Source organism: Tateyamaria sp. GN1-10, from assembly GCF_055693845.1.
Window position 1 is genome coordinate 1 of sequence record NZ_JBVFUR010000006.1, and the last position, 52,871, is coordinate 52,871.

At 58.7% G+C, this 52,871-nt stretch carries 49 protein-coding genes and 1 pseudogene; 22 read left to right on the forward strand and 28 right to left on the reverse strand.

What is annotated here, in order from left to right; genetic code table 11:
- Positions 1–798: Hint domain-containing protein (locus ACZ1HN_RS24010; RefSeq protein WP_472729456.1), on the reverse strand; the 798-nt coding region annotated here is incomplete at its 3' end.
- Between the two features lie 177 nt (positions 799–975).
- Here ACZ1HN_RS24010 and ACZ1HN_RS24015 point away from each other — a divergent pair.
- A complete protein-coding gene (locus ACZ1HN_RS24015) occupies positions 976–1,281 on the forward strand; it encodes a DUF6916 family protein (protein ID WP_472729457.1) in 306 nt (101 codons plus the stop codon).
- Here the strand turns inward: ACZ1HN_RS24015 and ACZ1HN_RS24020 are convergent.
- The 3 genes from ACZ1HN_RS24020 to ACZ1HN_RS24030 form a co-directional block, all read right to left on the reverse strand.
- Complete coding sequence (locus ACZ1HN_RS24020) at positions 1,278–1,763, reverse strand: GNAT family N-acetyltransferase (RefSeq protein WP_472729458.1); 486 nt, start codon at positions 1,761–1,763, stop codon at positions 1,278–1,280. The genes ACZ1HN_RS24015 and ACZ1HN_RS24020 overlap by 4 nt on opposite strands.
- 62 nt (positions 1,764–1,825) lie before the next feature.
- Positions 1,826–2,293: a DUF6916 family protein gene (locus tag ACZ1HN_RS24025; RefSeq protein ID WP_472729459.1), complete on the reverse strand. Its 468-nt coding sequence runs from the start codon at positions 2,291–2,293 to the stop codon at positions 1,826–1,828.
- A 26-nt stretch (positions 2,294–2,319) separates the two neighbouring features.
- Positions 2,320–2,874 (reverse strand): phage tail protein, encoded by a 555-nt coding sequence (locus ACZ1HN_RS24030; RefSeq protein WP_472729460.1) that lies wholly within the window; start codon positions 2,872–2,874, stop codon positions 2,320–2,322.
- 206 nt (positions 2,875–3,080) lie between these two features.
- On the opposite strand from ACZ1HN_RS24030, the gene ACZ1HN_RS24035 reads away from it, so the two are divergent.
- A complete protein-coding gene (locus ACZ1HN_RS24035) occupies positions 3,081–5,933 on the forward strand; it encodes a tetratricopeptide repeat protein (RefSeq protein WP_472729461.1) in 2,853 nt (950 codons plus the stop codon).
- 18 nt (positions 5,934–5,951) lie between these two features.
- On the opposite strand, the gene ACZ1HN_RS24040 is transcribed toward ACZ1HN_RS24035, so the two are convergent.
- The 4 genes from ACZ1HN_RS24040 to ACZ1HN_RS24055 form a co-directional block, all read right to left on the reverse strand.
- Positions 5,952–6,965: a GDP-mannose 4,6-dehydratase gene (locus ACZ1HN_RS24040; protein WP_472729462.1), complete on the reverse strand. Its 1,014-nt coding sequence runs from the start codon at positions 6,963–6,965 to the stop codon at positions 5,952–5,954.
- Positions 6,965–8,287, reverse strand: coding sequence for a UDP-glucose dehydrogenase family protein (locus ACZ1HN_RS24045; protein ID WP_472729463.1), 1,323 nt, complete (start codon positions 8,285–8,287; stop codon positions 6,965–6,967). The genes ACZ1HN_RS24040 and ACZ1HN_RS24045 overlap by 1 nt, the downstream gene beginning before the upstream one ends.
- Positions 8,288–8,386: 99 nt before the next feature.
- A complete protein-coding gene (locus ACZ1HN_RS24050; protein ID WP_472729464.1) occupies positions 8,387–10,783 on the reverse strand; it encodes a calcium-binding protein in 2,397 nt (798 codons plus the stop codon).
- Between the two features lie 25 nt (positions 10,784–10,808).
- A complete protein-coding gene (locus tag ACZ1HN_RS24055; protein WP_472729465.1) occupies positions 10,809–11,060 on the reverse strand; it encodes a hypothetical protein in 252 nt (83 codons plus the stop codon).
- 869 nt (positions 11,061–11,929) lie between these two features.
- Here ACZ1HN_RS24055 and ACZ1HN_RS24060 point away from each other — a divergent pair.
- Entirely contained in the window at positions 11,930–14,533 is a 2,604-nt protein-coding gene (locus ACZ1HN_RS24060; RefSeq protein ID WP_472729466.1) for a M10 family metallopeptidase C-terminal domain-containing protein, read from the forward strand.
- A gap of 46 nt (positions 14,534–14,579) precedes the next feature.
- Here the strand turns inward: ACZ1HN_RS24060 and ACZ1HN_RS24065 are convergent, their stop codons facing one another.
- The gene (locus tag ACZ1HN_RS24065) at positions 14,580–15,599 is read right to left on the reverse strand and encodes a DUF2793 domain-containing protein (RefSeq protein ID WP_472729467.1); all 1,020 of its coding nucleotides are present in this window, start codon (positions 15,597–15,599) and stop codon (positions 14,580–14,582) included.
- Between the two features lie 252 nt (positions 15,600–15,851).
- Here ACZ1HN_RS24065 and rfbC point away from each other — a divergent pair, with 252 nt between their 5' ends.
- From rfbC to ACZ1HN_RS24095, 6 genes are all read left to right on the forward strand, one after another.
- Positions 15,852–16,412: a dTDP-4-dehydrorhamnose 3,5-epimerase gene (rfbC, locus tag ACZ1HN_RS24070; protein WP_472729468.1), complete on the forward strand. Its 561-nt coding sequence runs from the start codon at positions 15,852–15,854 to the stop codon at positions 16,410–16,412.
- A 4-nt stretch (positions 16,413–16,416) separates the two neighbouring features.
- Positions 16,417–17,460: a dTDP-glucose 4,6-dehydratase gene (gene rfbB / locus ACZ1HN_RS24075; RefSeq protein WP_472729469.1), complete on the forward strand. Its 1,044-nt coding sequence runs from the start codon at positions 16,417–16,419 to the stop codon at positions 17,458–17,460.
- A 62-nt stretch (positions 17,461–17,522) separates the two neighbouring features.
- Positions 17,523–18,386 carry a dTDP-4-dehydrorhamnose reductase gene (rfbD, locus tag ACZ1HN_RS24080; protein ID WP_472729470.1) on the forward strand — a complete coding sequence of 288 codons (864 nt, stop codon included), beginning with the start codon at positions 17,523–17,525 and terminating at the stop codon, positions 18,384–18,386.
- 55 nt (positions 18,387–18,441) lie between these two features.
- Entirely contained in the window at positions 18,442–19,323 is an 882-nt protein-coding gene (gene rfbA, locus ACZ1HN_RS24085) for a glucose-1-phosphate thymidylyltransferase RfbA (RefSeq protein WP_472729471.1), read from the forward strand.
- Between the two features lie 233 nt (positions 19,324–19,556).
- Positions 19,557–20,171 carry a sulfotransferase gene (locus ACZ1HN_RS24090; RefSeq protein ID WP_472729472.1) on the forward strand — a complete coding sequence of 205 codons (615 nt, stop codon included), beginning with the start codon at positions 19,557–19,559 and terminating at the stop codon, positions 20,169–20,171.
- Positions 20,172–20,300: 129 nt separating this feature from the next.
- Positions 20,301–20,909, forward strand: coding sequence for a hypothetical protein (locus ACZ1HN_RS24095; protein WP_472729473.1), 609 nt, complete (start codon positions 20,301–20,303; stop codon positions 20,907–20,909).
- Positions 20,910–20,964: 55 nt separating this feature from the next.
- On the opposite strand, the gene ACZ1HN_RS24100 is transcribed toward ACZ1HN_RS24095, so the two are convergent.
- Genes ACZ1HN_RS24100 through ACZ1HN_RS24125 form a run of 6 tightly spaced genes read right to left on the reverse strand, consistent with a single transcriptional unit; the run spans position 20,965 to position 26,893 of the window.
- Positions 20,965–21,909: a hypothetical protein gene (locus ACZ1HN_RS24100; RefSeq protein ID WP_472729474.1), complete on the reverse strand. Its 945-nt coding sequence runs from the start codon at positions 21,907–21,909 to the stop codon at positions 20,965–20,967.
- Between the two features lie 55 nt (positions 21,910–21,964).
- Positions 21,965–22,975, reverse strand: coding sequence for a glycosyltransferase family 2 protein (locus ACZ1HN_RS24105; protein WP_472729475.1), 1,011 nt, complete (start codon positions 22,973–22,975; stop codon positions 21,965–21,967).
- A complete protein-coding gene (locus ACZ1HN_RS24110) occupies positions 22,972–23,586 on the reverse strand; it encodes a glycosyltransferase (RefSeq protein ID WP_472729476.1) in 615 nt (204 codons plus the stop codon). The genes ACZ1HN_RS24105 and ACZ1HN_RS24110 overlap by 4 nt, the downstream gene beginning before the upstream one ends.
- Positions 23,558–24,301, reverse strand: a complete 744-nt coding sequence (locus ACZ1HN_RS24115) for a glycosyltransferase family protein (RefSeq protein ID WP_472729477.1) — start codon at positions 24,299–24,301, stop codon at positions 23,558–23,560. Before ACZ1HN_RS24115 ends, ACZ1HN_RS24110 begins: the two co-directional genes overlap by 29 nt.
- A 38-nt stretch (positions 24,302–24,339) precedes the next feature.
- On the reverse strand, positions 24,340–25,206 hold the full coding sequence (locus tag ACZ1HN_RS24120; protein WP_472729478.1) for a glycosyltransferase family protein: 867 nt from the start codon (positions 25,204–25,206) through the stop codon (positions 24,340–24,342).
- Entirely contained in the window at positions 25,139–26,893 is a 1,755-nt protein-coding gene (locus ACZ1HN_RS24125; RefSeq protein ID WP_472729479.1) for a glycosyltransferase family 2 protein, read from the reverse strand. The genes ACZ1HN_RS24120 and ACZ1HN_RS24125 overlap by 68 nt, the downstream gene beginning before the upstream one ends.
- 365 nt (positions 26,894–27,258) lie before the next feature.
- Between ACZ1HN_RS24125 and ACZ1HN_RS24130 the strand changes: the two genes are divergently transcribed.
- Positions 27,259–28,212, forward strand: a complete 954-nt coding sequence (locus ACZ1HN_RS24130) for an NAD-dependent epimerase/dehydratase family protein (protein WP_472729480.1) — start codon at positions 27,259–27,261, stop codon at positions 28,210–28,212.
- Between the two features lie 50 nt (positions 28,213–28,262).
- On the opposite strand, the gene ACZ1HN_RS24135 is transcribed toward ACZ1HN_RS24130, so the two are convergent.
- From ACZ1HN_RS24135 to ACZ1HN_RS24155, 5 genes are read right to left on the reverse strand one after another with little or no spacing between them, the layout of a single operon-like run.
- Positions 28,263–29,417, reverse strand: coding sequence for a glycosyltransferase family 61 protein (locus ACZ1HN_RS24135; protein ID WP_472729481.1), 1,155 nt, complete (start codon positions 29,415–29,417; stop codon positions 28,263–28,265).
- Positions 29,414–29,680, reverse strand: a complete 267-nt coding sequence (locus ACZ1HN_RS24140; RefSeq protein ID WP_472729482.1) for a hypothetical protein — start codon at positions 29,678–29,680, stop codon at positions 29,414–29,416. Before ACZ1HN_RS24140 ends, ACZ1HN_RS24135 begins: the two co-directional genes overlap by 4 nt.
- Before the next feature lie 28 nt (positions 29,681–29,708).
- Positions 29,709–30,218, reverse strand: a complete 510-nt coding sequence (locus tag ACZ1HN_RS24145; RefSeq protein ID WP_472729483.1) for a sulfotransferase family 2 domain-containing protein — start codon at positions 30,216–30,218, stop codon at positions 29,709–29,711.
- A 1-nt stretch (position 30,219) separates the two neighbouring features.
- Positions 30,220–30,696: a hypothetical protein gene (locus ACZ1HN_RS24150; RefSeq protein ID WP_472729484.1), complete on the reverse strand. Its 477-nt coding sequence runs from the start codon at positions 30,694–30,696 to the stop codon at positions 30,220–30,222.
- On the reverse strand, positions 30,650–31,909 hold the full coding sequence (locus tag ACZ1HN_RS24155) for an alpha/beta hydrolase (RefSeq protein WP_472729485.1): 1,260 nt from the start codon (positions 31,907–31,909) through the stop codon (positions 30,650–30,652). Before ACZ1HN_RS24155 ends, ACZ1HN_RS24150 begins: the two co-directional genes overlap by 47 nt.
- 206 nt (positions 31,910–32,115) lie before the next feature.
- On the opposite strand from ACZ1HN_RS24155, the gene ACZ1HN_RS24160 reads away from it, so the two are divergent.
- The 5 genes from ACZ1HN_RS24160 (at position 32,116) to ACZ1HN_RS24180 (ending at position 36,844) form a co-directional block, all read left to right on the forward strand.
- Positions 32,116–32,505, forward strand: coding sequence for a hypothetical protein (locus tag ACZ1HN_RS24160; RefSeq protein WP_299707589.1), 390 nt, complete (start codon positions 32,116–32,118; stop codon positions 32,503–32,505).
- Positions 32,506–32,664: 159 nt separating this feature from the next.
- Positions 32,665–35,277 carry a glycosyltransferase gene (locus ACZ1HN_RS24165; RefSeq protein WP_472729486.1) on the forward strand — a complete coding sequence of 871 codons (2,613 nt, stop codon included), beginning with the start codon at positions 32,665–32,667 and terminating at the stop codon, positions 35,275–35,277.
- A gap of 25 nt (positions 35,278–35,302) precedes the next feature.
- Positions 35,303–36,046 (forward strand): CatB-related O-acetyltransferase, encoded by a 744-nt coding sequence (locus tag ACZ1HN_RS24170; RefSeq protein ID WP_472729487.1) that lies wholly within the window; start codon positions 35,303–35,305, stop codon positions 36,044–36,046.
- The gene (locus ACZ1HN_RS24175) at positions 36,043–36,588 is read left to right on the forward strand and encodes a sulfotransferase family 2 domain-containing protein (RefSeq protein ID WP_472729488.1); all 546 of its coding nucleotides are present in this window, start codon (positions 36,043–36,045) and stop codon (positions 36,586–36,588) included. The genes ACZ1HN_RS24170 and ACZ1HN_RS24175 overlap by 4 nt, the downstream gene beginning before the upstream one ends.
- Complete coding sequence (locus ACZ1HN_RS24180; protein WP_472729489.1) at positions 36,554–36,844, forward strand: hypothetical protein; 291 nt, start codon at positions 36,554–36,556, stop codon at positions 36,842–36,844. Before ACZ1HN_RS24175 ends, ACZ1HN_RS24180 begins: the two co-directional genes overlap by 35 nt.
- On the opposite strand, the gene ACZ1HN_RS24185 is transcribed toward ACZ1HN_RS24180, so the two are convergent.
- Both ACZ1HN_RS24185 and ACZ1HN_RS24190 read right to left on the reverse strand, forming a co-directional pair.
- The gene (locus ACZ1HN_RS24185) at positions 36,841–37,815 is read right to left on the reverse strand and encodes a glycosyltransferase (RefSeq protein ID WP_472729490.1); all 975 of its coding nucleotides are present in this window, start codon (positions 37,813–37,815) and stop codon (positions 36,841–36,843) included. The two genes, ACZ1HN_RS24180 and ACZ1HN_RS24185, sit on opposite strands and share 4 nt — an antisense overlap.
- A 327-nt stretch (positions 37,816–38,142) precedes the next feature.
- Positions 38,143–38,319: a hypothetical protein gene (locus ACZ1HN_RS24190; protein ID WP_472729491.1), complete on the reverse strand. Its 177-nt coding sequence runs from the start codon at positions 38,317–38,319 to the stop codon at positions 38,143–38,145.
- 187 nt (positions 38,320–38,506) lie between these two features.
- On the opposite strand from ACZ1HN_RS24190, the gene ACZ1HN_RS24195 reads away from it, so the two are divergent.
- The 6 genes from ACZ1HN_RS24195 to ACZ1HN_RS24220 all read left to right on the forward strand — a co-directional run bounded on the left by ACZ1HN_RS24195 (position 38,507) and on the right by ACZ1HN_RS24220 (position 44,656).
- Entirely contained in the window at positions 38,507–39,496 is a 990-nt protein-coding gene (locus ACZ1HN_RS24195; RefSeq protein ID WP_472729492.1) for a KpsE/RkpR family capsule polysaccharide export protein, read from the forward strand.
- 14 nt (positions 39,497–39,510) lie between these two features.
- Positions 39,511–40,185 (forward strand): ABC transporter ATP-binding protein, encoded by a 675-nt coding sequence (locus ACZ1HN_RS24200; protein WP_299211083.1) that lies wholly within the window; start codon positions 39,511–39,513, stop codon positions 40,183–40,185.
- Positions 40,186–40,212: 27 nt separating this feature from the next.
- A complete protein-coding gene (locus tag ACZ1HN_RS24205; protein ID WP_472729493.1) occupies positions 40,213–40,992 on the forward strand; it encodes an ABC transporter permease in 780 nt (259 codons plus the stop codon).
- A 249-nt stretch (positions 40,993–41,241) separates the two neighbouring features.
- Complete coding sequence (locus tag ACZ1HN_RS24210) at positions 41,242–43,539, forward strand: calcium-binding protein (protein ID WP_472729494.1); 2,298 nt, start codon at positions 41,242–41,244, stop codon at positions 43,537–43,539.
- Positions 43,540–43,589: 50 nt separating this feature from the next.
- Complete coding sequence (locus ACZ1HN_RS24215; RefSeq protein WP_472729495.1) at positions 43,590–43,724, forward strand: hypothetical protein; 135 nt, start codon at positions 43,590–43,592, stop codon at positions 43,722–43,724.
- A gap of 209 nt (positions 43,725–43,933) precedes the next feature.
- Positions 43,934–44,656 carry a class I SAM-dependent methyltransferase gene (locus ACZ1HN_RS24220; protein WP_472729496.1) on the forward strand — a complete coding sequence of 241 codons (723 nt, stop codon included), beginning with the start codon at positions 43,934–43,936 and terminating at the stop codon, positions 44,654–44,656.
- A gap of 395 nt (positions 44,657–45,051) precedes the next feature.
- Here the strand turns inward: ACZ1HN_RS24220 and ACZ1HN_RS24225 are convergent, their stop codons facing one another.
- Positions 45,052–46,134: a ParB/RepB/Spo0J family partition protein gene (locus ACZ1HN_RS24225; RefSeq protein ID WP_472729497.1), complete on the reverse strand. Its 1,083-nt coding sequence runs from the start codon at positions 46,132–46,134 to the stop codon at positions 45,052–45,054.
- On the reverse strand, positions 46,127–47,305 hold the full coding sequence (locus ACZ1HN_RS24230) for an AAA family ATPase (protein WP_472729498.1): 1,179 nt from the start codon (positions 47,303–47,305) through the stop codon (positions 46,127–46,129). The genes ACZ1HN_RS24225 and ACZ1HN_RS24230 overlap by 8 nt, the downstream gene beginning before the upstream one ends.
- A gap of 795 nt (positions 47,306–48,100) precedes the next feature.
- On the opposite strand from ACZ1HN_RS24230, the gene ACZ1HN_RS24235 reads away from it, so the two are divergent.
- Positions 48,101–49,372: a replication initiation protein gene (locus ACZ1HN_RS24235; protein WP_472729499.1), complete on the forward strand. Its 1,272-nt coding sequence runs from the start codon at positions 48,101–48,103 to the stop codon at positions 49,370–49,372.
- A 20-nt stretch (positions 49,373–49,392) separates the two neighbouring features.
- Here the strand turns inward: ACZ1HN_RS24235 and ACZ1HN_RS24240 are convergent, their stop codons facing one another.
- The 4 genes and pseudogenes from ACZ1HN_RS24240 to ACZ1HN_RS24255 form a co-directional block, all read right to left on the reverse strand.
- On the reverse strand, positions 49,393–49,980 hold the full coding sequence (locus ACZ1HN_RS24240; protein ID WP_472729500.1) for a sulfotransferase family protein: 588 nt from the start codon (positions 49,978–49,980) through the stop codon (positions 49,393–49,395).
- Complete coding sequence (locus ACZ1HN_RS24245; protein ID WP_472729501.1) at positions 49,977–51,230, reverse strand: tetratricopeptide repeat protein; 1,254 nt, start codon at positions 51,228–51,230, stop codon at positions 49,977–49,979. Before ACZ1HN_RS24245 ends, ACZ1HN_RS24240 begins: the two co-directional genes overlap by 4 nt.
- Before the next feature lie 125 nt (positions 51,231–51,355).
- The gene (locus tag ACZ1HN_RS24250) at positions 51,356–52,414 is read right to left on the reverse strand and encodes a Hint domain-containing protein (protein ID WP_472729502.1); all 1,059 of its coding nucleotides are present in this window, start codon (positions 52,412–52,414) and stop codon (positions 51,356–51,358) included.
- Between the two features lie 208 nt (positions 52,415–52,622).
- A pseudogene (locus ACZ1HN_RS24255) lies at positions 52,623–52,871 on the reverse strand (hypothetical protein); the annotation flags it as partial.

Consider the following 52,871-nt stretch of genomic DNA (forward strand, 5'->3'; position numbering starts at 1 on the left):
GAACCCGTCCATCGGCATCTGCGCAACCTGATAGATCGAGCGACCGTTCACCAGCGCCGTGGCGTTGTAGAGGATGCCGTCGATGTCCATGGCGTGGTCGGGCGATACGAACAGATCGCGGGACGGGACGTTCGGGGCGATGGAGCCTGCGGTGAAGCAGATTGGGTTCGCCTTGGCCGGTGTCGCGGTTTTCGTGTCGATCGGCTGGATGCCGAGCCAGCGCACGGTGGTGGTGCCGCCATCTGCGGTCAGGATTTTGTCGCCCGGCTGCAGCGTTTCGACGGCCACACGGCCTGTCGGTGTGGCGATGCCGGTGCCTGCGAGGTAGCAGGTGATGGAGGCGGTGAGGCTGGCAACTGAGATGATCCCGCCGGCGGATGTCATAGAAAACTGGATCTGACTGAAGTTTTCTGTTGTGGCGAAGCTGAGTGGCGCGCTGGCACTGCCCGAGGTGACAGCGAATGTCTGGTTCAATGCCGTATTGGTTTCATGCACAAAGACAACGTTCCAGGCGCCCGTCAAGGTATTGCCCAGTTGCAGAGTAATATTTCCGCCAGACGCCCCGAAGTTTGTGTCAGGCGCGTTTCCGGCGCCGACATCCAGTACATAGGTCCCGCCGGTGGTGAAGTCAGAGATCGAAATCTGGCCTCCTGCTAAACCGTCATTTGCGATAATTTGTGCACCGCCGGCATTGCCGACTGTGCTGAGCGTGAATGGAATGCCGTCGTCTGTGAAATTGATTGCGACGGTTGAACCGCTGTCGGTTGCGCCATTGTCGTCAAACTCGAATGTGGGCATCGTTTGTTCCCCGAAGTTAAAATTTCTTTAAAAAACTTGTACGGTAAGCGGGTTGGTCTGCCAACGAAAAAACGGCAAAAACCCGTTTGAGCTGTAAGGTTCGCCAAAAATTGCCAAATTGTCCGCGCTGTGCCACGTCTTTGGTCTCGTAAACTGCAACAACACACGTCGGGTGCCATGGTGAAATTGACCGCTGAATTGCTTGAACCTCATGTCGGGGAAACCGTTCACGTACAGCTTGACGCTGGACAGCAGATCGCGATGACCCTCACCAAGGTCGATCCGATGGGGCAGGGGGCGGATGACGGCAGTGGCGGTGTGATGCACACTGCTTTTACCTTGGACCTGACCGGCCCGCCAGACCGGGTGATCGAGGCGTTGACCTATCCAATCACGTTGCCGGGACAAGACGCCATGCATTTGTTCATCAGCGCCCATGGCCAGGATGAGGCCGGAACCTATTACAACATCGGGTTCAGCTAGGGCGCGGGCAAGATCATCTTGAGGTAGGGGTCCGCGTCGGCAAACGGTTTGAACCCCAGCCTTTGATAAAGCCGTTGCGCGCTGCTGCCCTTGAAGACTTGCAGGGTGATTTCATGGCCTTGCTCTTGCGCGTGGGCGCAAACGGCCTTCAACACGGATGTGCCGATGCCCCTTGCCTGGTGATCCGGGACAATCGCGAAGTCGATGAGGTGTATGCCTGCCGCCGTTCGCTTGGCGGACAGACGGCCCACGGACATTTTTCCTTTCAACAGAAGATGATCCACTGCGTCTGGATGTGCTGCCGCATGGCCTTGGGTCTGCGCCTGGTATTGCATGTCGAGCATTTGCGTCAGTTGCGCGTCGGACAGGGGGACGGCAGCGAATGACGGGCGCTGAACGGCCATGAAAAGCGTCCGCAAGAAGTCAGCGTCTTGCGGTGCTGCGGGTCGCACTGTGAGATCGTTTATCGTCATGTCCCACATGGGGGGCACCATGTTCGGGAAGGTCACGGGCACCCGGGTTGATCAGGGTGCCCGCCGGTCCTTTAGTTCAGGACCATTTCAATATCGTAGCCGCCTTGTTGGCGTGGCAGTGGTTTCAGAAACGCCACCGACGTGCCGATGCGCGGATGCGAAACGGTATGCACGCCGTCTCCGGACTGTGCCAGCAGGTGCGCCTCCGGGCCTTCAAACAACGCTGAAACGCTGACGCGGCGGGGCAAGTGCGCCGGACGGTCGGGATCTGCGCTGGGAGATTGGACATCCACCAGTTTCAGAACCACATGCCCGTGCTCTTTTGTTTTGACGCGGAACCGCTGCCCGACAAAGGGTTGAAGCTCATCTGCCGTGGCTGTGGACCACCGCGCAGGTGCCACCGCACCTTGCGTGCCAACGGCCGTTTCGGACGCCCCGCTTGTTGCGGCGATGGCCCCAGCAGGCAAGGTAAAGCTGCCCGCCAACATGGCCTTTGCCGCCAGAAAAGTCCGTCGTGTCCATCCGAATGAGTGTGTCATGTCACTCTCCTTTTTGCGGGCTTCAATCAGCTGCGCGACGGGTAAATGCCTATCAGAGCGATGATGAAGTACATGGCAAGGAATGGCTGTATGTTGGTGTGGGACTGGCTGCCCCCAGCATTGCCCGCCGTTGTCGTCACTTGGAGCATGGCAGGGTCCATTGCCACATCGTCAGCTGGTGTGTTCGGACGGAAGATGTTTGATCCCGCGGCCAGCATATTGCCGGTAGGGTCATCCGCGCTTCCGTTGCGGCTTTCGGCAATCATCTGGCCGGTTGATGTCATGGCGTGCGTGTGGGACGGCATTTGTTGCTGTGTCAGCGTCACATTTTCGACACCACCGCGCTGACCCCAGTTGTACTGTGAGAGGCCCGGGCCATGACCAACGTGCACAGGCACACGGCTGCGCAAATCGGGTAACGCAAAGGTTGTACGTCCATCCCCACCATAGGTGGTGCCAATGAGCGAAAACAGCGCGGTGTTTTGACTGATCGGTAAAAGCTGCCCGTCGCAAAATGCCCAGCCCCGCGGCGCAAAGCTGCCGGCAAAGATCTTAATTTCTGCAATAAATGGTTCTGACATGAAAACGTTCCCCGTAAAAATTTCTGTCTGATATCGGAACGCTAGCGATCTGAACGATCATATGTAAAGGATTATCCCGGGGGAAGAACGGGGACGTATGCGCCAATGAACTTACAATTGAATGCAACACCCTGGGTTGCAAAACGGAATGGTCAGGATTGATCTCCCTTGTTTTATTACGTTCTAGCCATGCGGGTACTGCGTAGATGACAACACCCACATCTCCCAGCACTTTGATGGCGCAGTTGCGACAGCTGCATGATGCCGGTGATCATATTGCGGCTGCGGAGATGCTGGAACGCATCCTGACGCTGCATCCCGCGCTGATGCCGGCGCATCGGTGGCGAATCGATCAGTTGTTGAACACAGGCGAGACGGATCGGGCCGTGGACCTTGCGCGCGATGTGTCCCGCCAGTTTCCACAGCTGCGCACCATGGCCACAACCAAGCAGGCAACGGGGCTGGTCCGATTGGGCCGGGTCGAGAATGCGCTGGCGCTTTTGGACAGGTTGCATGAAGACGGTCAGCAAGATCGCCCCGCGTCCATCCTGTTTGCCAATCTGCTGCTGCGCACTGGCGCGCTTGAACGCGCCGCCACTTTGTTCGAAGGCATCCGCGCCGACATTCCCGATCACACCATCGCCGTGCGTGGCCTGATCGACATCGCGATCAAAAAGGGCAGGGGGGCGGATGGGCTGGACTTGTGCGATGCAGCCGCCGCGCTGGACTGCCTTGCCCATGCGTCGATCGAGACGCGCCGCGCCCAATGCCTTGATCTGATGGGCCAGAGCGAGGCCGCGATTTCCGTCCTGTCCGACCTTGTCGGCAGGGAGGATGCAACGGCCCAGAACCATCTGACCCTTGCGCGTCTGCACCGCAAAGTTGGGGACCTCGTGGCGGCCAGCAAAATGTTTGGCGCGATATTGGCCAACACGCCCGACCATGCGGCCGCGGTTCAAGAGCAGGTAGCCCTGCTGCAACAGATGGGGGCGTACGAAGATGCGCTGTCTGTATGTGATCGCGCCATTGCCCATTCCGACCCGGTGCCGGAGGTGTTTCACATCCGTCGCGCGCAAACCCTTTTGGCTGCGGGCCGCGCGGCGGACGCCGCCCATGGCCTGAACACTGTCTGTGCAGAGGGGGACCCGTCGGGCGCATTGCTGCTGGAGTTGGGAAAGGCGCAGGCGCAGGCGGGCGCATTTCAAGACGCGGATGCCGCATTTGCCGGCAGTGCCGCGCATCCTGCCACACGGTTGCGGGCGATATTGGGCAGGGCGAAGATTGCGCAGCAACGGGATGATCCCGAGGGCGCGATAGCGCTGCTGCAGTCCGAGATGGCTGCGCAGGAGGTGTCTGACCCGACCCTCACCCTGGCCCTGTGCGAGGCCCTGATCCGGGCGGGCCGTGCAGGCGAGATCAGGGATCTGCTTCAACAATTGGCTGACAAGCCTGACGCGCTGAGCGACGGTCAGATGGAACATGTCCTGACATTGGCGGAACGGCAGACCCTGCCGGACATCTCAAGCACGCTGATCGATGCGATGATGGATCGCGAGCGTCTGTCGCTGGTGTTTGCGCGGCGGTTGCTGAGGCTTGCCCACATCACTGCCGACACGAAGATGTTGAGAAAGGTCGCCGACGCCCTGTGCGCCAAGCTGCCGCCGGTCCATCAGGCGGAGTTCCGGGTTGATGTCGCATCTTTTGCCGATGGACCCGAAGCGGCCCTTGCCCTTGCCCGCAAGGTCAGCGCGGACAGCCAGTCGCCCCGCCTTGCGATGCTTGTTGGGCGGCATCTTGCGGACACGGGCAGCACACAGCTTGCCATGCGCTACCTGCGCCGTGCCGCGCGCCGATGGCCGGAACACCGCGCCTTGAACGGTTTTTTTGTGCATGTCTGCGGCATGGCCCGCGATTTTGCTGCGGGGCACGCGCATCTGGATGCAATGGTGGCTGCCAACCCCCGCATTGATGTGGAGCGTGAACGGTTGCTGTTGATGCACAGCGAACGGTGCAACCAACCCTTGCTTGATCGTGCGATCCGCAGGCAAGACGCCGGATTGCCGGGTCTGCATCCGCGGCATTTTCTGGATGTGTGCCTGGCCTGTGGTGATCTGGATCGCGCGTTGGCCACACGCCAGCACATTCGCACCGACCCGCAAAGCACCAACCGGGTGGCGGCGCATTTCGCCACTGGATTGCACGGCCGCATGCTGGCCGATTTGCAGGTCTTTCGCACATTGGAGGCCAAGGCAAAGGGGCAGGGGACCCGGCAAGAAGAGATCGAGGGGCGCCTTGCTGCGCAGTACTATTATCCCGCAAAATGCATTGTGGACCGTTGGGACGCGGAGACCGATCAAAACGTTCCGCTGCGCCAAACTCCGATCCCCAAGCGCATCTTTCAGTATTGGGACACCGAAGCGGTCCCGGATGATGTCGCAGCGCTGATTGCGGACTGGGCGGCGGTGCCGGATTTCGAACATGTCCTGTTGAACCGGCAGCGCGCCGTCAACTTTTTGCGCCGTCAGTTTGGCGCCCGTGCTGTTACCGCCTTCAATCGGGCGCGCCATGTGGCCGAGGAAAGTGACCTGATCCGGTTGTGTGTGCTTTACAAGTTCGGTGGCATCTACAGCGATGCCGATGATCGGGCCGTGGGGGATATCGGCGCGTTGGCGTCTCTTGGGTCCGGCCTTGTGGTCACGCGTGAGCCGATCGGGGCCATTGCGAACAACACGATGATCACGCCACCCGGTAACCCTATTGTGCAGATTGCCCTGAACATGACGCTCAAGGCCTTGCTGGCCCGGGACGCAGATGCCGCGTGGTTCAAGACCGGGCCAGGCATGTTGACCTGTGCTGCGGCCCAGTATCTGCGGGACGCGCCACCTGAGGAAGCGCGTGAAACGCTGACAATACTGCGTGGCGACACCCTGCGCACATTCATCGAACCGCACATTCCGTTGCCCTACAAGAAGACCGTGAGGTACTGGAATGCGCAGGTAAAGGACGTCAGTCAGAAGGTGTTGGCCGGGTTGAGCAGGCTGGCGAATGACAAGGTGTGATCGCCGCTGTCCCGGTGGCTAAACGTTGTAGTAATCCCTGTACCACGCCACGAAGCGCGCGATGCCCTCGGCGACGGGTGTTTGCGGCGTGTAGCCCGTCAGCGTCTTGATCAGTGTCGCATCCGCCCATGTGGCGGGCACGTCGCCGGGCTGCATGTCCATGAAGTTCTTTTGCGCTTCTTGTCCCAGCGCCGTTTCGATTGCGGCGATGAAGTCCATCAGCGCCACGGGTTCCGAATTGCCGATGTTGACGATCCGGTAGGGAGCCACCGGGCTGAGGCTGTCACCCGGCGCGATGTCTTCCGGGGTGGCGGGGCGTTGAGGTGCCGCGCCGATCAGGCCGACGATGGCCGCCACAAGGTCATCAATGTAGGTGAAATCCCGCTGCATGTTGCCGTGGTTGTAGATGTCGATTGGCTCACCCTGCAGGATCGCGCGGGTAAACTTGAAATGCGCCATGTCGGGTCGGCCCCAAGGCCCGTACACCGTGAAGAACCGGAACATCGTGATCGGCAGATCGTAGAGATGGGCATAGGAATGGGCCATCGCTTCGGTCGCCTTCTTGGTGGCGGCGTAGAACGACATGGGCAGGTCGGCCTTGTGCGTCTCTGCATAGGGCATTTCGGCATTGGCGCCGTAAACGGACGAGGTTGAGGCCAGCAGAAGGTGCGCGCAGGGGGTGGCGCGCACCGCTTCCAGCAGGTTGAAGGTGCCGATCAGGTTTGCATCCACGTAAGACCGCGGATGATCGATGGAATACCTAACGCCCGCTTGCGCGGCCAGGTGCACAATCACGTCGGGCGTGTCCTGTGCCACGAGGTCCATCAGAACCCCGTCCGTTTCGAGCCGCTCATTGACAGCGCGAAAGCCCGGGTGTTGCAGCAGCATCTGCTGTCGGCGCTGTTTCAGCGTCACATCGTAGTAGTCAGTCAGGGCGTCAAAGCCGATGACCTCGAACCCGTCCTCAAGCAGACGACGGGCCAGAAAGTACCCGATGAACCCGGCCGATCCGGTGATCAGCGCCTTTGGCATCAGTCAGCCTGCCAGGCGGACCGGCCCACGCTGTCATAGGCGGTAAAGCCGGCGCGTTTAGCGTCTGTGGCTGAGTAGACGTTGCGTAGGTCGGCCATGTGCGGCGTGGTCATGCGGCGGGCCAGCTTTTTGAGGTCCAGCGCACGGAATTCGTTCCATTCTGTCAGAATGACCAGCAGGTCCGCATTCTGTGCGGCCTTGTAGGCGTCCTCGGCCCAGTGCACGCCGGGCAACAGCGCTTCGCCCTCGTGACGCCCTTGCGGGTCGGTCACACGCACCTTGGCCCCGGCCCCGATCAGCGCAGGGACGATGGTGAGCGACGGCGCGTCGCGCATGTCGTCGGTGTTGGGTTTGAAGGTCACGCCCAGCACGGCGACGGTCTTGCCCGCCAGCTTGTCGTCACACAGGTCAAAGATCTTGTCGAGCATGCGGCGCTTGGTCTCTTCGTTGACCTTGATGACCGTTTCGGTGATCTGCATGGGCACCGCGTTGTCCTGCCCGATCCGTGCAAGCGCCTTGGTGTCTTTGGGAAAGCACGATCCGCCATAGCCCGGCCCGGCATGCAGGAACTTGTTGCCGATGCGACCGTCGAGGCCCATGCCCTTGCTGACCTGTTTGATATCCGCACCGGTGCGTTCGCAAAGGGCGGCGATTTCGTTGATGAAGGTGATCTTGGTCGCCAGAAACGCGTTGGCGGCGTATTTGATCATCTCTGCGCTTTCCAGGTCGGTCGTCACGATGGGGAAATCGCGCAGGAACAGCGGGCGATAGATTTCGGCCATGACATCGGCCGCGCGTTCGGATTGAACGCCGACAACGACGCGGTCGGGCTTCATGAAATCGTCGATGGCTGCCCCTTCGCGCAGAAATTCGGGATTGCTGGCCACGTCGAATTCAAGGTCGGGGTTGGCCTTGCGCACGGCCTGCTTGATCATCCGATTGGTGCCGACCGGCACGGTCGATTTGGTCACGATCACAACATAGTCGCTGGCAAGGCTCGCGATCTCTTCTGCGGCTGCCATGACATAGCTGAGGTCCGCGTGACCGTCACCGCGCCGTGTGGGTGTGCCGACGGCAATAAAGATCGCCTTGGCGCCGTTGATGGCCCCGGCAAGGTCTTCGGTAAAGGACAGGCGGCCCGCTTCCACGTTTTTGATCATCAGGGCATCAAGGCCGGGTTCGTAGATCGGAACGATCCCTGCATTCAACTTTTCGATCTTTGATGGGTCCTTGTCGACACAGACCACATCATGGCCGAAATCGGAAAAACACACCCCAGAAACCAGGCCAACATACCCTGTCCCGATCACCGCGATTTTCATGGTTCTGCTCCTTAGCCCAACTCTGCCGCATATGCGGCGTCACCTGAGGGCCACTGTCTTGATGAAGAACCGGCGCAACGCAACCCCCAGAGTTTCTGGTCAGATGAAATCGAGATCGTTGTGCAGAACATTCAGGTCTGTCACGCCTGTAAGGGTCAATATATGACCATTTCCAAAGTCCAACCGGATGCCACTTTCCGTCATTTCGGCATAGGCGGATAATTGCAACAGGCTGCGCGCTCCACCACCCCAGAGCGCGGAATCCAGCACCAGCGTATCGATATTGTCCTGAAAGTCGCCGACCGTATCCGAACCGCTGGAAAAGACGAACGTGTCCGTACCGATACCACCGAGCAGCAGATCATCACCTAGCCCACCGTCCAGCGTGTCCGGACCTGCATTGCCGAGAAGCGTGTCGTTGCCGTCCTCGCCAAACAACTGGTCCTGACCGTTGTTGCCGTTCAGTCGGTCGTTGCCTGTGCCGCCATACAGGGTGTCATGGTTGATGCCCCCGTTCAGAGTGTCATCGTCGTGTCCACCGAAAAGCAGGTCAAACCCGGCATTGCCATCCAGCACGTCATTGCCCGCATCGCCCCGCAATTCGTCCGGGCCCGCGGCGCCCGAGATCACGTCGTTGCCATTGCCACCTGTCAAAAAGTCGTTGGCCAGCCCGCCCGACAGCGTGTCGTCTCCGTTATTGCCGTAAAGGGTGTCTGCGCCGTTGTTGCCGACCAGCAGGTCATTGCCCCCACCTCCGCCAATGACGTCAAACCCGTCATTGCCCCAGATGCTGTCATCGCCATCCTGACCATTGAGGGTGTCAAAGCCGATCCCGCCGGTGATCAGATCAGCATCCCCAAAACCCGAAATCAGATCGTTGCCCGCGTTGCCTGACAAAGTGTCCCGACCAGCCCCGCCTTCGATCATGTCGTCTCCGCCCGCGCCCGAGATGCTGTCGTCACCGTCATCACCCAGCAGGGTGTCAAAACCCGTGCCTCCGGTCAGGATGTCGTTGCCGTCTCCGCCCTGCAAGCTGTCATTGCCCGCGTTGCCCGCAATGGTGTCATTGCCGGAATCCCCTGAAAGGGTATCTGCCCCGCCCATCCCAGACAGGTTATCGGCATCGCTGAGGCCGCGGATGGTGTCGTTGCCTGCACTGCCGCTCAGCGTGTCCCGCCCATTGGTGCCTCTTAGGTCAAGCGGGGCGCTGGGATCGGGATCCGGGTCGGGTTCCACTGACGGTGGCAACCAGTTGGGCAGAAACCGGGATTGGCCCAGGATATCCAGTGCAAGAATGTCTTCCGCCTCAATCCGTGCACCGCTTGCGGACAGGATCACCAGCTCTTCCATACCAAAAAGAATAATGATGCCGTTGTTCAGGGTCTGAAACGACAATTGGCCCGTGCCACGCAGGAAGGCCCAGTCTGACAGGTCCAACCGATCCTCGGTTATGTCGAAATCATGGATCGTATCGAGCGCGTCATCACCTGACATGATGAATACGTCTGCGCCTGCACCGCCCCACAACTCATCTGACCCGTCCCCGTCCAGCAGCACGTCATTGCCTGCCGCGCCGTGCAAACTGTCATTGCCGCCGCCGCCCATGATTAGATCGGCGCCGCCGTTTCCGGTCAGGTTGTTGGCTGCATCATTGCCTTGCAGGGGGCTGTTCATGGTGCTGATGTCTATGGTGAACACCGACAACCCGGCCTCTGTTGCGGAACCGACCGTCAGGTGCAGGACACCGTTCACCACCGTCAGGTTCAGCGCTGATACGGCATCGAGCGTGGTCGTCACTGCATCTGCGAGGCTGCCCATCAGACGCAATCGGCCGTCCGACATCATTTCGAACAGGCTGACGCCGTCATCATCGCCAGCGACAGCAACATAACCGCGATCATTGTGTGTGACCGTTGCAATCTCGTGTACGCCGCCAAAGCGGGTATCGCGTGTGTCCATGACGTGGTCGGTCAGTTGCAAACTGCCATCATCCGCCACCAATGCGACGGTCAGCGTGCCGGTGACGGAGGCTGCCAGAATGGCAAAGGCTTGTCCGCCAATCTCGATCACCTCGACCGTTGTTGCCCCGCCAATGCCGACCCCTTCGGCAGCGCTGATCCGGTCCACTTCCTGCGGGACGCCGGAGCCGCTAAGGCGGTAGCTGATCAGGGCGTTTTCGCTGCCGGAGGCTGCCAGCACAAATGTGTGCCCGCCTGATTGGACTTGCGTGATGCCGGTCAGACCGACGCGCCCCATGTCGCCTGACCCGCCGTCCCGAACGGCCGTTACGGTCCCATTCTCGGCAACGCGCCACACACCGATGTCGTCACTGCCCCGATCGATCGAGTAGAGGTAAGTCTGGCCGTTGACCACTGCGCTGGTGCTGTCCAGAAGAGTCGCCGGCATGTAGGCCCCGGTCACTGCTGCGGGCTGAGACAGAGCGCCCTGTGCATTCATGTCGATGCGGTAAAGGCCTGTGTTGTTGACCCCGGTCACAAGCAGATCGTGTCCCCCGGCGCCGTCATCGACCAACGACAGGGTGTTGGTGGTGCCTGGAACGGGCTCCGCCGGGCAAGGTCTGGGTGTCGAACTGGCTGAGCGTGCCGTTCCCGTTGATCCGATAGGCAACCACGTCACCGCCGCCAAGGCGTGACACAGTATACAGGACGGACCCTTGATCAGTTTCGGCCACGATCATGTCCGTGATCCCGGTCAGGAACATATTTTCCTGATCCGCAATCGTTGCCACATGCTCAAACGCAACAAGCGTCATTACTATAACCCACCAACTACACTGGCAATGTGATGGCAGAGGCAGTTGCTGGGGTGTGGTTGGCTTTGTGTCGATAGTGTGGACTTTCCCAAAAATCGAGCCGTTGCCGGAAATTAATAGTTTGATAATAAAGGAGGAATTTTCATGTCATAAGTGCTGGTTGAGCCCAGCATAAAGAGCTTTCCAAGCTGGCACGCCTGAATGGATGCACCACAAAGCCACATCTGCCACCGGGCGGCTTTGTGGTTTTTAGTGTATTGCGCGCCTGCATCACTTGTCTTGCTTAGGCGCATCAGAATAGGGTTGCCGCGGCTCAATTTGGGGAGCGCGTGCGTGATGTCAGTGGTATTTATTGTTGGAAAGCCGCCCCATTCTGGCGCCTCACGCTTGGCTTGGCGCTGATTGGGAGCGTGACCATGCAAGGAGCATCAGGTTCGCACGCCCGCCAACCAGTTCGCGAGGTCTTGTTCGTTGACTGCCCGTCCGCGCCGCGCGTTCTGTGTCAGGCCCTTGTTCAATCGCTAGCGACCCATGCAACGGGTCATATCATCCGCTTGGATCCGTCACCCGCAGGGCAGGACGTCAAGCGCGTGACGCTCCATATTGATCCCGACCAAGACAAGTTGTCGGCCTATCTGTCATGGCAGGCTCCGAATGGTGTATCAGCCCGTGGCCCCGTTCATCGTCACGATGGCCAAGATGTGACAAAATCACCTGTCGCGGCACGTCAATTTACTGATGTACTTGTCTCAAAATCGCCCAAGTTGCACTTTATTTTAGCTGTAACCGAATAGTCCCAGTTCATTAGGAACGCTTTACTCTTATGTGTACGATTTGCTTTGCCACCCAAACTTTCGACCCGATGCGTCATGTTGGACGGGGCGAATGACCCATTGTCTGCGGCCTTTTTCGAGACTGCAGATGCAGCTGAAAATACCTCGACCAGCTACTCGATGGGTGTTGGGGACACGTTTTCTGGTTCGCTGGATAGCCTCACGGACGAGGATTGGGTTGCCATCAGCCTGACCGCAGGTGAGACAGTCACGATCACCATGACCGGTGGTACATTGGACGATCCTTTCATGAGGTTGCGCGACAGCAGCGGCAACGTATTGGAAGAGAACGACGATCTGAGTGGCACGGATCTGGCGATCACCTTCACGGCGTCGTCGTCTGGCACCTATTATATAGAGGCGGACTCCTACTCCGGCGATTACGGGCAGAGCCGTACTGGAACGTATACGCTGGAAGCCAATGCATTTACCGCGCCGCCTGTCGGGACACTGGACGAATTGGCCCTGTACCTGACCGAAGGATACTGGGGTGGCCAGGAGCGCGTCTTCAATACCAGTCAGTCCAATGTGATCACCGTCAACCTTTCGGGCCTGACCGCAGACGGCCAACAACTGGCCCGTTGGGCGATGGAAGCCTGGGAAATGGTCGCAGACCTCGACTTCCAGGAAGTCTCGCTTGGCAGCGAGATGATCACCTTTGATGACAATGAATCCGGTGCCTTTGCCTATTCGCCAAATGGCGGATCAAGCTCTGGTGTTGAACTGAATGTCGGGACGGGTTGGCTGAACAGCTATGGCACCAGCGTCGACAGCTATTCTTTCCAGACCTATGTGCACGAAATCGGCCACGCCATCGGCCTGGGCCACCAGGGTGGCTACAATGGCAGTGCGACCTACCCGTTCAGCGCAACCTTTGCCAATGACAGCTGGCAGATGTCGGTGATGTCGTATTTCAGCCAATCCGAAAACACGACCACTGACGCGAGCTATGCAACCACGGCCACAACGATGATTGCCGACATCATCGCGATCCAGAACCTGTATGGGGCTGCAGAAGGTGGGGTCACCGCAGGTAACACCACCTATGGGCTGAACAGCAATCTTGGGAACTATGTCGACGACTTGTTCAGCGCATTGGCGTCCGGCACCACAAACAGCATCTACAGCGGCAGCCTGATTGCTGCGACCATCTTTGACGAAGACGGGATCGATACGCTCGATTTCTCTTTCACTGATCTTGGGGACCGCATCGATCTGAACGACGCGACCTTCTCGGATGTGGCCGGGGGCATTGGAAACATCGGCATTGCGCGCGGCACGGTGATCGAGAACGTGATCACCGGCAACGGCAATGATGAGATCACGACCAACGACGCCGACAATGATGTGCAGACGGCGGGCGGCAATGACACGGTCTTTGCCTCCGATGGCGATGATACACTGAACGGCGGGTCCGGCACGGACACATTGATCTTTGGCTTCGCCTTTTCCAGCATCACCAGCGGGTCCGTCACGGCCAGTTTGGCCAGCCTCTTTGGCGGTTTCGGCAGCGTTCTTGCAACCGCATTCGAAACATTTCAGTTCTCGGACGTCACCTATACGCTGGCGCAGTTGGATGCCAACCTGCCGAGTGATCCCGGAACGCCCGGTGACATGATTGACGGCACCACGGAAGATGATCCGGCGCTCAGCGGTACGTTGGGCAATGATACGATCTCTGGATTTGCCGGCAATGACAGCATCGACAGTGGTGCCGGCAACGACAGCATCAATGCTGGTACAGGCTTCGATACTGTCGATGGCGGTGCAGACAATGACACCATCGCTGGGGGAGACGGTTTCGACGACCTGAGCGGCGGTGAAGGCAACGACGTGATCAGCGGCAACAATGGCAATGACCTGTTGAGCGGGGGCGATGACAACGACGACCTCAATGGCGGGCTTGGCGCCGATACCCTGAACGGAGACGCTGGCGACGATACCCTCACGGGCTTGTCCGGTGCGGATGAGCTGAATGGCGGCGCTGGCAACGACGTGTTGAACGGCAACAACGGGTTCGACTTGCTGAATGGCAACGAAAACGACGATGTGTTGAACGGTGGTTTGGCCAATGACACGCTGAACGGCGGGTCCGGGGCCGACACGTTGAATGGCAACTCAGGCGCGGACGAACTGAACGGTGGCACCGGCAATGATTTGCTGAACGGCAACGCCGGTTTTGATGTCCTGAACGGGGGTGGCAACAATGACACCCTGAATGGCGGCAACAACCACGACACCCTGGACGGAGGGTCGGGCAATGACCGGCTCAATGGTGGCAACGGGCGAGACGACCTGTTCGGTGGTGCAGACGACGACGTATTGCGTGGAAATGCAGGTGCCGACACCCTGCATGGCGGTGATGGCGACGATTTCCTGAATGGTGGCCTTGCGAACGACACGTTCATCTTCTCGGGTGGCAACGACACGATCCAGGACTTCCAGAACAACATCGACGCGCTGATTATTGATCAGACCCTGTTCGGTGGCACCAACCCTGCCGACGTCAACTTGAGCGATTTCACTTCGGTTGTGGGGGGCAATCTGGTGCTGACATTCGATGACTTCACCAGCTTGGAGATCATCGGCTACACGGATATTGCCCGCATTGAAGATGATACGACATTGAGCATCGTCTAAAAACCAGCGCTGCGCTTTGCGTCGAGCAGCGCAGCGCCGGATGTGCTTAGAATATCTTCCACCCGCTGAACGTGGTGTGACTTTGGAAAAACGTCAGGTTATCGTTTGCGTTGCCGCTACGGCAGGTCACCGTGTCGCCTGTCGACAGTTCCATCACCGCTGTGAAGGACAAGGGCATCTCGCCCAAAAGGACCTGCATTTGTGCGCTTTGCGTAGTGCCGTTCAGGGAAAAGGCGATACGACCATCGGTTGATGCGTTGAGGAAGCCGTTGATCAAGAAGCAGTACAACCCATCAGTTGGCGCCGTGAACGTCCCCGTGGTGGGGTCGTACACGCCCCCATTCTGCGCGATCATCACACCAAGGACGAGATCGGTATGTGGCGTGTCAATCGTCAGCCATGGACCACTCCCCCGCGCGACAAAGTAGGGTTGGCGCAATGTGCTGACGACGCCAGAGGCAGCGTCGACACGCATTGCTTCGTTCCAGGTCGCGCCGTCGTCACTGACTTTGATTGAAAAGTCGTCATTGCCCGCCAGCCCCATCTCCGCTCGGCCTGAGAACCCGTTTTGGAACATCAGGCTGGCCGTGTCGGCGGTGTCGGCCTTGTTGATCTTCAACTGATGATCGCTGCCTGCGTGGTTCAGCAAAACAGCATCCGAAGATACAGACAGGCGGTTGAAAACATCGGCGTTGGCGTTGACCCCTAGGCTGTCCACGGTGTCCAGATCGCGGCCCTGCCAGTCGGTGCCGTCAAAGACAACAGTGGTTCCTTCGCCCACGACATAAGCTTGCCAACCCGCCTGCGGGGCCAGAAACGTCCAATTCAGTCCATCGTAGATGGCGATTGCATCGCTTTGTCCGACCCATTCCGCTTGCCCCGGGGATGCCACAAGGTAACGATCGCCCGCTGCCGCCCCTGCAGGGGGCAATGTCAGGTCCCGGGCGAGAACTGACAATTGCACCAGCGCGTCCAACACACGCAGGGCTTCATTATGGGTGACGTGTTTCTGGGCTTGGGATGGTTGGATGTAGGGCAATCCAAGGATCAGGGAAGTGTCGGTCATGGTCAGGGCTCCGTGGCAACGCGTCAGACGACGGCAATAGCTAGGAGCAGGAGGTTACGACGCCCTTAGCTGACCGTGCGGTGAGTTGGCCCATGCGCAACAATACGCCTCAGTGACGGCCATAAAAATAGGATGATCGAGCGCCGAATGCCGCAGTCCACCCGGTCTGCCGCCCGAAGGATGGACAGGGCACAGGGCGCTTGTTAAGCACCGAGTCATGTTAGGTGCAATGTTTGAACTAGAGGCCCATTAATGCAGATCGAAACAACCCCACTTGCTGGTGTTGTCGTCATCACGCCCGCGCGGCACGGTGATGAGCGCGGTTTTTTCTCTGAAAGTTACAATGCCCGTGCGCTTGCTGCTGAAGGCATTGACGTCCTGTTTATCCAGGACAACCACTCCTTGTCCGAAAAAGTGGGTACGATCCGCGGATTGCACTTTCAGGCACCACCGCACGCGCAGGACAAGTTGGTAAGGTGCGGCAAGGGCGCCCTGTTTGATGTAGCCGTGGACATTCGTTCAGGGTCACCGACTTACGGGCAGTGGTTCGGCACCGAATTGAGTTTTGAAAACGGCAGACAATTGCTGGTCCCTGCAGGATTTGCCCACGGGTTTGTCACCCTGAAGCCAGAGACCGAGATCATCTACAAGTGCTCCGACTATTACAACCGCGACAGCGAAGGGGCGCTGCGCTGGGATGATCCGCAGATTGGCATTGATTGGGGTGGGGTCAGTGACCCAATCCTGTCTGAAAAAGACGCGGTGGCGCCTTTGCTTGCTGATTTGGACACGCCTTTCACATACAAGGACTAAGAGCATGAAATTACTGGTCACCGGCGGCGCGGGCTTCATCGGTTCCGCCGTGGTTCGGCAGGCAGTGGAACGCGGGCATGAAGTGATCAATGTTGATGCGCTCACCTACGCCGCTTGCCTTGATAACGTGGCAAGCGTGGCATCCAGCAATCTCTACAGCTTTGAACAGGCCGATATTTGCGACTGGGATGCGATGGTGCGGATCTTTGATACCCATCAGCCCGACGCAGTTATGCACTTGGCCGCCGAAAGCCACGTAGATCGGTCCATCGACGGGCCGGGCGCGTTTGTGCAGACCAACGTGACCGGCACCTACACACTGCTCGAAGCCGCGCGCCGCTATTGGCAGGGGCGCGACCAGTTCGATGGATTCCGGTTCCACCATATCTCGACCGACGAGGTGTTTGGCTCGCTTGGGGCGAAGGGGCAATTCACTGAAACCACGCCCTATGATCCGCGCAGCCCGTATTCAGCATCTAAGGCGGCGAGTGATCACCTCGTGCGCGCCTGGGCCGAGACCTATGGCCTGCCTGTCGTGCTGACCAATTGTTCGAACAATTACGGTCCATTCCACTTCCCGGAAAAGCTGGTTCCGGTCATCATTCTGAACGCGCTGGCAGGCAAATCCCTGCCGATCTACGGCGATGGATCGAATGTGCGCGACTGGCTGTATGTCGAGGATCATGCCGATGCGCTACTGCTGGTGCTGCAGAAGGGCGAGCTGGGGCGCAGCTACAATATCGGGGGCGAGAATGAGCGCACGAACCTGCAACTTGTGCAGACGTTGTGCTCCATCCTAGATAAAAAACGCCCACGGGCGGATGGAAAATCCTATTCCGATCAGATCACCTTTGTCACGGATCGGCCTGGCCACGATGCACGCTATGCCATTGATCCCACCCGCATCCGTGATGAACTGGGCTGGCGCCCGTCCGTCACGGTCGAAGAAGGTTTGGCCAAGACTGTGGATTGGTATCTGGAAAACGAGGCATGGTGGCGGGCTCTGCAGGACCGCGACGGTGTAGGCAAACGCTTGGGCACAGGATAGCAGACCTAGGCATTTTCGACCCTTCACATGCAGAAGGGCGTGAGGCGAGCAGAGGAGTGTGCATGGATATCCTGGTATTTGGACACACCGGTCAGGTGGCCACGGAATTGCGGGCCTTGAATGGCCCTGACACGCGCATCAAGACTTTGGATCGCAAGGCTGCCGATCTGACGGACGCCGCAGCCTGTGCTGCCGCCATTGCCAGCCACGCGCCTGACGCAGTTATCAATGCCGCCGCCTACACGGCTGTGGACGCTGCCGAAACAGACACTGAACTTGCCCATGCAATCAATGCTGACGCACCCGGCGCCATGGCGCGCGCTTGTGCCGCCCGTGACATCCCGTTTGTCACCATATCAACCGACTATGTCTTTTCGGGCGAGGGTGAAGCCGAATGGCTTCCGACCGACCCGACCGATCCGCAGGGGGCGTATGGTCTTACCAAAAATGCGGGCGAGGTTGCCGTGTTGGAAGCCGGTGGGCGTTCGGTGATTTTGCGAACCTCCTGGGTTGTGTCCGCGCACGGCAACAATTTCGTCAAGACAATGCTCAGACTGGGTAAGGAACGCGATGCCCTGACCATAGTTGCAGATCAGATTGGTGGACCCACGGGTGCAGCCGAGATCGCTGCCACCTGTGTGACCATTGTCAAAACGTTGAAAACCGACCCTGACACAGCCGGAGTGTACCATTTTGCCGGTGCACCCAACACAAGCTGGGCGGATTTCGCCCGCGCAATTTTCGACATGTCCGATCTGGACTGCGAGGTGACTGACATCCCGTCAAGCGACTATCCGACACCGGCAAAGCGGCCGCTCAACTCGCGCATGGACTGTACCAGCACAACATCTGCGTTCGGCATCGCCAGACCCGAATGGCGCAACAGCCTGTCTCATATTCTCGATCAACTGAAACAGGTCGACTGAGGCTTCGGCCTTTTCCCAATTTCAACACTCCCTTTACGGAACACGGAGCATCTCGATGACTCAATCAACAGCGCGCAAAGGTATTATTCTGGCCGGTGGCTCTGGTACTCGGTTGTACCCGATCACGGTCAGTGTATCGAAGCAGCTTTTGCCGATCTACGACAAGCCCATGGTCTATTACCCGCTTTCTGTTCTGATGCTGGCCGGTATCCGCGAGATCGCGGTGATCACGACGCCTCAGGACCAGGACCAATTCAAACGCGCCCTCGGCGATGGCAGCCAATGGGGCATCAGCCTGACATACATCGTACAACCCAGCCCGGATGGTCTGGCGCAGGCCTATATTCTGGCTGAGGACTTTCTTGACGGAGCACCGTCGGCAATGGTGCTGGGCGACAATATCTTTTTCGGACACGGTCTGCCCAAGCTTCTGGCCGAAGCGGATTCACAAGGGGCCGGTGGCACGGTCTTTGGCTATCGCGTGGCCGATCCTGAACGCTATGGTGTCGTCGCTTTCGATGAGAAAGGTCATGCCAAGCAAATCATTGAAAAACCAGACGTTCCACCATCCAACTACGCTGTGACGGGGCTCTACTTTCTGGATGCTGATGCGCCCGCACGCGCGCGCCAGGTAAAACCGTCTGCACGGGGTGAGTTGGAGATCACCACGCTGCTTGAAACCTATCTGCACGAGGGTAGCCTGACAGTGAAACAGATGGGGCGCGGGTACGCCTGGCTTGATACCGGTACACATGCCAGCCTGCTGGATGCCGGTAACTTCGTACGGACGCTGCAGTCGCGGCAAGGGCTGCAGACCGGCAGTCCGGACGAGATTGCTTATACGCAAGGCTGGATCGATGAAACGGGGCTGACGGAGCGCGGCAAAAGGTTCGCCAAGAATGATTACGGGGCCTACTTGTCCAGCCTTTTGACGTGACATCTGGCCGTTGTTCATCAAGTGTTGAGACGGTCATATCTGCCGGACATATTTTTGGTCATGCGACTTAAAACGTGTTTGCATCAACCAGAAGTGGATGTAGTCAAGCTGAGGTACTGACGTGATTTGCACAGCGCCACATGACTAAAGTCGTCCGACGCTGTTGCTAATCATACTTTTTGGTTGGCGCTCAGGCTGGTAGAGTTATCGCAAGACGGGAGAAGAGGAACCTAATGGCGCTACGTGTTTTTGGTTTGGGGCTGCCAAAGTCCGGCACATCGACGTTGCAGGATGCTTTCCTGCGGTCGGGCATGAAATCTTTGCACTGGTACACGAAGACTGTCGAAAAATTCGCGGGCAACTCCATGTATCACCGATGGTACCGGGGCGAAAACATCATGGCGGATTTTCCCGGTTTCGAAGCTGTGACACAGCCTGACCTCATCACCACAACGACGTCATTCTGGCCACAGATGGATCCCGCAATGCTGAGGGAAGTCGCCCGGCAGAACCCGGACGTCAAATTCATTCTCAACCTGCGTGACCCTGTTGCGATTGCCAACAGCATGGAAAAATGGGGCAACTTCATGGAGCGCCTGCACAAAGTCGGTGCGCCCGGTATGCCGCCCAGATGCGCCACGACCAAGAAACGGGTCATTCGGTGGATCGAAGGGCATTACGCAAACACGTTTGAACTCTTCGAAGGCAAGGACAACTTCTTATCCTACGACATTGAAGACAAGGATGCGAACATCCGGATCGGAGAGTTCATAGGCCAACCGCTGGAATGGTGGGGTCACTCAAACAAAACGCGCGAAAACGGCGAAACACGCGGCGTTGTGTACTAGATCAGAAAATCGGCCTGAAAGCTTCCTGAATGAAGATACTTGTTCTAGGCACATCCAATTCAATTCTCAAAGGGGGTTGGATGGCGGGGTTTCGGGACGCGGCGCCTCGCCGATTGGCAGATCGACAACATGTCTGTTGGTGCCTCACCTGTTTCCCAGTTCGGTGCCAGACTGTCGCAAGATCTGTCCTCCTATGACCATATCCTTGTCGATGCGATCCCGAACGACGAAAACCTGTTGTCCTTTGTCGGGGCGGAACCGTTTTACGACGCATTGTTGGACGAGATTCTGACGACGCTCGCGGCGCAATCCAACTTGGTAATACTCGGGTTCTGCAACCGCGCCCACGCGCAAAACCGCAGCGCAGTCTACGAGAAATACGAAGTGGCTGCGCACCGTTTGAATGGGGTATTTGTCAGTGTCATTGACTATGCGCTTGCCAATTATCCAGAGCCGGTCTTTCTTGACGGCCCACATATCCTGCCCGAAATCGCCCGAAGCTTTGGCGCAGACTTGGTATCCAAACTGGCGAATTTTGGACAGGACGTGTCCACGTCAACGGCGCGTTCGGCACTACCAACTTCGCGGAAATCGCGTTGTCGGAGTTTGCGCTTGGTGAGCAAGTCACCAAAAAGAACAGCCTGTTGTCCGATACGTTCTCACGGCTTCATGCCGGAACCAAAGTCATGCTGCAAGAGCCAGCCAACGTCATCGGGTTCAATATCGATGCCACTATGAGCTATTGTGACATTCGTTTCGTCGGACCGGACGGACAGCGCCGCATCGGACTGCGCTATAACATGGCCGAGAACGGATTTTTGGCCAAGTTCGTGCCTGTTCCGAACGGGCATCTCACCAACTGCATTGAAGTGTTGGAACCCGGTCCAGATGCAGAAAAGGCTCCGCACAACAGACCGACGGATCCCGGTGGTGTCCGATCAGTTGCAATGTCGCGCTTGTTGACCTGGCGGTGCTGACCAAGCCCGTTCAATGCCCTGCTCTTGGCAAAACGCCTCAGGTGCTCCAGATGGTTGACCGCGATCGTTGATTTGACCGTGTCGTAAAACCGCAAATCGAGCTGAACATAAGGCAGGATCGCATCCCGTAGTTCGGCATCGATCCCGCCCGGTTTCCCCTTGTTGAAATGTGGAAACTCCGCCCGCGGCAAATCCGTGACTTCATGCCAGCGATTAATAGTTTGCGAGATCTCTTCGGTTAAACCGACCATGTCAAAGCGGCCGATTCGCTCAAGTGCCATTTCATAGGTCTCTTCGGTACAGACATGTTGATCATTCGCGCTGGCGATATGATCGGGCTCCGCTCCAAAGACTTTGGTCTGATAGTTCTCCAGATTATTCTTACGAAAGTTTTCATCCAGAAGAAGGTCGCGCAAGTCCGAATACTTGGCACCAAGTCGTGCGTTATGGTGACCCAGCATTGAAACCGTTCTGGCCACCGGCTCTCGCAAAACCGTTGCGACGCGCCAGCTTGGGTCAACCTTGTCACTCATCCACGCCGGAAAGTGACCAAACATGTACGGTGTGCTGTCGGGCTTGATCGTACCGCTGCTGAGCGCTGTCAAAAACTGCCGCGGGCCTATGTAGTTGCCGCCCGTGCGTTCACGATCACTCTTGCTGGGAAAGACCTGCGATGGCGTGATTTTTTCAACGTATGCGCGGAAACTCGTTCCGGCTGTTTTCATAACGTGGATGAATAGCCAGGGAGTGTTGTCCTGCATTTAGGCGTTCTTTTCTTCGTCCGTATTGGTATGTACGGCGAGAATGCCGATACTTTCATGATGCATGGCGGGCATGATTGAGTCTGACCGTGATCATGTCAATATACGGTGCTCTTGCGCTTTCGTCGTTCAGCAGCTTTTCGGCAAGCGCGTTGCGTTCCTCTTGTGTGCCCGCGCGCTCAAGCGCTTCTTTCAACGCCTCATATGTGGGATCCAGGGCTCCGTAGTGACTGCGCGCCAGATCGCTCCGATTCAGATGTGACAACTGATCTGCCATCGCATCAAAGTGCACCGCAAGCATCCAGCAGATTTCGAACATCATCCAGCTTCGATTGGACAAAATCGTGTTGGTGCCATGCGTGCGGTACCGCATAAGGTTAAGCGGCACCATCAGGCATCGCCCGTGCGATGCAGCCCGGAATGCGAAATCCCAGTCATGCGCAAAACGCAAGTTCCTCATGCCGCCGACTTTTTCGTAGATCCGCCTGGATATTACCATGTTGCTGGTCGTCGAGATGAAGTTGGATCGCAGAAGCTCGTAGGCGAACGCATCACTTTTGCGGACTTTCACCTTGGGCAGGGTCCTTGCCCAGCTGGGCAGCTGTGATGTCCAACCTTTCTTGATGGGGCCAGGCTTGCCGACGTGATCCATCTGCTGAATCCAGGAACACGCAAGATCTGCGTCCTGTTCCTGCATCTCGGCGACCATGATTTCCAACCGATCAGGTGTGAAAACATCGTCCGAGTTGAGAATCGAGATGTAGGGCGCGCGCGTCATGGCCATGCCACGATTGATCGCGTTATGAGCGCCCGCATTCTCCTGCAAAACGACTTTGACACGGCAGTCGCGCAGCCCAGCCAGAATGCGTCTGGACCGGTCCTTGGACCCGTCATCGATTACGATTAACTCAATGTCTGATCGCGTTTGGTTCAGGACACTGTCAATGGCCGCTTCAAGATAGGCCTCGTGATAATAGCTGGGGATCACCACCGATGCGATAGGGTCAGGCAAGGTGGATGCCATGACGGGCGGCTTAGCGAGCGCGGTGTTTAGATCCTGTGTCATGCTGTGCCCTTGATATGTGTCAGACGCCCGGCGCGCGCGTAGCGTTCGGCCATGCGATCAATTGAGAAATCATCTCTGGCCCGCGCGGCACCGGGCCGCGGTGCATCGGTACCTTCGGCCAGAACCGTGTCCAACTGGGCAGAGATCGTTTTCAGATCACCCGCCTTTGCCGTACAAAACCCCGCGTCGAATTCTTCGATGACGCGCTTGTTTTCGCCCACATCCGTCGACACGACAGGTATGCCCATGCACACGGCTTCGACCAGAACCAGCGGGAGGCCCTCGTATTCGGACACAACCGTCAGGGCATCAATCGCCCGATAGATTCGGTTGATGTCTTTGACAAACGGTATGCGGATCACGTTCGTCAGGTTTTCGTCCTTGATGGCCTTTTCACACGCCTTGCTCATGGCACCGTCACCAAGCAGGACAAATGTCTCGTCACTGTTGCCAAGGCGCATCGCGGCCAGTTTCAGAAAATCCAAGGGGCGTTTTTGGTCGGTCAACCGACCCGCAAACATGATGATCTTGCCACCGGCTGGCAACGAAAACTCCGCTCGGGCCTCTGCCTTGGAAACCGTTTCAAGCGCCTGTCGCGCCACGGCTGACATCAATGCCGTGCGGTATGTGAAACACCTTGTCCGACGCAAGGCCAAGGGGTCCAAGGAACGTGTCCTTGATGGCGTAGTTCACGGCCACGAAGCTGTCAAAGCGGCGGATGGCGGGTTTGTTGTAGTGCTCGATCCAGCCAAACTGATGATCATAGACCTGCTGGTCCACGATAACGCTGTCAGCGAACGCCTCGCGCACTGCGGCGGCGTTGTTCACGAACCACGATGATCCGTTCATGACGTAAACCGCTTCGGGCGCATACACGTCCGAGATCATCGACAACAACGCAATCCGATCACTCGGCGTCACGATTTTTGACCCATCCAGAAGGGTCAGCCCCGCCTCATGGATTTGATCCGTAATGTCGCCCTGCTCGGTCGAGATAGGCTCAAGCGCAAGATATATGCAGTGGTAATGGCTCTTTAATGCAGCCCCAAGGCTGATGGTCAGACGCTCGACCCCGCCCATTGCCGTTTTCATTCCGACAAGAAGAACCGTAGGGCGGTCATCTTTCACCAGGGGTAGGGTAGAAGTGTCAAATTCGATGTTCGGAACGCCCACAGCGCGTGTCCCACGGCTCCAGAAACGATTGTCGTTCTTGATCTCGAACGGCTGGCGCAGCAGGGCGCTGATGTCCGTGACCTGCGCGCGCGCTCCAAGGCGCTCAATTTCCGCTTCGATCACTTGCCCGCGGACGCAGCCAGACAGCTCCATTCTGCCCAACCAGTGACGCGCCTGTGGCTTTGCAACGATCAGGTGATCGCGCACCGTCTGGACGGCGACCTCTTTCGCGTTGCTGGTGTCGAACGCCCACTTGAAACCAGTGCAACGTCCAGTTGGCTCACAGCAATCGCGAGAGCTGCAGTTTGCAATGTGCGAGCGGTCAGCATCCGCGCCGGTTGCGTGGGCCAGTAAAAGACCGTGTGCCCCAACTGGCTCAGAGCGACAGCTTCGCCCGTCGCATCGCCACTCACCGGATCCCAAACCTTGTATCCATCTGCGCATTTGACCAGCACGTCATCAACGAACCAGTGTTGTTCATTGGTGATATGACCAACAAAGGCAGCACAGACATCTTCGTCCAGAACGATGGCGATCCGCATTGGAAGCACCGGGGGTGTCAGAACCCGCGGGGCAAGGCCCGGATAGGGTTGATCCACCGGTTCAGTGCGCACTATCGGAACGGTCAGTTCCTTGAGATACCGGCGCGCCATCTGATCTGCGGTCAGAACGCCCGAACGGTAGAACTCAACGCGATGCGCAGAAATCACACGATCGATGTTCTCCTTCATCGGCACGGTGCGCGTGATATTGCCCAGCGTATCTGCAAGCGCATAGTTGACCAGAAGGATGGGCAGGAAGGTCACGTCATGGTCAGCGGTGTAGCGGACGATCAACTCCCAATCGACGAGGCGTCTGAGATTCTCATCAAAACCGCCCAGTTCTTCGAGTAGCTCACGACGGTGCGCAAAAGCGTTCAGGTCAATGAAATTGGACCTCAGCAAGGCATGGCGGTCAAAGCTGCGCCCCATGATGGGACGCTCTTCAAGGTCATCGGCAAAGATTTCGACCGCGCCATAAACTGACATCGCCTCGCCGTTGCGCAACAAGGCGGACATGAGAAGCTCGGCGGTTTGTGGGGCGCCAGATGTTATCACTGTCCAGATAGGCGATGAAATCACCGGTCGTGTTGGCCAATCCAGTGTTGCGGGCGCGGCAAACACCGGCGTTTTCCTGACTGATCAGCTTGATGTGACCAGACGCGATGTGTTTTTTGAATTTCTTCGCGATCAGCTTGTGACTGCCATCCGTGCTTCCATCATCCACGACGACAAGTTCGATGTTGGGATATGTTTGCCCCAAAACAGACGTGATCGCTGCAACCACTTCACCCTTACGGTTCCAGGTGGGCATGACCACGGACAGCATCGGCAGGTCAGGCCCTTGGGCATCTTGCGTCAACTGCTGCTGAAGGTCTTCGGTCAGGTTTTCAAATTCAAAAACCAGACCGTCATCCTGGAAGGCCTCAACTGTGTCCGGCGTCCGTATGCCACGTTTGAGGATACGATCCCGCGTTTCAGGATCGATGCGCCGGGGTGTCGGATCAGTGAACGCCTCGATAGTCGTCGCAAATCGATCTCCAAGTCCCACGACACTCCGCGCGACCCAAGACGCATCAAAGGATGGGGAAATCTCGACATCACGGCGGTCCGGTTCGGATAAATAATGCGCCAGGGCGTTGACGTCCTGATCAAGCGGCGCGTCCAGATTGCGCAGGTACCAATCCGTGTTGAACAACGGGTGCGGATTGTAACCCTCGTACGCGCCCTTGGCGACATAATGTGCCAGCGGGTTCAGGCCCGCACGCTGAATCTCCGGATACTCTTTGAAGTACCAGGAGGTGGAAAAAAGCGGGTTGGGATCGTAACCGCGCGTGGCCCCATACTTGACAAAATGCAGCCATGCCGGATCACCCGATTTGTCCCCTTTGAGATACTTCGCCGTGTACCAATCCGCATCCAACAAGGGTGTGTTGCGAATGATCTTGCGTGTGTCTCTCCGGATTTTCTTTGCCTCGGAGCCAGCCAGCCGATCATCCTTGCTTTGAGAGGCCGCTATTTTCCTGATCGGCTCCAGGTATTTCGAGTCGTGCGTGATGCGCGCCTCGGCCTGTCCAAACATCTGGTAATGATACAGTGGATTGATACCCGAACTGCGTACATCCGGGTTGCTGTTCAAATACTCGGTGCTGCTGAACTCGGGCCCGGGATCGTACCCACTTGCGGCGCCAAAATTCAGGTAATGCTCTGCAGCCTCCAAAGGGCGTAGCGGCGTTTCCAGAAACATCTCATTGTACCAAGCCGCATCGAACAGCTCGGCATTCATCACAACTTTGGCTTCGGATACCGGCTCCCCCGGCTCGGCTACTTGGTCTTCGCTACCATTCCCGCTATCGGGTCCTGCGCCCAGTGCTTTCAGAACCTCCTCGATTTCCGATACTTCTTTGGCGGCATGTATTTGGCGATCTTCGCCACGACCGTATAATTCGTAGTGGTATAAAGGGTTTAGGTGTATTTCAGAAACGTCGGGATGCGCTCCGAAATAGAAGTGAGTGCTGAAGTCAGGGCCAGGATCGTATCCTTGCGCCGCGCCAAGCGAAACATAATGCTCTGCCGCCCCACAATCATGCAAGGACACGTCGGGGTACTTGGTTCTGTACCATTCCTCGTCAAACAAGGGCGAACGGCTAACGGCCTGAATGACGTCCGATAGGTCATCGGGTACGGCGGTGTCCACTTCTGTCACAACGAGCCTCTCTGCAATTTATGATCTAAGATATTCTTGTCGTCGGAAGCAATACACTCCGAGCGCTCGGTACGTACTGATCCGGGCAGCGACGGGGTGTCAATTAGCGACATTTGGCTTGGCGTCATCTTGCCGCAATCCGGAACGAGAGTGGCGCAAAAACTGTACGATCCCCCGGATGTTTGGGTACTGGGTTAAAATGTGTCAGATTTCACTTGCCACAATCGGTTGCAAGAGGATTTTCGCCGCCCAGTTGCAACACCGATGGCTCACTTTCATTTGGTTTGCTAACAGGTGCGCGTGGATCATCGAAACCCTTGAATGGGCAAGATGAAGCAGACCCGGGAATGCAGAAGGCCCATGTTATGACCTCACAGACGTCGCACGCGACACCTCACAGAATTCTCGTCATTGGTGGTGCTGGTTTCATCGGAGGGCATGTAGTCAAAAGCCTCATCGATGCCGGTCTGAACCTGGCCGTATATGACCTCCACGCCCAGCCATCCTCCATCGACATAGAGTGGCACAGCGGGTCGATCACGGATCTGAGCCTGATGGCATCGGTCGTTGCCGACCGCGATGCGGTGGTTTTTCTGGCGAATGCCAGCCTGCCGGGGTCCTCAATTGCCAGCTTGTCCATGGAAATCCAGTCCCACGTGCGTGACACGCTGCGCGTGGCAGAGGTCTGTGCGGAACTCGGCGTGAAACACTTTGTTTTTGCCTCCTCAGGCGGCACGGTTTACGGGCATTGCCCGGCACCTGGAACCGGGCTTGTCGAAACCGCGCTGACTCAACCACAAAACGCCTATGGCGTCTCAAAGCTGGCCATCGAACACTACTTGCGCCTTCTGTCCGGCAAAGCAGACATGCAAACCACGTCGCTTCGCATCTCCAATCCCTATGGGGAAGGGCAGCGCGCCGTGCGGGGCCAGGGCTTTATCGCTGCAGCAATACAGCGCGCCATGGACGGGTCCGAGCTCGAGATTTGGGGCGATGGCCTGGTGGAGCGGGATTTCATCCACGTGTCCGATGTCGCTGCAGCGATCCTTGCGACATTGCGATCCGACAATGCCCCAGATGTCGTCAACATCGGAACGGGTCAGGCGACCTCGCTGAAATCAATCGTGGAAATGGTGGAAGCCGCATGCGGAACCTCTATCGACACCCGTTATTATCCCGGACGTCGGATCGATATCGAACGCAATGTCCTTGATATTGCGCGGGCACAAAACACCTTGGATTGGTCGCCGCGGATCGCACTGGAAGATGGGCTCACGCAAACGGTCGCATGGTGGCAAGAGCATCACAAACCGGCCTAGCAATCGGAGCAATCCGCCCAACTGCAAAGCTCAAACTCATATAATCAATATTATGCTATTTGTTGCGCGCGAATGCTGTGCAAGGCCGCCAGTCGTGTTGCGGCAATCTCCAGAGTTCTTGCACTGGACGCGACAAGATCCGCTTCCTCCGCCGCTCGGAATGCATCCATATCGAAGGGGCCCGTGACAAAACCGTGCTGCTTCAGACGTTGGTAGACCGGCACCGGATTGACATAGACACCCATGCCACCAGGGCTGGACGTTGATCCAAACCGGTCCGGCAGAACCTCGATATTGTCGCCCGGACACAGCAGCTTGAACGGCGCCCGCTGCGAGATCGCCTGACCATAGATCGCGTTGTTGGCTCGGCGCGGCAGCATCAGAAATTCGGTATCAAGTTGCGACAGAATCTGTGTTGGATGGGCGGCACTGCCCTCGTCGAACACGATCTTTTCCGCCCCCATGAGATGGCCCAGCTGCACGGCCAATGACATTGCTTCGGGCGTAGAACAAAAGACGCCCGCCGCTTTCATTTTCGCCTCGAAATAGCTGCACCCCAACACACCCCCTTTTTTCAGAAGATGCCGCCGCCCCATGTAGATGCGGGCGGGTGCACGCGCGATATGCAAAGCCAACTTATCGGCAAGCACATCCTGATAGCCCTGCAGGTATTCCATATAAAATGGCTCGATAGGGTTGCGCGGCGCTGTCCCGGGTTCAGGCACATCGAGGTGGTCAATCACGGTGGCTTCTCGGATCAAAGTGACCGGCACATCACCCATATCCAAAAGCTGCATCAGGTCCGTCAGAAAACTGGGCAGCTTTGCCTCGGCCAGATCGGCATTCGTGCGGACGTCCTGCAAACCCTGCACGGCCAGAAAGACAATCCCGTCATATGTCCGCCCCGCAGCCTTCAACGCCCAAAGACGGTGAATGCAATCCACGAAGAAGTGGCCGAAATGGTTCCACATCGGGCCGCCAAACACATGCCGACCCTTCAGCCTCGGCAAATCCTTGCTACCCTGCAGCCATCCAGACTTGCGCGGGATGTCCTGCGGCTCGTCCCGCAAGGTCGCACCCCGTTTCATACGCGATTCCGCTGGCGCAACGGCAGCATCGATCCCACCCCGAAACAACGGGCGCTTATAGACAAAGGGCGTCACCGCCACATCGCGCAACGGAACGATACTTGGCCCAGCGGTCATGTTTCGAACCCCAATCCCCGGATCAGCTTCACGTCGGCTTCAACAAAGCGCTCAAGCCTGCCGGCACTGTCATCACGTTCAAACCGTTCCAGCAGGGCAGGCCAACGTGCAGTCCTGCCTGCGTTGGGTCCGGCATTGACATACGTTCCCTGAATTTCGGGACACGTCCCAAACATCTCCGCCAACTCGGCTTCCAAAGCATCAAGCCCGTCTACCGTGTAAATGCGCTGCAAAGCGCCGGCACCGTCCAACGCGTGACGCACCAATTCGCGCTGATCAAGATCCGCAACCTCAGTCCAACCGCAGAATCTTCCGAGTCGTCAGATAGCTACAGTAGAAGTTGTTGTAGTGGTCGTGGACAAAGCGCTGCCATGCTCTGTCCCCACCAAAAAAGTAGTCATCAGCCGATACGGACGTGACAGTCCGCATGTTTGTACGTGCCTTGGATGCCAATTCCTCGGCACTCAGCTTGGCGGCCTCACGGATCAGGTAGAAATAGAAGGATGCGATGCGCTCGCGTGGATCTCGCAAAACGGTAAAGGCAAAGCGGTCGTCCGGCAGGGTATCCAGATCAACCCAGTCAATATGCCCGGCATAAAGGCGGTATCCAGACGGCATTTGCGCATCCGGGGCCGCATTGGCATGCGTACGCACCGGGCTGAACGCCTCTTCCGGCACCAGCTGTTTCAAAGCTTCCAGCACGGTCTGCCCTGCCGTCTTGGGAATGTGGGGAAACACCACAACGGGCGGCACCGTTCCGCCTGTTTTGGTCCGCTTGTACCACCGCGATAAAGAACCCAAATCAGTTATCTCCGAAGCCCGTGAGCAAACGCACTGCCTTTTTAGAAAACGCTTGAGGTGCTTTCTTTGAAAGCGGCACCACGCTTTCGCGCCAAGCGGCCGGCACGGAGTCACCAAAGCGCGCACGCACCGCCTGATATTGCGGCGCAAGGGCCTCGCTCAGCATCTGTTCCACCGCATCCGGCAGCACAGTCGACCGCCCAAGATTGACCCGCTTGTCACCCGCAACCTTATGCGGCCTGATATCAAGGAAGGCACAGATTTCATCAACACTGTCCTGGCTGAACAAGTCTTCGTAAAAGGCATAGTGGATATGGTCTGATGGCACCGCCGCCTCAAGGGCTTCCATCGTGCGCGCATAGTCTGCGCGGGGAATGCGCGCAATATCACGCTTGTCTCTCAGATCCTGCGCATGGGCCACACATTTGGCTTCATAGGCAGCGTCGGACAATGTCGGGTTCTGCGCGCCGATCGCCATGCAGAATCTGCGACCACAGCCGATCAACGGGATCGCGCAGAATGAAAATGAACTTCGCGGGACCAAGACTGTCCATTTCACGAAATCCTTCGGCATCCAGCGTGCAGTAGGATGGGGTGAAGTCACAGATGATCTTTTGCCCGGCATAGCCCTTGGTCATGTACTCGACATAGGGACGGTGGTCGCCGGAGGCGGCCGCGTGAATTGACAATCGCTCGGCCAACAGTTGCGTGTCGCGCAGGCGCTTGCGATTTGCCGGGTCCATTCCAGGCGTCAGGTTGTCCACGGCACGTCGCAACTGTGCCAATCGGTTATTCAGGTGACTCTGTTCGCTTTTGACATAGAGCGCATCGAAATAGTGCAGTTCCTTGATGTGGACGGTGTGACTCTCTTCGCTTTGCTTGAGATAATCGAACAGCCAACTGGTCCCGGCTTTCTGCGCCCCGATGCCATAGACCATGGTCGCGCCCTTCGGCAGCAACCCTGTGGACCCAGTCCGCTTTGGCTCAATCGGAGCAGCGCCCACAAATTTGCGCACTGCCGCAGCGACGGTTTTGTCGTGGGGCGCACGGTTGAAAAACCCATGACTGGAATTGGGAAAGGGCATCATCTCGCACCGGTCTTTTGGCCACAGCGCGGCGAACCGGTGCGATACATCAATAGGCACAACATCATCCTGTCCACCATGCGCCAAGAAACAACGCAATCGCGACAGCATTGGATGCCCTTTCAACCTTGCAATAGGCGACAGATGGCCATGATCCTCCGGCTTGATCACGCGGTTGGCAAACCCGTCCGGTCCGGTGTCCGTCACGGCATTCAGCAGGATCAGCCCGGTCACATGCTCTTGCACTTCAGCCGAAGCTTCCAACAGGGCGTCCAAAGCCAAAAGTCCGCCAAAAGAGGCCCCCAGCAGATAAAGTCGCCCCCCGGCGGGAATTTGCGCCTGTGCCCAATCCAACGCCTGCGCTGCATCTGCGCGCATATCTTCGAAACTCGCCTGATCCGCGTTCAGCGTCCGGTAGCGTGCCAACGCCATTGTCACACCAGGTCCCGCAGTGACCTGCTGCGCAAACGGCACCATCATGTCAGGCGTCCCCGCAACACCGCCACCGCCGTGGAAGGCAAGGATGTGGACCGGATCGTTTGGCGTCGAGGCCAACATGGTGACCTCGCCTGCCTGCCCGATCTTCTGCGTTACTGGATCTGTCATACTGATCTTTGCCCCGCATCTTGGAGCACAGCTACGGCTCCGCGTCCGGCCCTATCATTCCAATCAGCGGGGGAAAAGCAATGGCGTCGGATCCGTCGTCTGTTTTTGCAGCACACCGTCAGGAAAAAGCAAAAAGTGCGCAGATTTCCTTATGGGACCGCAATGGTTTGCGGTTAACAGCGCAGCGAAGATAACTAAGGCTCGACATGGCAAACTGGCTAACGCAAATCCTGTCACGACCGGACTCCGCCGACCGGTGGTCCGGATCGCAAATGTCGATTTTCGACGTAACCGGTTCCGAGCGTGGCTTTGTGGACCTGATCGCAGCAGAAAAGGGTCGATTGATCGTTGCGGGTTGGGTTCAAGCCGCACAGGTCGAATTGGTTCTGGCCGATCAGAGAGCCGCATTCATTCCAAACATGCCGCGACCGGACGTCGCCGCTATCAAAGGCATCGATTCAAGGGTCGGTTTTGATGTCCGCGTCCGTGCCTCTTCGCAAATCCTTGCCGATTGCGAGCCGCCAGGCCTAACCTTTGTTCCATTAGACGGCGCACACTCTATACCGCCCTTGTCCCTGCAACTCGTGCGGGGCTGACGTCGGCTGCGCCTTAAACCTTGCAACTCGGAGTAGGGCGTGCTGAGTGTATTTTGCATTTCGCTCCGGATGGTATTGCGTGTCCAAGACTTTTTCTTCAGCCGCTCGCGGGCGTCCACTCGCGTCATCGGTGCCCAGACACGCAAGCGGAGCGTTTGAATGCTGCGTAGACTGTCAGCTTTACACAATCGCTATGCCGCTGCTCGGCTGGTCTTGAAAGGGCACTCCAGTCCCATTGTGGACGCGACAGGTGCCGAAGTCGGATACATCGACGAAATCGAGGTAATCGAAGGCAGGCTTCGGGTTGCAGGATGGGTACGGGCAACCAAAGTCACACTCGTTCTGGCCGATTCAGAAACCAATATGGTCCCGCGTTTGCGCCGCGAGGATGTGGCACAAGCCCGCGATTTTCCAGCAGAGACGGGCTTTGATCTTTCCATGCCCTGCACACCCGAAATGTTGCTCGGCAGCGATGCGCCGGGACTGGTCTGCGAGGCTTTGGTCGGACATGACGACATCCCCGCCCTGTCTCTGAAAGTGCCTTGGAACAGCTCAAGGCGTTTGGGCATGATACTGCGCTTCGGGCGGGACATGGCAATTGCGTCACCAGCCATCCTGGGATGGTATACAACCCGCAATCCAATCTACCGCGCACGGGTCAAGGACCGGCTCGGGCTGAACATGATCGCCGCCGCCGAAGAACTGGTGCCAGAGCTGTTCGACGGCCCGCCATCCGCCCAAACCGAGGTGCCGGACTGTCGCATCACCATCGTGCTGCCGGTCTATAACGCTTTTGATTTGTTGTCGGATGTGCTTGCCCGGATCACGGGCCACACCGACCTGCCCTGGCGCTTGATCATGATCGAGGATGGTTCGACAGACGATCGTGTCCTTCCGTTCCTGCGTGACTGGGTGGCAACGCACGCGGACCGTCACGACATCATTCTGGTCGAAAACCCCGAAAACCGTGGGTTTATCCGGTCCGTCAACGATGGGCTCGCACGAGCCATGGGACACCCTGGCCCCGATGAAGGACCGGTGGTTCTGCTCAATTCCGATGCATTTCTGCCGAAAAACTGGGCCGGCCGCCTGGTCCGGCCTCTGCTGGCAGACACCAGCATCGCCAGCACAACACCCATGTCCAATGATGCCGAGATTTTCTCGGCCCCTGTGATCTGCGCAAAAACCGACCTCGCGCCCGGCCTCGCGGACCGCATCGACGAACAGGCCCGCCAATTCAACCCGGATTGCTTGCAGCTCGATGTACCAACTGGCGTGGGTTTCTGTATGGGCATGGGCCGTGACTGGCTGGAACGGGAACCCCAACTCGACACGGTTTTCGGGCGCGGCTACGGGGAAGAAGTAGACTGGTGCCAAAAGATCCGCGCGCGGGGCGGGCGGCATGTGGCTGTGCCGAACCTGTATGTTGAACACCGCGGCGGCGAAAGCTTCGGCTCAGACACAAAGCTGGCCCTGATTGCACGCAACAACGACATCGTTTCCAAACGCTACCCGAATTATGACGGCGAAGTGCAGCGCTATATAGGGGCCGACCCGCTGGGTACGGCACGGCTTGCGCTGGGGCTGGCATGGGCTGGCAGTCTCGAACTGGATCAGGCGATCCCGGTCTACCTGGCACACACCTTGGGCGGCGGCGCACAGGTCTGGCTAGAAGCGCGTGTGGCTGAAACGGTGGCGAATGGTGTGCCTGTGGTTTTGCTCCGCGTCGGCGGTACACGGCACTGGCAGATTGAATTGCACGCACCGCGCGGCATCACGCGCGGCAGCACCGATGACACCGATCTGATGCACGACCTGCTTGCACGCCTGCCACGCCGCAACGTGATCTATTCCTGCGGGGTCGGCACCCCTGACCCCGCCGGTTTGCCGACCGAGCTGGTGGCGTTGGCCCAAAACGACGACGACAGGGTCGAGATCCTGTTTCACGATTTCTTCCCGCTATCGCCGTCTTACACGTTGCTTGATGCCGACGGTGTCTATCGCGGGCCACCGGACGACGCGCGCGCCGATACCGCGCACCAGGCCTGGGGTGTTGACGGCCACCGTGTCCCACTCGCCGACTGGCAAGCGGCGTGGAAAAGGCTGGCGGATCGGGCCGCAGCCCTGCATGTCTTTTCCGAAGACAGTGGCAATCAGGTGCGTGCCGTCTGGCCCGACCTGTCCGACCGGATCGTGGTGTCGCCGCACCCCCTGCCCTACACGCCACCACAGCTGCCCAAACCAAAGGCCAACGCGCCACCGGTCTTGGCGGTGCTTGGAAACATCGGCCTGCAAAAGGGGGCCGCCGTCCTGCAGGAATTGGCCTCCATGCTCAACACCGGTGCATCAACAGCACAGGCGACAACACCGCGCTTGGTTCTAATTGGCAATATTGATCCGGCATACGCCTTGCCAGCACATGTGCGGGTGCACGGCAGCTACCTGCCTTCGGATATTCCCGACCTTGTCCGGCAATATGGCGTCACACACTGGTTGATCCCGTCAATCTGGCCCGAGACATTCTCGTACACAACCCACGAGACACTTGCGACCGGTTTGCCCGTGCTTGCATTCGATATTGGCGCCCAGGGCGAAGCGGTGCGCCGTGCGCAAAACGGTGTAACAGTGCCGCTCCCTCCCCTGCCCCGGACCAAGACGAACATATCCTCCCGGACGCGCAATCCGGCTGGCTTTGCGGCGCAGAACGTGATTGAAACGCTGGATGCCCACCGCGCCCAGACCGCGGAGCGCTCGGACCTTGTGTCCGACTAAACCAGGCCCCGCCACGAGGACGAAAATGACACCGGTGAATGTACAGATCGAAACGCTTCGGGCGCGCGGGATCGAAGTATTGCCAAGGGGAAACGGACCAAGCGTCACCCTGCCCCGCCACACGGTACTCGAAGCACCGGGCAGCCTGAAATGGACCCAATACGAGCATTCGATCGAACTGGGGGCCTTCTCCTATCAGGTGTCGGGCTACTGCTTTGCCGCACGCATCGGGCGCTATTGTTCCTTTGGCGAAAACGTACAGATCGGGCGCCAGAACCACCCCTTGACTTGGATTTCGACGTCGCCCGCTTTCTACCTGGGGGATCGGCTCTTTGATCTTGGGCACGATTTTGCAGATTCCGAAGACTATCACGATTACGAGTTTGAGACGAAAACGGCCGCAACCCGCGCCCAGATCACAACCATCGGCAACGATGTATGGATCGGCCACGGTGCGTATATCGCAGCCGGGGTGACCATTGGCGACGGCGCAATCGTCGCTGCCCACTCGGTCGTGACCAAGGACGTTCCCCCTTACACCATGGTGGCGGGCAACCCGGCCGTCATCAAGAAACTGCGGGTGCCGCCGCAATTCATCTCTCCGCTTCTGCGGTTGAAATGGTGGCGCTACGCACCTTGGCAGATGACGCATCTCGACCCCTCGAACATGCAGGACTTTGTTCAAGGTCTTCACAGGATGGGCAACACGCCCGATTTCCAACCCGAGGTGATCGACCTGCGCAAAGAAGACGAGGTTGCGGTGAAATGACCAAGGCGGGCACAGCCACGACTCCAATCGTTTTTCTGCACATCCCAAAAACCGCGGGACAGACCATCCACTTCGAACTGGCCCGCATCGTCGGCGAAGAGGCGGTGTCGCCCATCCGTGTGCACACGCAGGCAGAAAAGGGCGCGGCGCAAATGCCGCCCGGATACAGTCTCTATTCCGGGCATGTCGACTGGGACGCCATCGACACCCTGCCCCCGGATCGCTTTGTGTTCACCGTGCTGCGCGATCCGCTGGAACGGATTGCGTCCTTTTACTTCTACCTGCTGCGCAAGGCCGAAGCCGCCAGCCCCGAAGAACGCGCCCTGCCCGAGCGCAAGGGAATGCGCATGATCACGGGCCAGTCGGCAGATGACTACTTTTTCGGGGGCGATCCTGCGTGGCAACGGTTCATTCAGGATCACTACAACAACCTCTATTGTAGCTACCTCGTGACGCAAAAGATGCGCGGCAGACGGTTCGTGGCGGACAAAGAAAGATACCGACCTCGTGCGCGAGGCGGCGGCAGCGGCGCGCGGGCTTGATGGCCTGTACGGTGTCGACAACCTTGGCGCTCTTGAACAGGACATTCTTGAAAGAACGGGGCAGGAGATCACGGTCGCCGGTCGCTACGTGAATGCCGGGCCGGACGCCGGGCCGGACGCGCAGCCTGACCTGCGTTGGCCCAAACTCGCCGCCCGGTTGGAACAGGATCAGAGCCTGCAGAAGTTATTGGATTTCGCGCGGCTCGACCAGCAGTTGATGATTGAACTGGGACTGGCCAGCGACGCGCCGGTCTAAAGCCGTCCGGTCAACGCCAGCATCCGCAGAACCCGGTCCCCACCCGCCGATTGGCGGTACAATCCCAATTCGCGCAGCGCGCGCAAGCGCACCCGACCGCGCGGCTCGGCCCGCATCTCGACCATGCCTTTGACCAGAGCGCGCGCGTCCGATGTCAGGGCGGGTTCGCACTGTGCCAGGGCCGCAAGGTTGCAATCAATCCAACCCGCGAACTCCCGCCCGGCCAAAATGCGCAACCGCACCATGCGCTCACTCCAGCTGCGGTTGTGACCCAGCACGTTCTCCCCGTGCAGGCGGTAGTACAGACCCGGCTCCGGATCGAGCACCACACGCCCCCCTGCCCCGGCAATCAGGTTGTAAATCCACCAGTCGTGAAACGGCACTTTGGACGCCAACGCCGCCTGCGTGTGATCCACGACCAAAGCAGCCGCCGCGGGGTTCATAACAAGCGCATGACCGCTCAGCACATTCTGCACCAACGCATTGGCAAATCCGGGTTCCCGTCGGTGCAGGGATGAGGTCCTCAACGGCGTCAAATCGGGCGCCGTATGGATCGACCGGCTTGAATAACCGGCGGCCGTGTCGCCCGGCCCGATCTGGGACACGGCACGTTCCAACTTGGTTGGCATCCACACATCGTCCTGATCGGCAAAAGCCAGCCAATCTGCATCACGCCAGGCCGCCGCCGCCTGCGTCAGGAAGTTTGCGGCGCTCCCCTGACAGGGCCCTGACACAAGCGTGACATCTCGATCCGGGTGCGCAGCAGCAAATGCGCGGATTTGCGCGCAGGTATCATCGTCTGACCCGTCGTCCCCCACAAACAGGGACCAGTTCTTGTGCGTCTGATCCACGATCGATTGCAGCTGCTGCGACAGATAGGCCGCACCGTTCCGGGTCGCCATGACGATCCTGACATGTTCCGGTGTCCGTGGGGCCGTTTTTCTGGCCGAAACTGCAGAACTCTGTGACATCCGCGCCTTCTCAATAGCTGGTCGTGGGACCGGCGCACCAAGGCAACCGGCTGGTCATTGTACATGATTTCATGTAGCGTCATGTTTATGCAGTTTCATGCTGTATATTCAACTAATTGGCAGGCGAAATTGGTGGCGGACTCCTCCAAATACCCGGCATCCACGCCCCAAGATTCCACAGACAGCGATGCGCCGGCATTTTCCAGCGCACGGCCGCGCGTGCTGCGGACCGGACCAAATGCGGCGGTTGCCGAAACGGCAGAACCAGCCGGACACGAAGCGGACGACATGACCATCTCTCAGCAAACCGAATCCGTCGATCAATATTCAGACGCGAACAGTTCCGACAGTGACGAGGCCGCAGCCCGCCTGGACGAAATCAAGCGCGAACGCCTCGACATGGCCCGCCGCAAAGAAGAGCTGAAGGCGATCAAGATGCGCCGGGATCTCGAACAGCTCGAAGCGCTTGTAGAAAATCCCGCCGAACAGGTTGCGCAGGAACAACCTGCCGCCGTGACCCCGCCCGTCGTCGCCCCTCAGATACCCAGCGCGCCGCCCGCCCGCACGCGCAGCCGCCACTGGGTGGCCCTGATCAGCTTCCTTGTGATGGTCGTGGTGCCGGTGATTGTGTCCTTTTGGTACCTCACCGAACGCGCCGCACCCCGCTACGCGTCGATGTCCAGGGTTTTCCGTGCGCAACGAAGAGGTGGGCTCTGCTGTCGACCTGCTTGGCGCGGTCACCCAAATCTCGGGATCGTCCTCATCCGATCCCGACATCCTGTATCAGTTCATCCAAAGCCAGGAACTCGTCGCACGTGCGGATGCCGCGCTGAACCTGCGTGCACTCTGGGCCAAGGGCGACCCGGATCATGACCCCGTGTTTGCCTATCACCCACCCGGCACGATCGAAGATCTCGTGACCTATTGGGAAAGGATGGTCGGGGTCTATTCCGACAGCGGCACCGGCCTGATCGATGTCGAGGTGCAGGCCTTTAGCCCGGAAGACGCCCGGCGGATCAACCAGTTCATCTATGACGAAAGCTCGGAGATGATTAACCGGCTGTCCGCCATCGCACGCGAAGACGCCACCCGCTACGCACGAGACGAACTTGAGACAACGGTCGAACAGGTCAAGGTCGCGCGCCAGGCATTGACGCGCTTCCGCAACGAGACACAGATCGTCGATCCCGAAGCCAGCATTCAAAGCCAGATGGGTATCCTGTCGTCCCTGCAGGCCCAACTTGCCGAAACGCTGATTGATCTGGATATTCTGCTGCAAACCTCATCGCGGCAGGACGACCCGCGCATCATCCAGACTCGACGCCGGATCGAAGTCATCGAAGTGCGCATTAACGAAGAACAGCAGAAACTGGGGCTTGGTGATTCAGGTGGCGCCACAGACGAAGACGCGTTCGCCAACCTCGTCGGAGAGTATGAGCGGCTTCTGGTGGATCGGGAATTTGCCGAACAATCCTTTGCCGCGTCCCGGACAGCCTATGACGCGGCTGTCGCGGAAGCCCGCCGTCAGACCCGCTACCTGGCCGCCCATGTTCAGCCGACGCTGGCGGAATCTGCGAAGTACCCGCAAGTCTATCAGGCGCTCGGCCTGGTGGGACTGTTTTCATTCTTGCTCTGGGCCATCCTGGCGCTGTCGGCTTATGCGCTTCGGGATCGGCGCTGACGGGCCGCGATGCGATGATCGTTCTACGCAACCTGACCAAGACGTTCTACATGAACGGCACCCGCAAGACGGTGGCCGACAACGTGAACGTAACCTTTCCCAGCGGTGTCGCCGTGGGGTTGTTGGGCCGCAACGGCGCGGGCAAATCAACCCTGCTCAAAATTATCGCGGGCACAGCGACGCCGACATGGGGTGAGGTGCTGAGCAACGGCAGCATCTCGTTCCCGGTTGGGCTGGCGACATCAATGCACCCTGACATGAGTGGCGCACAGAACACGCGGTTCGTCGCGCGGATCTATGGAGTGGAGACAGACGCCTTGACCGACTTTGTGCGGGGCTTCGCAGAACTGGGCCAGCATTTTCACCTGCCGGTGCGGTCCTATTCCTCGGGGATGAAGGCGCGGCTGTCTTTCGGCATCAACATGGGCCTCAAATTCGACACGTACCTGATCGACGAGGTGACGGCGGTTGGCGATGCTGCATTCCGCGCAAAAAGCGAGGCCGTGTTTCAGGACCGGTTGCGCACCTCCGGCGCGATCTTTGTCAGCCATGCGATGGGGTCGATGCGCCGCATCTGCCAGGCAGGCGCGGTCCTGGAAGACGGGCACCTGACCTACTACGACAACATCAATGATGCGATAGAGCACCATCAATACAACATGCAGACCAGTGGAGAAGATGATGACTGACACTCCGCAGCCCCCGTACTGCAAAATGTGCACAAGACGTTGCCGCGCTTCGCCAGCCTGCGCACGATCACCGCACTCGTCCTGCGCGAGATGTCGACAACCTACGGCAGGTCACCCGGGGGGTACATTTGGGCCGTGCTTGAACCCGCCTTGGGCCTCGCATTGCTCGTTGCGCTGTTCTCGACCGGGCTGCGCACCCCGCCATTGGGAACAAATTTCGCGATCTTCTATGCGTCCGGTCTTATGCCCTTTTTCACGTTTTTGTATGTGACCAACAAGGTGGGGCAGTCCGTTAACTTCTCCAGACAGCTTCTCGCCTATCCGCGTGTCACCATCTTGGACGCTGTGCTTGCGCGGTTCATCCTGACGGTTCTGACGCAGTACCTGGTGTCCTACCTTCTGATCGCAGCGATCCTTGGCACGATGGAAACCCGCACCGTGCTGGTGTTGCCTGCACTCCTGTCGGCCTTCGCCATGGCAGGGGCATTGGGGCTGGGCATCGGCATTCTGAACGCCGTGCTGGTTGCGTACTACCCCGTCTGGCAAATGGCTTGGGCGGTTATGACCCGACCTCTGATCCTGATCTCAGGCGTCATCTTTTTGCACGACCGCATTCCGCAGCCCTATCGCGACTGGCTCTGGTGGAACCCCCTGGTGCACGTGACCGGACGAAGCCGAACGGGGCTCTACTATTCGTATCGGGGCGAATACGTGAGCGAAATCTACGTGTATGCCGTGGCATTGATCTGCGGCACAATTGGCCTGCTATTCCTGCGCCGGTACTACCGAGACAGTATGGAGCGGTAGGGCGCGTTGGCCGAAACCCGCCGGTACCGTCTGCTTTTCGACGACAATCGGCGGTTGAATTTCACAAAACTGCCTCATAAATGCCCGCAAATTAACCGCTTTTTTTGCGTTTAGATTGAATCCGCGAACTTGCGCCAATGCATTTCCGTGACCTAGTGTCACCACACGAATTAATATAACTCAATTCAACGAAAACGGGCAAAGCGCAACAGAACGCACGGGCCCGTACATACACTGAGGGAATACGAGATGACCACCTTCACACTCAATGGGACCAATTCAAGCTTCTTCGGCGACGCGTTCTTTTCGGACACTGGCGAAGTAGAAGTTGATATCGTATCGGCCGAAAGCACAACCGTTGTTCTGTTCAATCCCCAAACCGGTATCACCACAACGATTGTAGGCACCGGCTTTGCCTTTGGCGGCCCTCCCGGCGAAGAACAGCCAATTGCGGGCACCGTCAACAGCATGACGATGAGAAGCGCGGACAACACCGTTCTCGAAGGATCCCTGACAGGCGTGAGCTGGGATTTTGTCGAGCTGTCTGCCGCCCTGGACGCCACAAGCTCGGATAACCTCCAACCCATCGCCGCCCTCTTGAACGGCGACGGGCCAATTACCTTCGACGCAAGCTCGGCCGGAACCGGCCTGAACATGTTCGACCTGCTGGACCCGGCTTTCGCCAACCTGATCACTCAGCCAGTCACAATCAACGGCTCTGGCTTCTATGATCAACTGTTTGGCGGCCGGGGCAACGACACCATCGTCGTCGGCGGTGACAACGGCAATGACAACGGCGGCGACATCGAAGGCACCCTTGGCAACGACACGATCAACTTCTCCAACAGCACGCCCACCACATTCCAGTGGCTGGACTACGAGGACTTCGTGGACGGTGCCGTCACGTTCAACATCAACGCCGCAACCAACACCGGATCGATCACCGGGACTGGGTTCAGCGACACGTTGCTTGACGTCAACGCCATAATGAGCGCTTTCGGGCTCGGCCTTGAGGGTGGCGAAGGCAACGACACATTTAACATCACCGGTGGCGACGACACGTGGTTCAACCTGCGGGGCAACGAAGGCAACGACACCTACAACATCAACCTCGGAGACGGTAACGGACGGATCAGCTTCAATGGCGGATCGGTTGGCGACCCGCTGGCTGGTCTGGTTATGGACCTGTCCACCGGCATCGTCAGCAATGACGGGTTCGGCGGGCAAGACACAATCTCGGTGACGGGCAACGGACGCCTGGAGATCCGCGCCACGGACAACAATGACAGCATCATGGGCTCGGATCGGAATGAAAGCTTCATCACCGAACAGGGCAACGACACGGTCGACGGCGGCGGCGGCACCGACCGGGTGCGCTATGACCGCTCGGGCGTGGATGCGGTCAATGTCGATCTTGAGGCGGGAACCGCAACGGGCACATGGGACGGCTTCGCATTCACCGACACGCTGACCTCGATTGAATATGTCCGCGGCTCGCGTGAGGGCGATGACACTCTGCGGGGCTCACTCGGGGATGACATCTTCGAAGGGCGCGGCGGCAACGACCTCATCGAAGGGCGCGACGGCAACGACGACCTGTTCGGGGACGACGGCAACGACACGCTGCGCGGCGGCGCGGGCGACGACTTCCTCGCTGGCGATGCAGGCAATGACTCCATCGACGGCGGCGATGGGCAGGACAGCCTGGAAGTTGGCGACGATAGCACCAATGTGACGCTGCTCGCACTGGACAACGAAACCATCCAGATCACGTCGGCCGCAGGCATCGACACGATCAGTGGTGTCGAAACATTCTTTTTCGAGGATACCACGCTCAGCCTCGCTGACCTGGCCGCCCAGCTGGGGATCAGCGGGGACACGGTTGCCGGCTCCGGCGCGTCTTCGAACATCGACGGAAGCCTCGCCGCTGACACGATTTCGGGCGGCGCCGGCGATGACACCGTGAATGCGGGTGCTGGTGCAGACAGCCTGAATGGCGGGATCGGCGCAGATGAGCTGAATGGCGGATCGGGCAATGACACGCTGCTGGGTCTCAACGGGTTCGACAACCTGAACGGCGAAGATGGCGATGACAGCCTGAACTCCGGCTTCGGCAACGACACGCTGGATGGCGGCGCGGGCAACGACACGCTCAATGGCGGCCTGGGCTTTGACAGCCTGCAAGGCGGGGCTGGCAATGACACGTTGCTGGGTCTGAATGGCCGCGACACGCTCGAAGGCGGCGACGGCGACGACTCGCTCAACGGCGGCAATGGCAACGATGTCCTCGATGGCGGAACAGGTAACGACACGCTCAGCGGCGGTCTGGGCTTTGACACCCTGACAGGCGGCGACGGCGATGACCTGCTGCGCGGGCTCAATGGCTTTGACAGCCTGCAGGGCGGAAGCGGCAACGACAACCTCGAAGGCAACTCCGGCAACGACACGCTGGACGGCGGTGCGGGCGATGATCTGCTCCGCGGCGGCCAGGGGCTGACCTGTTTGTCTTCAACGGCGGCGACGACGTCATCCGCGACTACTCGCTGATCGTCGATGCGCTCGAGATCGAAGCCTCGCTTCTGGACGAAGGGATGCCCGTGGGCAGCGATCTTGCCAACTACTCCAGCGTCGTGGACGGAAACCTGGTGCTCGACTTCGGGGGTGGCAACAGCCTGACCTTCAACAACGTCACCAACGTCACCTTCCTGTTCGACGATGTGACCTTTGTCTAACGACGGCTTTCCAATGAGCTAAGCCATTGTAATAAAACAAAATCCGGGCGCGGTTGCACAAAGCGACCGCGCCCTTTTTGCATCCGCATTGGCATCAAACCGCGGTCGGGCCCCACCAGTCAAAAACCCCTCTGGCGTGCACCGCTGCGCCACCTTAACATCTGCGCGACAAGCCGACAGGCAACAGTGCATTGTGCAAAGGAACGAACATGACGACCCCCGATTTTCTACAAGTACCTTTTGAAGAGTTGGACGGGGAAGGCCGCCGCCAGATCGCAGAACACTTCCAGCACGCCGCCTACCCGCGCGGTTTCAAATGGCACTGGAAAGGCACGCACCACAACCGCATCGCACTGGTGAACTACGTATTGCGCAAACTGCCGATGGACTGTGCTTATCTCGAGGTGGGCTGCGGATCGAACGACCTGTTTGACGCCCTGCCCGTCAGTGACAAGACCGGCGTGGACCCGGTCAAGGGCGGCACCGTCCGCATGACCTCGGACGACTTTTTCGCAACGAACACCAAGCAGTTTGATTTCGTCTGGATCGACGGGCTGCACGAATACACCCAGGTCCACCGCGACGTGGCGAATGCGCTGGCCTGCCTCAAGCCGGGCGGCTGGATCGCCTTGCATGACCTTATGCCCGTGAACTGGAAACAGGAACACATGCCACGCATGAACCTCGGCTGGACGGGCGATGTCTGGAAAGTTGCCGTGGAGATCGCAGCCACGCGCGGTCTGCACTTCAAACTGATCCTGATCGACCACGGCGTTGGGCTGCTGCAAGCAGACGCGGATGCCGATCCGCTGGTTGATATGGAAGCCGAATTGCTGCCCCAACGCTTCGGCTGGCTCTACGAGAACGTCGACCGTCTGCCGCTGTGTGAATGGGGCGACGCGGTGACCTGGATCGACGCGCGAACCAGCTAAGTCGCAGGCCCCCTACCCTCTTTACGCCGCCCACCGGACAGCGACCTTTGGTGTGGGCGGTACCAATGCAGCGTCTGAGGCCCAGAAAACGGCCCTCAGACGCGCCTTTTGCCGCTATTGCCCCCTTCACCAGAATGACCAAGTTGGCTCTCTACAGGCTTAAAATCGGCCTCTCTGATGATGACAGGCGGTCAGCACCCCTAAAAGCAGACTTCGGCATCTACATCTCGGACAACAGAATGAAGAACATATAAAGAACATTTAACGTCTGCGAACACCTGATATCCTGGCAAAACAGTCTCTAACAGGGGCTTTTTGCTCTGCTCGCACGTGCAAACGAGTTCGAGTCGTCACAAGGCAAAGGGGTTTCGCACGCGAAACCCCCTGCCCCGGCTTCAAATCTCTTCAAGCAGATACTTGATCCGGTCCATGACCTGTTCGATCAGCTCTTCGTTCACATGCGGGCCGCGCAGCCGAATGGCAAAGCCATCTTCTGTCTGGACCCGCTCCATCGTGACTTTGTTGGCCAGCCGCACTGGCGCAGACCGCTCCACAACCTTGCGCGGCCGCCCTCCCCGGCTGGGGTCCGGGGCCATGCCCTCAATGGCTTCGATCAGCGGCTCCAGAACCGCCCATTCATCGTCGGCATTGCCGATGGCATGGCTCTCAAGCGCCTGCCGCATATTTTCGCTTTGCCCCGCCCTCAGACCGGCTGCCACGCGCAGGCACTGCCGCTCGCTCAGATCGGGACCAAAGCGCAGCATGTCACCCAGCTCCTCGTGGACAAGGGCAAAGGATCGTATCTTGGATCGCTTCGCTTTCGAGGCCGAAGAAAACAGCGTTCCGACGGCTTCGTCCACCGAAGCAAAGACACCCTCATGCACGGCCACCGCAGCCGCCCTACCCCGCTCGTATTGGCTCAGCCCTGATCGGATTTCATTCTCCTCGATCATGGCGACAACAGCCGCGGCCAGACTGTCGGGCGACCGAACAAAGGCCGGGATCGTCTGGTGTCTCTGCCCGCCCGAAAGCTCGCTCAACTCTCGCACCGCGGCCAGTCGGCGGAAGCCTGAAATCAGGGCATACTTGCCCGCCCCTTCCGGGTTCGACGGCTCAAACACTTCGATGGGCAAACGCAAGCCATGATCCGCAATGGACCGGCGCAGCTCCGCCATGTCCTCTTCGTTCAGCCCCACCCGGTCCCGGCTTAAGGCATCGGCGCGTATCTCTTCGATGGGCAATTCGACCGCCACCAGCCCCCGCGCCTTGGCATCCTTGAACGCCTCGATTTCTGCTGCGGTACGGGCCTGATCCTCGCGATCTGCCAGAGACCGTGGATCGGCGTGCAGAGCTGCATCCGCAGCGACATCCGCAATCGGTGCACGGCGCGTCGAGCCCGGGGTTTCGCGCGCGAAACCTTCCTCGATTTCCTTCAGCGCCTCGGCTGAGGGCACCTCCAACTGTCTGCGCTTAGCCATTGGCCACCTCCTGTTCAGCCGCCTTCCGCTCTTGATCGTCGCGCCACCAAGACCCCAGCAGGATTTCCTTGAACTCAGCATAGGTCCGGTCAAATGTCTCGCGCCCACGGACATATGTGGTGCGGTTGAAATCGCGGTAATCCGCCTCGTAAATCCCGCTCACACTCTCACCCGCCTGGCCGACCATGGATGTATATTCCTGCCGGTAAGCGTTGGTCATGTCGCCGAAATACGCCTGAATAACGTTGGCCAGATCGGTCTGTTGGCTGGCGTCAAACCGGGTGATGATCGCCCGCACCACATCCCATTCAAACTTCATTTCCGGCAGTCCGGCCCGCCGTCTTGCGGCGTTCTCTCCATCCTCGATCGAGGCGAAGGTGGAGTAGAGCATGTCAAAGAAACGGCCCGTGGAATCGAACTCAAGGAACGAGGCACCAAGGGGCACCAGAATGATGTCCGCCGCCGCCAGTGCGTTGATCGTGAGGTAGCCAAGAGCAGGCGGCGTATCGAGTAGGATGACGTCGTACTCATCCAGCGCGCCGCCATCGTCGAGCGCGTTGTTGAGCGCATCCCAAAGCTGCCAGTTGCGCAGGTTCATCCGCCACACGGGGATCTGGAATTCCGCCCAGTACAGGTTCAGCTGTGCACCGATCAGATCGATATTCGGCCAGTGGGTTTTCTGGACCACGTTTCGCAGCGAAACCTCTAGTGCTTCGGTCAGGGTTTCGTCCAGAGGAAATTCGGGATCACCGGACGCGGCGCGCACCCGGTTTTCGGCTTGCAGTTGGGTGGCGTAATCACGGGCGAGGAGGGGGAAGACGGTCTGCCATTCATCCTCGACCGTGCCGCCCATGATCGAGGTCATGGAGCCCTGACTGTCCAGATCGACCACCAGCACCTTGTACCCATCCAGGGCCGCTGACATGGCCAGATGCGCGGCGGTACTTGTCTTGCCCACACCACCCTTGAAATTGGCGACAGCCACGACCTTGGCGGGCAGACCTTCGGGGCGATAGGGGCGGTATTCCTTAGTGCTGACCCCTTCGGACGCGAAATGGTCGCGCAGCGTCAGTATTTCTTCGAGGCTGAACCATTTGGCGCTGCCCTGACCCTCGCCCTGAGGCAGATCGGGATTCTTGTTCAGCACCCGCCGCAGATGGGCCGGAGCCACGGGGATCAGATAGCGGCAGACCTCCCAGGTCGAAAACTTGCGCAGCTTCTTGCGCCCATCAGGGGCATACCCACGCTTGGCCAGATCATCACGTCCGCGCCCGGCAAAGGCGGCAGCCTTGGCGAATCGGGCGGTGTCGACCGGATCGCTTAACTTGCCAGCGGCGGCCTGTGGGTCGAGATTGAAATACGGGGGGAGGGGGTGTCAGACTTTCGGTCCATGTACTGCTGCCTTGTCTAGATCATCTTTTTCGATGTTATCGGGCAAATCATCGCACATCTTGCGCAACAAGTGAATCGCAAAGAAGAGGGACATATTTTCGGCTGTGGGGAGGTTTCGCAGGCGAAACCCGTGTTTCCATCACTGTATCATACTGAAAAAGAGACAGCATAAACTTGTTGATCTTTGATCTAGTTTGGAATCTTTGGTTCAGAAAATTACAACCAAAACAAATATTTAAATGCACTTCGGTGCCACTATGCAGGACAAAGGGGACCCGGATACAGGATGATAGGGACCCATGTGCGGGACAAGGGGTGCCGATCTCGCAGGGGCAGGGGTGCCTGAATGCGGTGACCCTTGATTAGAGACGCTTTTTCTGGGGTGTTTGCGACTCGGATGGTCGAGTTATCCCCAGACTTACCCACTGTCCTCCCCTTGGGTACCCGTTTGCGGGACCGCGCCATCCCGTATTTGGGTCTCCGAAGAAAGATTGGGCGCGGGCACCTTTTTATGTCATAATGCAGAGCAATACCGCCGCAAGAGCGGGATTCGAGGCAATGAGAGCAGTGACCCATGCAAGCGCCTATACCCCATGACACCTTGACCGGTGCGCTGCGGCGGCAATCCGTCAAAAAGAACGTGGCGGCAATCCACGTGTCCGGCAAACTGACCCTGTTGCAGCGCAAGCTGAGCAACGTGTTGCTGCTGAATGCGTATGACGGGTTGGTCACCAAGACCAAGCACCAGATCGATGCGCGGACCCTGTGCATGATGGTCGGGTACAATTCGAACGACATGGAGACGCTGAAACAGTCTCTACGCAGCCTCGCAGAGACAACTGCAGAGTGGGATATGCTGGATGCGAATGGGCGGCAGGAATGGGGGGTTTCCGCGCTTTTGTCCTATGCCAAGTTGTCGGGGGGCGTGTGTGAATATGCTTATTCTCCAGCTTTGGCCGAGAAACTGCATGACCCAAAGGTCTTTGCCCTGATCAATCTGAACATCCAGCGCCGTTTTACCTCGGGCCATGCCCTGGCGCTGTATGAGAACTGTTATCGGTTCGTGCGCACCGGATCGACCGGCTGGTGGCCGCTGGATTTGTTTCGCCGCCTGATGGGCGTGGATGGCAGTGCCTATTACGAGAGTTTCAAGCATCTGAACGCCAAGGTCATCAAACCGGCGGTGGCCGAGGTCAACAAGACGTCGAACATCATGATCACGCCGGAACTGCACAAGATGGGGCGGCAGGTGTCTGAGATACGGTTCCTGATCAAGGAGAACCCGCAGCTTGCCATGTTGGACATCGACGATGGGGCAGGGGTGCGGCAGGGGCCGGTCTATGCCGCGTTGATTGACCTGGGCGTGAGTGACCGGTTGGCCCGCCAGTGGATTTCGGAACACGGCGAAGATTATGTGTCGGAGAAGATCGCGTATCTGAAGGGCAGGGGGGCCGTTGAGAGCCCGGTCCGCTATTTGAGTGCGGCCTTGCGCGATGACTATTCCGCGCCAATGCCCCCCGAGCCCAGTGCAGAGGCTGTGGCGGCGGCAGAGGCCCGGGATGTCGCGTTGTCCGAAAAGACCGAAGCCGAGACCCGCAGAGAGGCCGAGGTGGCACAGGAGCGGCGCGTGCGTGCTGCAACAATGGCCCGCGTGCAGGAGTTGGTGGCCGGGCGGACGCCGACGCAACGGGATGCGGATCGGCGGCTGTTTCTGAGTTGGCTGGAGGACGATTTGATGCGCAGTGAGTTTGCACGTCTTGGCTGGGCGTCAGCCCTGTGCGCCCCGCGGATGGTGGAGTTCTGGGAGGATTTGGTGCCCGGAGCCTTTGAGGATCTGGGCGCCTGATCTAAGGCCGGGAACGCGGTTTAGCTGTCCAGTCCGCATATGCGTCGATCTTCGGCTGACAGGTGATCTCCCAACTGCTCGGCCATGTCTTGAAGCAGCGGCCCGTAGCGCTTCCATTTGGCGACGGAGGTCGAATAGATCGGCTCGCGCACCTGGCTGACCGACGCAGTGTTGACTGCGCGGGTGGATTTGGTGTGGTCGAGCATGTCGTCTTCGAAGGGCAGGCCGACAAAATCCATGATGTCACGCATTTGTCCTTCGGGATCGGCCACAACCTGTTCGTAGTTCACGAAGCGGATCTGGTTGGGCAGGGTGGCGACCTGGTGCAGTGCTGTTTTGTCGAACTCTTTGTAAACATTCACCAAAGTTTCGATGCTGGTCGAGGCTGGCTGGTTCGGGCCGAAGTTCTGCATGAAGTTCGACAGCAGGTTGTCCATGGGGTGCCTGCGCATGATCAGCACCTTGGCGCGGGGGAGGGCGAGGGCCAGAACCCCGGCGTAAAGGTAGTTGTTTGGCATCTTGTCGGACACGTATTCCGACCGCAGCCCTTCGTTGTGCAGGAAGGTCTGGTAGTGCTCGGCAAAGGTGGTGAGCATGTCATCGGTCACTGAGCTGTCGGGCGCTTCCTCTTCAAGCACCTTGAGCAGATCGGGGCTTTGCTGAAAGGCGTAGCCTGCGGCCCGCAATTCACCCCCGCCTGTACCTTGCTGTGGCGCGAGAACATCTGGTCCATGAGCGTGGTGCCTGACCGTGGCATGCCGCAAATGATGATGGGTGCGACGTCGTGCAGGCCCGCGCCCCGATGCTTCTCCACAAAGGCGGGCGTGACCAGTGATCTCATCCGTTCTTCGCGTTTTGTATGATTTTCCTGATTGAAGGGGTGCTGCTCGGCCGTGATCGCGTTGCCTTTGCGGTAGTTATCCATGGCCGTTTTTTCGTCGCCCATGTCGTCGGCTGCCTTGCCCATCGCAAAATGCAGATCGGCGCGCAGCTGATCCGGCATATCGTCGAGCTTGTCGGCAAACCGCATCAGGAGCTTGTATTCGGGGCTGTCAGCCGTGGTCGTGCGGAGGTTGATCAACCGGGCCAATGCGGGCACGCCGGTGCCGGGGCGGTTCGCAACCTTCAAAAAGGCATCCGCGGCGTCATCCATGCGACCGAGGGCCGCCAGCGTGTTGCCGAGGTGAAACCATGGTTCTGCGGCGTCCGGCGCCAATTCGATGGCGCGGCGGGCGTGGTGTTCCGACGCCTCGTGCCGTTCCGCCCGGAACAAGGCAAGTGCGAGGTTGACATGTGCAGCCACCGATTGCGGGTCGATGGCCAGTGCCCGGAACAGGGGTTCGATGGCGCGTGGGAAGCGGCGGGTGCGGATAAAGGCCTGTGCGAGATTGAGCTGCACATCCAGCATGTCCCCATTCAGCGCGGCGGCGCGCGTCAGCGCCTTGATCGCCTCGTCATAGCGTTTCTTGACAACTAGGGCCGCGCCCAGGTTTGCATGTCCAAGCGCGAGGTTCGGCGACATTTCGACGGCGGCCTGGAATTTCGGGATCGCCTTGTCCACGTCACCGTTCTTGGCCAGGAAACTGGCGTAATCGATCAGGGCCCAGACGTTGTCCTTGTCGTTTTCCACCACCATTTCCAGGATGGCGAGGCCGCGGTCCTTGTGCCCTTCCAACAGCAGGTTCAGACCCTTCAGGTGCAGGATCTGCGGGTGATCGGGAAGCTCGGCCAGCAGGCCGTCGATGGCTTGCCCGGCGTCTTCAATGCGGCCAGCGTTCTGGTGTCGCTGGATGCGCGCGACCTCTTCGTTGACCTGCTTGAGTTTCTCCTGGTCGGAGGCGCGTGTTGACGAATTCATTTTTGGCTCATGTGCACTGGAAAACTGGGTTGTGCGCATACTGCGTCATGGCAACGCCACCAGCAACCCGGATAAAGAAAAGGGCCCGCAGATGCAGGCCCCTATCATTGAATTGAAGATGGTGATCAGGCGACTTTCGCGGCTGCCGTGTATCCCAGCGCATCGGCCCGTTCTGCCAGCGCGTCGACCACATGCTGCGGCACCATGCGGCGCGCGACGATGCGCGGCACCGACATTTCGCTGATGATCGGCGCATCCGCCTGTTCGTGGCCGTTGATGAACGCATCGCGGCCCACGGCATCGAGGTAGGTCTCGGATGCGGCGCCCTCGGCCAGCACCAGCTCATGCGACCCGGTGTCGATGTGGTAATAGGTGAACCCGTCCATCGGCATCTGCGCAACCTGATAGATCGAGCGACCGTTCACCAGCGCCGTGGCGTTGTAGAGGATGCCGTCGATGTCCATGGCGTGGTCGGGCGATACGAACAGATCGCGGGACGGGACGTTCGGGGCGATGGAGCCTGCGGTGAAGCAGATTGGGTTCGCCTTGGCCGGTGTCGCGGTTTTCGTGTCGATCGGCTGGATGCCGAGCCAGCGCACGGTGGTGGTGCCGCCATCTGCGGTCAGGATTTTGTCGCCCGGCTGCAGCGTTTCGACGGCCACGGGGCCTGTCGGTGTCGCGATGCCTGTGCCTGCGAGATAGCAGGTGATCGTGGCGGTCAGGCTGTTGATGGTCAGCTCCCCAAAACCGCCAAGGCCGGGTGTCGAATAGGAGAAACGGATTTCACTGAAGTTTTCTGTCGTGGCGAAACTCAGGGTCGAACCGGTGTTGAGCGAGTTGACAGTGAATGTCTGGTTCAGGGCCGTGTTGGTCTCGTGCACAAAGACAATGTCCCAACCCCCGTTGATTGATGTGCCCAGTTGCAGGGAAATGTTTCCGCCAGAGGCCCCGAAATTTGTGCCGGAGGTGTTTGCCGTACCGATATCCAGTACGTAGTCCCCGCCAATGGTGTTGGAATCGCCGATAAGGATCTGCTGTGCTCCTCCGCCATCTGCGAAAAGCTGTCCACCGCCGAAGTTGCTGCTTGTGCTGAGCGTGAACGGTACGGTGTCATCCGTGAAGTTGATTGACGCGCTTGAGCCGATGTCAAACGCGTTGCCTTCATCAAACTGGAATGTGGGCATCGATTGTTCCCCGAATTTATAGTCTCGTTGACAGAACCTCTAGGGTGCCCGGGTTAACCTGCCAATGATTAAACGGCAAAATCGCGCTTGGGTTGCTAAATTCCTGCAAAAAGTGGCAGTTAGGTCATGTTAACCGCTCTGATCCAAAGAAAAAGGACCGGCAAAGCCGATCCTTTCATCCGTGTTTTTGCCTTTGAGCCAGAAGCGATCAGGCGACTTTCGCGGCTGCCGTGTATCCCAGCGCATCGGCCCGTTCTGCCAGCGCGTCGACCACATGCTGCGGCACCATGCGGCGCGCGACGATGCGCGGCACCGACATTTCGCTGATGATCGGCGCATCCGCCTGTTCGTGGCCGTTGATGAACGCATCGCGGCCCACGGCATCGAGGTAGGTCTCGGATGCGGCGCCCTCGGCCAGCACCAGCTCATGCGACCCGGTGTCGATGTGGTAATAGGT

Coding starts and splice junctions, on each gene's coding strand:
- ACZ1HN_RS24035 (WP_472729461.1), top strand. CDS start 3,081: ATGACAACACCCACATCTCCCAGCACTTTGATGGCGCAGTTGCGACAG.
- ACZ1HN_RS24250 (WP_472729502.1), bottom strand. CDS start 52,414: ATGCCCACATTCCAGTTTGATGAAGGCAACGCGTTTGACATCGGCTCA.
- rfbD (WP_472729470.1), top strand. CDS start 17,523: ATGGATATCCTGGTATTTGGACACACCGGTCAGGTGGCCACGGAATTG.
- ACZ1HN_RS24245 (WP_472729501.1), bottom strand. CDS start 51,230: ATGAATTCGTCAACACGCGCCTCCGACCAGGAGAAACTCAAGCAGGTC.
- rfbC (WP_472729468.1), top strand. CDS start 15,852: ATGCAGATCGAAACAACCCCACTTGCTGGTGTTGTCGTCATCACGCCC.
- ACZ1HN_RS24150 (WP_472729484.1), bottom strand. CDS start 30,696: ATGGCGATCGGCGCGCAGAACCCGACATTGTCCGACGCTGCCTATGAA.
- rfbA (WP_472729471.1), top strand. CDS start 18,442: ATGACTCAATCAACAGCGCGCAAAGGTATTATTCTGGCCGGTGGCTCT.
- ACZ1HN_RS24110 (WP_472729476.1), bottom strand. CDS start 23,586: ATGTCAGCCGTGGCGCGACAGGCGCTTGAAACGGTTTCCAAGGCAGAG.
- ACZ1HN_RS24185 (WP_472729490.1), bottom strand. CDS start 37,815: ATGTCACAGAGTTCTGCAGTTTCGGCCAGAAAAACGGCCCCACGGACA.
- ACZ1HN_RS24090 (WP_472729472.1), top strand. CDS start 19,557: ATGGCGCTACGTGTTTTTGGTTTGGGGCTGCCAAAGTCCGGCACATCG.
- ACZ1HN_RS24100 (WP_472729474.1), bottom strand. CDS start 21,909: ATGCAGGACAACACTCCCTGGCTATTCATCCACGTTATGAAAACAGCC.
- ACZ1HN_RS24220 (WP_472729496.1), top strand. CDS start 43,934: ATGACGACCCCCGATTTTCTACAAGTACCTTTTGAAGAGTTGGACGGG.
- ACZ1HN_RS24155 (WP_472729485.1), bottom strand. CDS start 31,909: ATGACAGATCCAGTAACGCAGAAGATCGGGCAGGCAGGCGAGGTCACC.
- ACZ1HN_RS24120 (WP_472729478.1), bottom strand. CDS start 25,206: ATGTCCGCCTTGTTGCGCAACGGCGAGGCGATGTCAGTTTATGGCGCG.
- ACZ1HN_RS24030 (WP_472729460.1), bottom strand. CDS start 2,874: ATGTCAGAACCATTTATTGCAGAAATTAAGATCTTTGCCGGCAGCTTT.
- ACZ1HN_RS24020 (WP_472729458.1), bottom strand. CDS start 1,763: ATGTGGGACATGACGATAAACGATCTCACAGTGCGACCCGCAGCACCG.
- ACZ1HN_RS24175 (WP_472729488.1), top strand. CDS start 36,043: ATGACCAAGGCGGGCACAGCCACGACTCCAATCGTTTTTCTGCACATC.
- ACZ1HN_RS24025 (WP_472729459.1), bottom strand. CDS start 2,293: ATGACACACTCATTCGGATGGACACGACGGACTTTTCTGGCGGCAAAG.
- ACZ1HN_RS24065 (WP_472729467.1), bottom strand. CDS start 15,599: ATGACCGACACTTCCCTGATCCTTGGATTGCCCTACATCCAACCATCC.
- ACZ1HN_RS24200 (WP_299211083.1), top strand. CDS start 39,511: ATGATCGTTCTACGCAACCTGACCAAGACGTTCTACATGAACGGCACC.
- ACZ1HN_RS24095 (WP_472729473.1), top strand. CDS start 20,301: ATGTCTGTTGGTGCCTCACCTGTTTCCCAGTTCGGTGCCAGACTGTCG.
- ACZ1HN_RS24040 (WP_472729462.1), bottom strand. CDS start 6,965: ATGCCAAAGGCGCTGATCACCGGATCGGCCGGGTTCATCGGGTACTTT.
- ACZ1HN_RS24105 (WP_472729475.1), bottom strand. CDS start 22,975: ATGACACAGGATCTAAACACCGCGCTCGCTAAGCCGCCCGTCATGGCA.
- ACZ1HN_RS24165 (WP_472729486.1), top strand. CDS start 32,665: ATGCTGCGTAGACTGTCAGCTTTACACAATCGCTATGCCGCTGCTCGG.
- ACZ1HN_RS24115 (WP_472729477.1), bottom strand. CDS start 24,301: ATGGAGCTGTCTGGCTGCGTCCGCGGGCAAGTGATCGAAGCGGAAATT.
- ACZ1HN_RS24170 (WP_472729487.1), top strand. CDS start 35,303: ATGACACCGGTGAATGTACAGATCGAAACGCTTCGGGCGCGCGGGATC.
- ACZ1HN_RS24160 (WP_299707589.1), top strand. CDS start 32,116: ATGGCAAACTGGCTAACGCAAATCCTGTCACGACCGGACTCCGCCGAC.
- ACZ1HN_RS24060 (WP_472729466.1), top strand. CDS start 11,930: ATGTTGGACGGGGCGAATGACCCATTGTCTGCGGCCTTTTTCGAGACT.
- ACZ1HN_RS24015 (WP_472729457.1), top strand. CDS start 976: ATGGTGAAATTGACCGCTGAATTGCTTGAACCTCATGTCGGGGAAACC.
- ACZ1HN_RS24130 (WP_472729480.1), top strand. CDS start 27,259: ATGACCTCACAGACGTCGCACGCGACACCTCACAGAATTCTCGTCATT.
- ACZ1HN_RS24210 (WP_472729494.1), top strand. CDS start 41,242: ATGACCACCTTCACACTCAATGGGACCAATTCAAGCTTCTTCGGCGAC.
- ACZ1HN_RS24045 (WP_472729463.1), bottom strand. CDS start 8,287: ATGAAAATCGCGGTGATCGGGACAGGGTATGTTGGCCTGGTTTCTGGG.
- rfbB (WP_472729469.1), top strand. CDS start 16,417: ATGAAATTACTGGTCACCGGCGGCGCGGGCTTCATCGGTTCCGCCGTG.
- ACZ1HN_RS24225 (WP_472729497.1), bottom strand. CDS start 46,134: ATGGCTAAGCGCAGACAGTTGGAGGTGCCCTCAGCCGAGGCGCTGAAG.
- ACZ1HN_RS24135 (WP_472729481.1), bottom strand. CDS start 29,417: ATGACCGCTGGGCCAAGTATCGTTCCGTTGCGCGATGTGGCGGTGACG.
- ACZ1HN_RS24235 (WP_472729499.1), top strand. CDS start 48,101: ATGCAAGCGCCTATACCCCATGACACCTTGACCGGTGCGCTGCGGCGG.
- ACZ1HN_RS24055 (WP_472729465.1), bottom strand. CDS start 11,060: ATGACGCTTGTTGCGTTTGAGCATGTGGCAACGATTGCGGATCAGGAA.